Consider the following 52,880-nt stretch of genomic DNA (forward strand, 5'->3'; position numbering starts at 1 on the left):
CGCGGCACTGTGGTGACCGGTCGTATTGAGCGCGGTGTGGTCAAGGTGGGCGAGGAGATCGAGATTGTCGGTATCCGCGACACCCAGAAGACCACCGTCACGGGTGTCGAGATGTTCCGCAAGCTGCTGGACCAGGGCGAAGCGGGCGACAATGTGGGCATTCTGCTGCGTGGTACCAGGCGCGACGAAGTGCAGCGTGGTCAGGTGCTGTGCAAGCCGGGTTCGATCACCCCGCACACGCATTTCGAGGCCGAGGTGTACATCCTGGGCAAGGACGAGGGCGGTCGTCATACCCCGTTCTTCAATGGTTATCGTCCGCAGTTTTACTTCCGCACGACCGATGTGACGGGTTCGGTGGAGCTGCCGGAAGGCACCGAGATGGTGATGCCGGGTGACAACGTGAAGATGACCGTGTCGCTGATCAGCCCGATCGCGATGGAAGATGGTCTGCGCTTTGCGATTCGCGAAGGCGGCCGTACCGTCGGCGCCGGCGTCGTATCCAAGATTATTGAGTGAGTGAGATGGCAAACCAGCGTATCCGAATTCGCCTGAAGGCCTTTGACCATCGACTGATCGACCGTTCCGCGGCCGAGATCGTCGAGACCGCGAAGCGCACGGGCGCCCGCGTGAAGGGGCCAATCCCGCTCCCGACCAAGCGTGAGTCGTACACGGTCCTGATCTCGCCGCACGTCAACAAGGACGCGCGAGACCAGTACGAGTTGCGTACGCACAAGCGCTTGATGGACATCCTCGATCCGACCGACAAGACCGTGGATGCCCTGATGAAGCTGGATCTCGCCGCCGGCGTGAATGTTCAGATTCGACTTAACTAACTCGTAACTTTCTGCCATACTATTGGGCTTTCCGTGGCCCGGCGGGATTGTTCGCCGGGCCACGGCTTTAGGGCGCTTGCCAGCGCCGTTCGATACGGAAGGGGTTTTGCAATGGCCATTGGACTCATCGGTCGCAAACTAGGCATGAGCCGCGTCTTCACTGACGACGGCGTCTCCGTGCCGGTGACTGTGCTGCAGGTGGACAACAATCGCGTGGTCCAGATCAAGCGCAGTGAAGGCGACGGCTACAACGCGGTCCAGGTGACGGCCGGCGCACGCAAGGCGTCCCGGGTCAGCAAGCCCGAAGCGGGGCACTATGCTGCGGCCTCGGTCGAGCCTGGGCGCGGTCTCTGGGAATTCCGTGTTGAGGCGGATGAGCTCGAGGGCCTGGCCCCGGGTGACGCCATCACGGTCGATCGCTTTGAGGAAGGTCAGGTCGTTGATGTGACCTCTCAGAGCAAGGGCAAGGGTTTCCAGGGTGCGGTCAAGCGTCATAACTTCCGCACGCAAGACGCGACCCACGGTAACTCGCTGGCGCACCGCGCCCCGGGTTCGATCGGGCAGAACCAGAGCCCGGGTCGTGTGTTCAAGGGCAAGAAGATGGCGGGCCACATGGGCGCCGAGCGCAAGACGATCCAGAACCTGAAGGTTGTTCGGGTGGATGCGGATCGCAGCCTCGTGCTGATCCAGGGCGCGGTGCCGGGTGCGCCCAGCACTGACGTGATGATTCGTCCGGCCGTCAAGGCGAAGGGTTGAAGACAATGCAAGTAACGACAGCCGATACCGGTGCCAGCGTGGAGTTGTCGCCCGTGTGCTTCGAGCGCGACTTCAACGAGTCGCTGGTGCACCAGAGCGTGGTCGCGTTCCTCGCGGGGCAGCGCCAGGGTACCCGTGCGCAGAAGACGCGCTCCGACGTGAGCGGCGGTGGTGCGAAGCCGTTTCGCCAGAAAGGTACGGGCCGCGCCCGGGCCGGTACGATCCGCAGTCCGCTGTGGACCGGCGGCGGCAAGGTCTTCGCGGCGCGCACCCGGGACTTTTCGCAGAAGCTGAACAAGAAAATGTATCGCGCCGCAATGGCCTCGATCCTCTCCGAGCTGGTCCGTCAGGAGCGGCTGAAGGTGGTGGCGGACTTCGCGGTGGCGTCGGGCAAGACCCGCGACGGCGTGGCCAAGCTCAAGGAGCTGGGGCTCGCGAAGGGGCTGGTCGTTCTCGCCGAGGCCGATGACATGACCGCTCGTGCGCTGGGTAACGTCCCGCACATCGACGTCGTCGACGTAGCCGGCATCAACCCGGCCAACCTGGTCGGCGCGGAGACGGTCGTGATGACCGAGGCGGCGATCCGCAAGGTTGAGGAGTGGCTGGCATGAATGCGCGTCTGATGCAGGTAATTCAGGGCCCGGTGGTTTCCGAGAAATCCACCATGGCCGGCGAAGTCGGTCAGTACGTCTTCCGCGTGCTGCCCGATGCGAGCAAAGAAGAGATCAAGGCGGCGGTGGAGCATCTTTTCCAGGTGCGGGTCGAGAATGTCCGCACCCTGAACCAGCAGGGCAAGAAGAAGCGCTTTGGCCGCCTCTTCGGGCGCCGCAATCACTGGAAGAAGGCCTATGTTGCGCTGGCCGAAGGCGAGAGCATCGACATGGGTGAAGGAGACCAGGTCTAGTCATGGCGATTATCAAGACGAATCCGACTTCGGCCGGTCGTCGTCACGCGGTCCAGATCCGTGGCGACAACCTGTACAAGGGTGCGCCGCATGCCGCGCTGGTCGAGAAGAAGACCCGCACCGGTGGCCGCAACAATACGGGCCGTATTACGACGCGGCACGTGGGTGGTGGGCACAAGCAGCGCTACCGCGTGGTCGACTTCAAGCGCAACAAGGACAACGTGCCGGCGCGGGTCGAGCGGCTGGAGTATGATCCGAACCGCAGCGCCCATCTGGCCCTGCTGCTGTACGCCGACGGCGAGCGTCGCTACATCATCGCGCCGAAGGGTCTGAACCAGGGCGACCAGGTCGCGAGTGGCAACCAGGCCCCGATTCGCCCGGGTAACGCCATGCCGCTGCGCTCGATCCCGGTCGGTACCACTGTCCATTGTGTCGAGCTCAAGCCCGGCAAGGGCGCCCAGATGGTCCGCTCCGCCGGGACGTCCGCACAGGTCGTCGCCCGAGAAGGACAGCACGCGACCCTGCGCCTGGGTTCGGGCGAGATGCGCCGCGTCCTGTCCGAGTGCCGCGCCGTGGTGGGCGAAGTCGGTCACTCCGAGCACAGCCTGAAGAAATACGGCAAGGCCGGCGCCAAGCGCTGGAAGGGTGTTCGCCCGACTGTGCGTGGTACCGCCATGAACCCGGTCGACCACCCGCATGGTGGTGGCGAAGGCCGTAACTTTGGCCGTCATCCGGTGACCCCGTGGGGTCGTCCGACCAAGGGTTACAAGACCCGCAATAACAAGCGTACCGACGGCATGATCGTGCGTCGGCGTAAGAAGTAACGGAGTCCCAGCATGCCGCGTTCACTGAAGAAAGGCCCGTTCGTCGACCATCACCTGCGCAAGAAGGTGGAAGACGCGGTCGAGAAGAACGATCGTCGACCGATCAAGACCTGGTCCCGGCGCTCGATGATCATCCCGCAAATGGTCGGGCTGACCATCGCCGTCCACAACGGCCGGCAGCACGTGCCTGTCCTCGTCAACGAGAACATGGTGGGCCACAAGCTGGGCGAATTTGCCTTGACGCGGACCTTCAAGGGTCATATCGCGAACAAGAAGTCGCGCTGAGGACGAACGATGGAAACGATTGCAAAACTGCGTTTCGCGCGGATCTCCCCGCAAAAGGCCCGCCTGGTCGCTGACCAGGTGCGGGGCCTGCGGGTCGAGGAGGCGCTCAACGAGCTCACGTTCAGCGCGAAGAAGCCGGCTGCCATTGTGAAGAAGGTGCTGGAGTCGGCGATCGCGAACGCGGAGAACAACGACGGCGCCGATATCGACGAGCTGCGCATCTCGCGCATCCAGGTCGATGAAGGGCCGGTGCTCAAGCGGATGCATGCGCGTGCCAAGGGCCGCGGTAACCGCATCCTCAAGCGTACCAGCCATATCGTCATCGGCGTCAGCGAGAAGGGAGCCTAAGCATGGGTCAGAAAGTACATCCGACCGGCATCCGCCTGGGCATCTCTCGCCCGTGGTCGGCCACCTGGTACGCCGACGGTCGCGAGTTTGGCGAAACGCTGAACAACGACATCAAGCTGCGCGAGTTTCTGCAGAAGAAACTGGCCCACGCGTCGGTGAGCCGCATCAGTATCTCGCGCCCGGCAAAGGCCGCGCACATTACGATCCAGACCGCGCGTCCCGGTATCGTGATCGGCAAGAAGGGCGAGGACATCGAGAAGCTGCGCCAGGACGTGGCCCGCGAGACCGGGCTGGAGAAAGGCACGGTCAAGATCAATATCGAAGAGGTGCGCAAGCCCGAGATCGAGGCCCAACTGGTGGCCGAAGGGATCGCCCAGCAGCTGGAGCGCCGCATCATGTTCCGCCGCGCGATGAAGCGCGCCGTCGGGAACGCGATGCGCCTTGGGGCCCAGGGCATCAAGGTGCACGTGTCTGGCCGCCTGAACGGCGCCGAGATCGCACGCTCCGAATGGTACCGCGAAGGCCGCGTGCCGCTGCATACCCTGCGTGCCGATATCGACTACGGGTTTGCGGAAGCGCGGACCACCTACGGGATCATTGGCGTGAAGGTGTGGATCTTCAAGGGCGAGGTCTTTGGCCTGGAGCCGACCGAAGGGACCCGTGCCGCCGCCAACGCGAGCTAGGACTGAAAGATCATGCTGCAGCCAAAAAGAACCAAGTTCCGCAAGCAGTTCAAGGGCCGTAACCGAGGCATGGCCTCGACCGGCGCCAAGGTCAGCTTCGGCGAATACGGCCTGCAGGCCGTCGAGCGGGGCCGCATTACGGCGCGCCAGATCGAGGCCGCGCGTCGCGCGATGGTCCGTCACATCAAGCGTGGCGGGAAGATCTGGATCCGGGTGTTCCCGGATGTGCCGGTGACCAAGAAGCCGCTTGAAGTCCGTATGGGTAAGGGTAAGGGCGGCGTCGAGTACTGGGTCTGCAAGGTGCAGCCTGGTCGCATGCTCTACGAAATGGAAGGTGTGCACGAGGACGTGGCGCGTGAGGCGATGCGTCTGGCGGCCGCCAAGTTGCCGGTGAAGACGGTGTTTACCCGTCGGCAGGTGATGTGATGAAAGCGAGCGAACTGAGAAAGAAATCCGACGACGAGCTCAACACCGAGCTCGAGGCGCTCTACAAAGAGCAGTTCGGGCTGCGCATGCAGAAGGCCGTTGGCCAGCTGGCGCGCCCCGATCGGGTGGGCAAGGTCCGGCGCGAGATCGCGCAGATCAAGACGCTGATGAACGAACGAAAGGCAGGCTAAGAAGATGACCGAGCAAGTCTCCAAAACCCAGCGATCCGTCGTTGGGCGCGTTATCAGCGACAAGATGGACAAGACCCGCACGGTCCTGGTCGAACGCCGTGTGCGTCATCCGCTGTATGGCAAGTTCATTCGGCGCAGCACCAAGCTGCACGTCCATGACGAGGAAAATGTCTCGCGCATGGGTGACCGGGTGCGTATCCGTGAGTGCCGGCCGATGTCCAAGCAGAAGCGCTTTGCCCTGATCGAAGTGGTCGGGCACGACGCGCTCTAATCGGCCGCTGGGAGAGAAGTCATGATTCAAATGCAGACCGTTCTCGAGGCCGCCGACAACAGTGGCGCCCGTCGCATCCAGTGCATCAAGGTGCTGGGTGGCTCGCACCGTCGCTATGCACGCGTGGGCGATGTGATCAAGGTGAGCGTCAAGGACGCCATCCCGCGTGGCAAAGTCAAGAAAGGCGACGTCTACAATGCGGTCGTCGTGCGCACCGCCGCGGGCGTTCGGCGCCCCGATGGTTCGATCATTCGTTTCGACCGCAATGCGGCGGTGCTGCTGAACAATCAGCACCAGCCGATCGGCACTCGTATCTTCGGGCCGGTGACGCGTGAACTGCGAGGGGAGAAGTACATGAAGATTATCTCCCTCGCCCCGGAAGTGCTGTGAGGTCGTCATGAATAAGATTCGCAAAGGCGACGACGTCGTCGTGATCGCAGGAAAGGACAAGGGCCGTCGCGGCACCATCATCAAGGTGCTGGAAGGCAAGGTCCTGGTCCAGAATATCAACATGGTGAAGAAGCATCAGAAGCCGAATCCGCAGCGCGGGATCGGTGGCGGGATCATCGAGAAGGAAATGCCGATCGATGTCTCCAACGTAATGCTCTTCAACCCGGCAACCGACAAGGGTGATCGCGTGTCGTTCAAGACACTGGAAGACGGCCGCAAGGTGCGTGTCTTCCGATCGAACGGCGAGGTCGTGGACGCATAACGCGGACGGACGGTTTATGGAACGCTTGAGAGAAGAATACGAGTCCAACGTGAAGCAGGCGCTGCAGAAGCAGTTCAGCTATGCCAACGTGATGGAGATCCCGCGTGTCACCAAGGTGACCCTGAATATGGGTCTGGGTGATGCAGTTGCGGACAAGAAGATCATTGAACACGCGGTCAGTGACATGACGGCCATCGCCGGGCAGAAGCCCGTGGTGACGAAGGCCCGCAAGTCGATCGCCGGGTTCAAGATCCGTGACGGCTATCCGATCGGTTGCAAGGTGACCCTTCGTAGCCGGCAGATGTACGAGTTCCTCGATCGCCTGATCAACGTGGCGTTGCCGCGCGTGCGAGACTTCCGTGGTTTCAGCGCTAAGGCGTTCGATGGCCGTGGGAACTACTCCATGGGTATCAAGGAACAGATCATCTTTCCCGAGATTGATTATGACCGTGTCGACAAGATTCGCGGCATGGACATCACGATCACAACCAGCGCGAAGACGGACGAGGAAGCCAAGGCCCTGCTAGAAGCCTTCCGTTTCCCGTTCCGGAACTGAGAGGTAGGCGCACATGGCGAAGACATCGATGATCGAGCGCGAGAAGAAGCGCGCCCGTCTGGTCCAGAAATATGCCGCAAAGCGGGCGGAACTGAAGGCCATCCTGGTGGACGAAACCAAGTCCTCCGAGGAGCGCCTGGCCGCGATGCATGCATTGCAGAAGCTGCCGCGCGATTCCGCGGCGGTGCGACAGACCAACCGCTGTGGCGTCACCGGTCGCCCGAAAGGTTATTACCGTCGGTTCGGCCTTGGGCGGAACAAGCTGCGGGAGCACGCCATGAAGGGCGAAATCCCGGGCCTGCGCAAGTCGAGCTGGTAAGGAGACAGAAGCAATGATGACCGATCCGATTTCCGACATGCTGACCCGCGTGCGCAATGCGCAGCGCGCGAACAAGGAGCAGGTCGCGATCCCGTTCAGCAAGGCCAAGGAGCGAATCCTCAAGGTGTTTGCCGACGAGGGCTATGTGGGCGACGTCCAGGTGGAGGGCGAGGCCGCGCAGAAGAAGCTGGTGGTGAAGCTGAAATATTTCGAGGGACGTCCGGTCATCGAGAGCGTTGAACGGATCTCCCGCCCGGGCTTGCGGATCTACCGCGGCAAGGACGAGCTCCCGCGCATTAACCAGGGGCTCGGTGTCGCGGTGATTTCCACGCCGCAGGGTGTCATGAGTGATCGCGCAGCCCGGGCCGCCGGCCAGGGCGGCGAGGTCCTCTGCAAGATTTACTGAGGAATCAGCCATGTCGCGCATTGCAAATCTGCCGATCAAGCTGCCCAACGGCGTGGCCGTGGAGCAGGCGGACGGCGAGATCAAGGTCAAGGGCCCGAAGGGCGAGTTGCAGCTGAGCTGCCCCGAGGCTGTCACGGTCACCGTCGAAGACGGTGTCGTACAGGTCAAGCCCAACGAGCACGCCAAGAACACGGCCCTGGCGGGCACGATCCGTGCCATCCTGGGCAACCATGTGCATGGCGTGAGCGAAGGCTTCGAGCGCAAGCTCGAGCTGGTGGGCGTCGGCTACCGCGCGCAGATGCAGGGCGCGAAGCTGAACCTGACGCTGGGCTATTCGCACCCGATCGAGTTTGAAGTGCCCGAAGGGGTCACGATCGAGACGCCCAGCGCGACCGAGGTCGTAGTGAAGGGGACGGATCGCCAGAAGGTGGGCCAGGTGGCTGCGAACATTCGCGCCTTCCGCCCGCCGGAGCCCTACAAGGGCAAGGGCGTGAAGTACAAAGACGAGCGCATTGTGCGTAAAGAAGCCAAGAAGAAGTAGGTAGGCACCAGTGGACAAGAAAGAGGCCAGACTTAAGAGGGCGCGTCGCGCGCGGTTCAAGATCCGCGAGCTGGGGGTGCATCGTCTCTGTATTCACCGGACGCCCCGCCACATGTATGCGCAGATCATTGCCCCTTCGGGTGACGCGGTCGTGGCTGCGGCCTCCACCGTCGAGAAGGAGCTGAAGAGCGCCGGCAACACCGGGAACGCCGATGCGGCGGCCCGCGTCGGGCAGGCGATCGCCGAGCGCGCAAAGAAAGCCGGAATCGAACAGGTCGCGTTCGATCGTGCGGGCTTTCGTTATCACGGACGGGTGAAGGCCCTGGCCGACGCCGCCCGTGAAAACGGCCTGCAGTTCTAGTCCAACGCGACCCACCGGAGAAGATAAATGGCACGTAATGATGTAAGCGAAGCCACCGACGGCCTGCAGGAAAAGCTGATCGGCGTGAACCGCGTGGCCAAAGTGGTCAAGGGCGGCCGTCAGTTCCGTTTTGCGGCGTTGACCGTGGTAGGCGATGGCGAAGGCCGCGTTGGTTTCGGCTACGGCAAGGCCCGCGAGGTCCCGCAGGCGATCCAGAAGGCGATGCAGCAGGCGCGTCAGGAGATGCGCGACGTCTCGCTGAAGGACGGCACTCTGCACTATGCGGTCAACGGCCGTCATGGCGCCGCCAAGGTCTACATGCAGCCGGCCTCCGAGGGTACGGGTGTCATCGCCGGTGGTGCGATGCGCGCGGTCCTCGAGGTGGCGGGTGTGCACAACGTGCTGGCCAAGTGTGTTGGCTCGCGCAATCCGATCAACGTCGTGCAGGCGACCATCGACGGGCTCACCAAGGTGAACTCGCCGGAACGTGTCGCTGCCAAGCGCGGCAAGTCTGTCGACGAAGTGACGAGCTAGTCATGAGCAAGCTGAAACTGACCCTGGTGCGCAGCACCGCCGGACGGCTGAAGAACCACAAGGCCTGCGTCCGCGGCCTCGGCCTGCGCAAGACCCACAGCACCTCTGTGATCGAGGCCACCCCCGAGAATCTCGGCATGGTCCGCAAGGTGTCGTACCTGCTGAAGGTAGAGGAAGTCTGACCTATGCGACTCAACGATATTTCCAGTCCCGCCGGCGCCCGCAAGCCGGGCAAGCGTGTGGGTCGTGGTATCGGCTCCGGTCTGGGCAAGACCGGCGGTCGTGGCCACAAGGGCCAGAAGTCCCGCTCGGGCGGTTTCACCAAGACCGGATTCGAGGGCGGCCAGATGCCGTTGCAGCGCCGTCTGCCCAAGGTGGGCTTTCGTTCGCGCAAGCGGCGCTATTCGGCGGAGGTGCGCCTGAGCGAGCTGGCCAAGGTTGACGGCGAGATTACGCTGGAGAGCCTGAAGAAGGCCGGCGTGATCCCCGAGATTACCCAGACCGCGAAGATCTTTGCGTCCGGTGAAGTCACCCAGGCCTGCGTCGTCAAGGGCGTGGGCGTGACCAAGGGGGCCAAGGCAGCCATTGAGGCGGCCGGCGGGAGCGTCGAGGCCGAATAATGGCGCGTGGAGCGACAGCACGATCCGGTGGCGGGCTCACCGGCTTTACCGAGTTGCGTCAACGCCTGCTGTTCGTGCTGGGCGCTCTGGTCGTCTACCGCATCGGGACGTTCATCCCGGTGCCGGGGATCAACCCGGTCGCCGTATCGCAGTTCTTCGAACAGCAAAGCGGCACCATCCTGGACATGTTCAACATGTTCTCCGGGGGTGCGCTGGAGCGGCTGTCGATCTTTGCCCTGGGCGTGATGCCGTATATCTCGGCCGCGATCATCATGCAGTTGCTGGCTGCGACCGTGCCTGCGCTGCAACAGCTGAAGAAGGAAGGCGAGCAAGGCCGCCGCAAGATTACGCAATACACGCGCTACGGGACCGTGGCGCTGGCGCTGTTTCAGAGTATCGGCATCGGGATCGCGCTGAACGGGCAGACCATTCAGGGCATGCCGATGGCGCTGAACCCGGGTCCGATCTTTATCTTTACGGTGGTCGTATCGCTGGTGACCGGGACGCTGTTCCTGATGTGGCTGGGTGAGCAGATCACCGAGCGCGGGATTGGCAACGGGATCTCGATCATTATCTTCGCCGGGATCGTGGCGGGGCTTCCGGGGGCCATTGGCGGGACCCTGGAGCTGGCGCGTACCGGTGAACTGGCAGCGGCGTTTGTGGTGATCCTGATCGTGCTGGCGCTTGCGGTGACCGCCTTCGTGGTGTTTGTCGAACGCGGGCAGCGGCGGGTCACGATCAACTACGCCAAGCGTCAGGTCGGAAGAAAGGTCGTCGGTGGCCAGTCTTCCCACTTGCCGCTGAAGCTGAACATGGCGGGCGTGATCCCGCCGATCTTCGCGTCGAGTATCATTCTGTTCCCCTCGACCCTGGGGCAATGGTTTGGGCAGGCGGAAGGCATGGACTGGCTGCGCGAGCTGTCGACGACGCTCGCGCCCGGTCAGCCGCTGTACGTGGGCTTCTACGCGGCGGCCATCATTTTCTTCTGTTTCTTCTATACCGCGCTGGTGTTCAACTCGCGCGATACGGCGGAGAACCTGAAGAAGCAGGGCGCCTTTATCCCGGGGATCCGGCCGGGCGTCCAGACGGAACGGTTTATCGACGGGGTCATGACCCGGTTGACCGCGGTCGGTGCGGTGTACATTACCGCCGTGTGTCTGCTGCCGGAGTTCCTGATCCTGTACTGGAACGTGCCCTTCTACTTTGGTGGGACGTCGCTGCTGATCATCGTGATCGTGGTGATGGACTTCATGGCCCAGCTGCAATCGCACCTGGTGTCGCACCAGTACGAAGGACTGATGAAAAAGGCGAATCTGAAGGGGTTCGGCGGGACCGGGATCCGCTAGACCATCCCGTTGGGAATCCGTTGAAGGAGAAAGACCATGAAGGTACGGGCATCCGTAAAGCCGATCTGCCGCAACTGCAAGGTGATCCGGCGTAATGGCGTGGTCCGCGTGATCTGCTCGGACAAGCGCCACAAGCAACGCCAGGGCTAAGGCTTGGCGTCACTGGTATTCATTGCTACTATAGCCGGCTTTGCCGGTTTCTGATGGAGATGTTGGATGGCTCGCGTCGCTGGAATCAATATTCCTGACCAGAAGCACACCGTGGTTGCGCTGACCGCGATCTATGGCATTGGCCCGACTCGGGCCCGCCAGATCTGCGAGGCCGCCGGTGTGCGTCCGGAAATCAAGGTGCGGGATCTGACCGATGCCGAAGTCGACGCTCTGCGTGCGCAGATCGATCGCATTCCGGTGGAAGGGGATCTGCGTCGCGAGATCAGCATGAACATCAAGCGGTTGATGGATCTGGGCTGCTATCGCGGGGTGCGTCATCGTCGCGGCCTGCCGCTGCGCGGCCAGCAGACGCAGACGAACGCCCGGACCCGCAAGGGCCCGCGTCGCCCGATTCGTAAGTAATCAGACTGGGATCACAGGTACATGGCACAAGCGCAGACCCGGACCAAGAAAAAGGTCCGCAAAAATATCGCCGAGGGCGTGGCACACGTGTACGCCACGTTCAACAACACGATCATCACCATCACCGATCGTCAGGGCAACACGATCAGCTGGGCGACCTCTGGTGGCTCCGGCTTCCGTGGCTCGCGCAAGTCGACCCCGTTCGCAGCCCAGGTGGCCGCGGAACGCGCCGGTTCGGCTGCGGCCGAGCACGGCGTGAAGAATCTCGACGTGATGGTGCGCGGTCCGGGCCCGGGTCGCGAGTCGGCGGTACGTGCGCTGAACAATGCGGGGTTCAAGATCACCAACATCAGTGATGTCACCCCGATCCCCCACAACGGCTGCCGGCCGCCCAAGAAACGCCGCGTTTAAGGCTGGAGTTCAAGAATGGCTCGTTACATTGGACCGAAATGCAAGCTGAGTCGCCGCGAAGGCGTGGACCTGGGGCTGAAGAGCCGGGCGCGCGCGCTGGAGACCAAGTGCAAGCTGGACAAGGCCCCGGGGCAGCACGGCGAACGCCGCACCCGCCTGTCCGACTACGCCGTGCAGCTGCGCGAAAAGCAGAAGCTGCGCCGCATCTACGGGGTGCTGGAAAAGCAGTTCCGCAACTATTACAAGAAGGCCGCCCAGCGCAAGGGCTCCACGGGTGAGAACCTGCTGAAGCTGCTGGAAGGCCGTCTGGACAACGTCGTTTATCGCATGGGCTTCGGCAGCACTCGCTCCGAGGCGCGTCAGCTGGTCTCGCACCGCGCGGTGCTGGTCAATGGCCAGGTGGTGAACATCGCCGCCTACCAGGTGCAGCCGTCGGATGTAGTCAGCATTCGCGAGAAGGCACGCAAGCAGGTGCGTATCCAGGACTCCATGACCCTGGCCGAGCAGAGCGGTTTTCCGTCCTGGGTGGAAGTGGACACGAGCAAGTTCGAGGGCACCTTCAAGGCGATCCCGGACCGCTCCGACCTGCCCGCCGACATCAACGAGTCGCTCGTCGTCGAGCTGTACTCGAAGTAACCGTATAGCGGCCTTCCGCCAGGAGACACCATGCAGTCCAACGAACTGGTCAAGAAACAACAGATCGAGGTCGAGGCCGAGAATCGGAACCAGGCCAAGGTCGCGCTGGAGCCGCTCGAGCGGGGCTTCGGTCACACGCTGGGCAACGCCCTGCGCCGCGTACTGCTGTCGTCGATCCCGGGTGCCGCGATCGTCGAGGCCCGTATCGAGGGCGTGCTGCACGAGTACACCGCGATCGAGGGCGTGCAGGAAGACGTGGTCGACATCCTGCTGAACCTGAAGGGTGTGGCGCTGCGCATGCACAGCCGCGAAGAATCGACGCTGAGCCTGAAGAAAAAGGGCCCGTGCGTGGTGACCGCCGGTGACATCACCGTGGATCACGATGTCGAAGTGGTGAACCCGGAGCATGTGATCGCGACGATCACCAAGAACGTCGAAATCGACATGACCCTGACCGCCCGTGCCGGGCGCGGCTACGAGCCGGTGAGTACTCGCCGTCAGGCCGAAGGCGACGAGACCGGTATTGGTCGTCTGCTGCTGGATGCCAGCTTCAGCCCGATCCGCCGCGTGGCCTACCGTGTCGAGAGCGCCCGTCTGGCGCAGCGTACCGACATGGACCGTCTGGTGCTGGAGCTCGAGACGAACGGTGCGATCGCGCCGGATGACGCGGTTCGTCAGGCCGCGACGATCCTGCAGGGTCAGCTGGCCCCGTTCGTGGATCTTCAGGAAGAGACGGGCGAGGTGCCTGGTACGACCGCGGGCGCGATCGATCCGATCCTGCTGCGTCCGGTGGACGAGCTGGAACTGACCGTGCGTTCGGCGAACTGCCTGAAGGCCGAGAATCTGTACTACATCGGGGATCTGGTGCAGCGCACCGAGGTTGAGCTGCTGCGTGCGCCCAACCTGGGCAAGAAGTCGCTGACCGAGATCAAGGACACGCTGGCCACTCACGGTCTGTCGCTCGGGATGCGTCTCGAGAACTGGCCGCCGCCGGGTCTGCGCGACGACAACGAGTAATCACGGCGCTTCGCGCCAACCGTATTTCAGAGGAAATCTCTCATGCGTCATCGTCATTCCGGCCGTCAGCTGGGCCGTAACAGCTCGCACCGCAAGGCCACCTTTCAGGCCCTGTCCGTGGCCCTGTTCCGGCACGAACTGATCAAGACCACGCTGCCGAAGGCCAAGGAGCTGCGCCGTGTGGCCGAGCCGCTGATCACCCTCGCGAAGGAAGACAGCGTGCACGGTCGTCGTACCGCGTTCGCCCGCCTGCGTGACAAGGAGATCGTGGGCAAGCTGTTCACCGAGCTGGGTCCGCGCTACGAGGGCCGTCCGGGTGGCTACCTGCGCATCCTGAAGTGCGGCAACCGCGCAGGCGACAACGCGCCGATGGCGTATGTCGAGCTGGTCGACCGGCCGGAGCCGAGTGCGGATCAGGAGAACGGCGAAGCCGCCTGATCGAGTACGGCACCCGCATTCAATAGCCGGCCTTCTGGGCCGGCTTTTTTGCGTTTGGGGGGCAGGCCCCGGCCTGAACGGAACGATCAGGCGGAAGCGGCGCGATTTTGCTGCGTCCCCAGCAGGGGAGCGAGAAAGCGCCCCGTGTGGCTGCTCGGAGTGCCAGCGACCGACTCGGGCGTGCCCGCGACGAGCAGCTCGCCGCCACCGCTACCGCCCTCCGGTCCGATGTCGATCAGCCAATCGGCGGTCTTGATCACGTCGAGGTTGTGCTCGATCACGACGATCGTGTTGCCGTGGTCGCGCAGGCGGTGGAGCACTCGCAAGAGCTGGGCGATGTCCTCGAAGTGCAGGCCCGTCGTGGGCTCGTCGAGGATGTACAGGGTGCGGCCGGTATCGCGTTTGGACAGCTCGCGCGCCAGCTTGATGCGCTGGGCTTCGCCACCGGACAGGGTGGTGGCGTTCTGGCCGAGCTGGATGTAGGACAGTCCGACCTCCATCAGCATCTCGAGCTTGCGATGGATCACCGGGACGGGCTGGAAGAACTCCAAGGCCTCCTCGACCGTCATCTCCAGTACCTCGTGGATGCTCTTGCCCTTGTAGCGGACCTCGAGCGTCTCGCGGTTGTAGCGCTTGCCCTTGCAGACGTCGCAGGGGACGAAGACATCCGGCAGGAAGTGCATCTCCACCTTGATCACGCCGTCGCCCTGGCAGGCCTCGCAGCGGCCGCCGCGCACGTTGAACGAGAAGCGACCGGGCTTGTAGCCGCGCGAGCGGGCCTCGGCCGTGGCGGCAAACAGCTCGCGGATCGGCGTGAAAAGGCCGGTGTAGGTCGCGGGGTTCGAGCGCGGGGTGCGGCCGATCGGGCTCTGGTCGATGTCGACGACCTTGTCGATTAGCTCGAGGCCGTCGATGCGCTCGTGCGGCGCGATCGTGTGGCGCCCGCCATGCAGGGCCACGGCGACGGCCGGGTAGAGCGTATTGTTGACCAGGGTCGATTTGCCGGATCCGGAGACGCCGGTGACGCAGGTGAGCAGGCCCGTCGGGAACGCGAAGTCGCCGCCCTTCAGGTTGTTGCCGCGCGCGCCGATCACGCGGATCTCGCGCTCGGGGTCCGGTTCGGTGCGCTTCTCCGGAACGGCGATCGCGCGTGTCCCGGTTAGATAGGCCCCAGTCAGTGAATCCGGTGTGCGGGCCACCTCGTCCGGGGTGCCGGCGGCGACGATCTGCCCGCCATGACGGCCCGCACCGGGGCCGATATCGACCACATGATCGGCGGCACGGATCGCATCCTCGTCGTGCTCGACGACCACCACCGTGTTGCCGAGATCCCGCAGGTGACAAAGCGTCTTCAGGAGCCGTTCGTTGTCGCGCTGGTGCAGGCCGATCGACGGCTCGTCGAGGATGTACATCACCCCCACCAGGGCCGACCCGATCTGTGACGCCAGCCGGATACGCTGGGCCTCGCCGCCGGACAGCGTGTCGGCGGAGCGATCCAGGGTCAGATAGTCGAGCCCGACGTCATTGAGGAATCCCAGGCGCGCGCCGATCTCGCGCACGATCTTCTCCGCGATCTGCGCGAAGCGGCCCGGCAGACGAAGCTCGGCGAAGAAGGCCCGCGCGTCGGCCACGCTCATGTGCGTGACCTCGGGGAGCGTCAGGTCGCTGACGAACACATGACGCGCCGCGGAATTCAGGCGGGTGCCGTGGCACTCGGGGCAGGCCTGTTCGGCCAGGTAGCGCCCCAGCTCCTCGCGTACTGCAGCGGAGTCGGTCTCGCGGTAGCGCCGCTCCAGATTCGGGATCACCCCCTCGAACACGCGCTCGTCGGTGCGCAGGCGGCCATTCGCGGCCGGGGTCGACAGCTTGACCTTCTCCTTGCCGGAGCCGTGCAGCACCACGGCCCGGACCTCGGCCGGCAGCTCCTGCCAGGGGCTCTCGACGTCAAAGCCGTAATGCCGGGCCAGGCTGTTCAGCAGGCTGAAGTACCAGGCGTTGCGCCGGTCCCAGCCACGCACTGCCCCGCCGGCCAGGCTCAGTTCGGGTTGCGAGACCACCCGCTCTGGGTCGAAGTACTGGCGCACGCCGAGGCCGTCGCAGGTGGGGCAGGCGCCGGCCGGGTTGTTGAACGAGAACAGCCGGGGCTCCAGCTCGCGCAGCGCATAGCCACAGACGGGGCAGGCATAGCGCGCGGAAAAGATCATTGGCTCGTGTTCGGGCTCGTCCATCCAGGCGATCAGCGCCAGCCCGTCGGCCAGTTCGGTCGCCGTCTCGAAGGACTCGGCCAGGCGCTGGCGCAGGTCCTCGCGAACCTTGAAGCGGTCGATCACGATCTCGATGTTGTGCTTGCGCTTGGGGTCCAGCGCGGGCAGGGCGTCGAGGTCGTGGATCTCGCCGTTGATGCGGGCGCGCAGGTAGCCCTGGGCGCGCATCGACTCCAGCAGCTTGTGGTGCTCGCCCTTGCGTCCGCGCACGATCGGGGCCAGCAGCATCACCTTCTCGCCCTCGGGCAGATCCAGCACCTGATCCACCATCTGCGAGATGGTCTGGGCAGCCAGGGTCTCGCCGTGTTCCGGGCAGCGCGGCTCGCCGGCGCGTGCGAACAGCAGGCGCAGGTAGTCGTAGATCTCGGTGATGGTGCCGACCGTGGAGCGCGGGTTGTGCGAGGTGCTTTTCTGCTCGATGGAGATCGCCGGCGAGAGCCCCTCGATCTGATCCACGTCCGGCTTTTCCATCATCGACAGGAACTGCCGGGCATAGGTGGACAGGCTCTCCACGTAGCGGCGTTGTCCCTCGGCAAACAGGGTGTCGAAGGCCAGCGACGACTTGCCGGAGCCGGACACGCCCGTGATCACGATCAGCCGGTCGCGCGGCAGGTCGAGATCAATGTTCTTCAGGTTGTGGGTGCGGGCCCCGCGGATGCTGATGCTGTCCATGGATCGGTATCGACTCCACCTGGTTGTGCGAGGGGCGCCCGACAGACTGCGTTGGGGCGCAAACCGCTCATGGTAACACTGCGGCGATCGCCGCCATGGTTTCCGTGGCGTTGTTGCCGGTAAACTCGGCACGCATGACAGCCCGTCCTTCCCTGCGGATTCCACCGGCATGACGCCCCGCGAGCTGCGCGCGACCTCCGGGCTCGCGGCCATCTATGGCGTGCGCATGGCCGGTCTGTTCATGGTGCTGCCGGTGTTCATGCTGCACTTGGACACGCTCGCGGGTGCCACGCCGTTCCTGATGGGGCTGGCGCTGGGGATCTACGGGCTGACCCAGGCCCTGCTGCAGATCCCGTTCGGGCTGTTGTCCGATCGGCTGGGGCGCAAGCCGTTGATCCTCGGCGGGCTCGTACTCTTCGTGCTCGGGAGTCTGGTCGCGGCCCTGGCGGAGACCGTGCACGGGGTAATCCTGGGGCGGGCGCTGCAGGGCGCCGGGGCGGTGGCCGCGGTGATCCTGGCGCTGACCGCCGATCTGGTGGGCGAGGAGCGGCGTATGCGCGCGCTCGCGGTGATCGGGCTGACCATCGGGCTGACCTTTACCGCCTCGATGGCGCTGGGGCCGGTGGTGGATCGCGCGGCCGGCTTGAGCGGCGTCTTCGGCCTGTCCGCATTGCTCGGGGTGCTGGCGATCGTGATCCTGCTGTTCTGGGTGCCCAACCCGGAGCGTGCGCGGCAGCACCCGGACATGGTCCCCATCTGGTCCGCGCTGCCGCAGGTGCTGCGCGAACCGGAGCTGTTGCGCCTGAATCTCGGCATCTTCGTGCTGCACCTGGTGCTGGCCGCCAATTTCCTCGTGATCCCGCTGCTGCTGGTCGAGTATCTGGGGCTGGCCGGCGCCGAGCACTGGCGCTTTTACGTGCCCGTGCTGCTGGCGGGCTTTGCCCTGATGCTGCCGGGTATCATCCTGGGCGAGCGCCGCCGAAGGGTGCATATGGTGATGCGCGGGGCGATTGGCCTGCTCGTGCTGGTCCAGCTCCTGCTGGCGCTGGTCCTCTTCAATGGCATGGGCATGTGGCTCTTTGTGGCCCTGATGGTGGCGTTTTTCGCCGCCTTCAATCTGCTGGAGGCCGGGCTGCCGTCGCTGGTCGCGCGGGCGGCGCCGGTCGCGCACAAGGGGACGGCCATGGGCGGCTTCGCGACCGCGCAGTTCCTGGGGATCTTCGCCGGGGGGCTGGTCGGGGGTGGCGTGCTGACGCTGGCGGGGCCCGCCGGTGTCTTTCTGGCCTCCGTCCCCCTGCTGCTGATCTGGTTTGTGATCGCCTGGCGCATGCAGCCGCGCTACCGTTCCAACCGTGTACTGGGGGTTCCTGCCCACTGGGCCGGTCGCGAGGCCGAGCTGCGCTACGCGCTGGTGGGCTGGCCCGGCATCGTGGAGGTGGCGCTGTCGCCCGATGCACGCTCGCTGTACCTCAAGGTCGACCCCGGCGGGCCGGATACGGAGGCCCTGGTGGCCTGGCTGGCGCAGCCACCCGATGTGGTTGCCGCACGCGGCGGCTGAGCCACTTCGCCCGGTTGGCGCACAAAACCGCCCACGGGCGCTGCCGGCTGGCGGGCGCCCTGCTACAATTAAGGAAACACTGACCAATGTACGCGCTCGCGCTCGAGTCGCTTTTGCGTGCGAACAAGGCGCGGTGACTGCCGTGCAGTCATTCTGCACAAGGGAGCCGCAACGCCGTTCCCGCGCAAAAGCGGCCGAGCCCCTCCGGGGTTGGTACCCCAGGTTCCCCGATCCTGCGTTGCGCCGCTTGCGGGTAAAACCACTACCCGCTGCACGACGCGCCTTGTCTCGGAAAACCTGGGGTACCAACGCGAGCGTGTACATTGATCAGTGTTTCCTTAACGGTTCGTTTCCCGCGCCCTGCAAAGGCGTCAGACACTAAGGAGTTCCCATGGCCCGCGGCGTCAACAAAGTCATCCTGCTCGGCAACCTCGGGGCCGACCCGGAAAAGCGCGAGACCCCCAACGGGGTTACCGTGACCAATCTGCGTCTGGCCACCTCGGAGCAGTGGACCGACAAGAACTCCGGCGAGAAGCGGGAGAACACCGAATGGCACCGGGTGGTGATGTTCGGGCGTCTGGCCGACATCGCCGCGCAGTACCTGTCCAAGGGCTCGCAGGTCTACATCGAGGGCAAGATCCAGACCCGCAAGTGGCAGGACCAGTCCGGCAATGACCGCTACAGCACCGAGATCGTGGCCAACGACATGCAGCTGATCGGCGGCCGCGGGGGCAGCGGCGGTGGCGGCGGGTTCGACCAGGATCCGGGCTATGGCGGCGGCAGTTCCTACGGCGGCGGTGGCCAGCAGGGCGGCAACCGCAGCAGCGCCCCGGTCTCCGGCGGCGCCTTCGATGACGACGACGTCCCGTTCTGAGAAGTACCTGACGTCCACCAACACAAGTACGCACGCATGATCCGCAAGGTCTACATCCAGACACACGGGTGTCAGATGAACGAGTACGACTCCGACCGCATGCTCGACGCGCTGCGCGAGCTGCACGGGGCGGAGCGTACCGATGACCCTGAGCAGGCCGATGTCTTGCTGATGAATACCTGCTCCATCCGCGAGAAGGCACAGGAGAAGGTGTTCTCGCTGCTGGGGCGCTGGCGGCAGATCAAGGAGCGCCGGCCCGAGGTGATCATCGGGGTTGGCGGCTGTGTGGCCAGCCAGGAGGGCGATGCCCTGCGCGAACGGGCCCCGTACGTGGATCTGGTGTTCGGCCCGCAGACGCTGCACCGCCTGCCGGCGATGATCCAGTCGGTGCGCCGCGAGCGGGCGCCGGTGGTGGATATCTCCTTCCCCGAGATCGAGAAGTTCGACCGTCTGCCCGAGCCGAAGGCCGATGGCCCGACCGCGTTCGTCTCGGTGATGGAGGGCTGTTCCAAGTACTGCAGCTTCTGCGTGGTGCCCTATACCCGCGGCGACGAGATCAGTCGGCCGTTCGACGACGTGATCGCCGAGGTCGTGGCGCTGGCCGGGCAGGGGGTCAAGGAGATCAACCTGCTGGGGCAGAATGTGAATGCCTACCGCGGGCCGATGGAGGACGGTGATACCGCCGACCTCGCCCTGCTGATCCACTACGTCGCCGCGGTGGACGGGATCGAGCGCATCCGCTTCACCACCTCGCACCCGGTGGAGTTCTCCGATTCGCTGATCCAGGCCTATGCCGACGAGCCCAAGCTGGTCAGTCACCTGCACCTGCCGGTACAGAGCGGTTCCGACCGCATCCTGGCGCAGATGAAGCGCGGCCACACGATCCTGGAGTACAAGTCCAAGATCCGCCGCCTGCGCGAGGCGCGCCCGGACCTGGACCTGTCCTCCGACTTCATCGTCGGCTTCCCCGGCGAGACGGACGCCGACCATGCGGCGACCATGAAGCTGATCGAGGAGCTGCACTTCGATTTCTCCTTCAGCTTCATCTACAGCGCCCGTCCGGGTACGCCGGCGGCCTCGCTGCCGGACGACGTTCCGCTGGCCACCAAGAAGGCCCGCCTGGCCGAGCTGCAGGCCCTGATCGAGCAGCACGGGCGCGAACGCAACCAGGCCATGGTCGGCAACATCGAGCCCGTGCTGGTCGAGGGCCCGGCCAAGCGCAATCCCGGCGAACTGGCCGGGCGCACGGCGAACAACCGCATCGTGAATTTTGCGGGCGACCCCAGCCTGATCGGACAGATGATCCCGGTCGAGATCACCGAGGCCCTGGCGCATTCCCTGCGCGGCCGTGCGGTCGAGCGGGCGATGCCCGCCGCCGTCGGCGCCTGATTGATGAGTAATCGTCTGGATTTCACCCTGGAGCCGGGGGACCAGGAGACGCTGGCGCGTCTGTCCGGTCCGCTGGATGCCCATCTGCGCCTGATCGAATCCCGTCTGGGCGTAGCCGTGCACAATCGCGGGCCGCGCTTCAACCTGACCGGGCCTAAGGCCGCAGTACAGGCCGCCGGCGCGCTGATTCACGACCTCCACCGCATGGCGCAGGAGGAGCCGGTCAGCCTGGAACAGGTGCACACCGCACTGCAGACCGCGCACATGGAAGGACTGGCGGAGGCCGAGCCGGCCGCAGCCGATCCCGCCCTGCGCCTGAAGCGCGCGGTGATCCGGGGCCGTGGTCCGCGCCAGAGCGGCTACCTGGCCTCGATCCAGCAGCATGACCTGAGCTTCGGGATCGGACCCGCCGGGACCGGCAAGACCTTTCTCGCGGTCGCCGCCGCCGTCGCGGCGCTCGAACAGGACCGCGTGCAGCGCCTGGTGCTGGTGCGCCCGGCGGTGGAGGCGGGCGAGCGCCTGGGCTTCCTGCCCGGTGACCTCGCGCAGAAGATCGACCCCTACCTGCGCCCGATGTACGACGCCCTGTACGAACTGATGGGCTTCGACCAGACCGCGCGCCTGATGGAGCGCCAGGTGATCGAGGTGGCCCCGCTGGCCTACATGCGCGGGCGCACGCTGAACGAGGCCTTCATCATCCTCGACGAGGCACAGAACACCACCGTCGAGCAGATGAAGATGTTCCTCACCCGCATCGGCTTTGGTTCCACGGCGGTAGTCAACGGCGATATCACCCAGGTGGACCTGCCGCGCGGCCAGCGCTCGGGCCTGAAACACGCGATGCAGATCCTGCAGGGCGTGGAGGGTGTGAGCATTACCCGGTTCCAGGCTGGCGATGTGGTGCGCCACCCGCTGGTGCAGCGCATCGTCGAGGCCTATGACGCGCACGAGGATGACGCGGCACGGGAGGGCGGACCCCGAGGCGATGGCGACGCTTGAGGTCGTGGTCCAGTATGCCCTGCCGCGCCGGGGGCTCCCGTCCGCCGTTACCCTGCGCCGGGCTGCGCGCGCCGCATGGCGCGGGGCCGGCCGGGCCGGCGTAACCCTGCGCGTGGTGGATGTCGACGAGGGCCTGGAACTGAATCGGGGCTTTCGCGGGCGTGACTACGCCACCAACGTACTGTCCTTCCCCGCCCCCGATCTGCCCGCGCTGGCGGCGGGCGAGCCGCACTATCTCGGCGATATCGTGCTCTGTGCGCCGGTGCTGGCGCGCGAGGCGGCCGAGCAGGGCAAGTCCCTGCGGGCCCACTACAGTCACATGGTGGTGCATGGCCTGCTGCATCTGCAGGGCATGGATCACCAGGAACCCGGCGAGGCCGAGGCGATGGAGGCCGTTGAGCGCTCGATCCTGGCCGGGTTAGGCTATCCCGACCCCTACCAGACCGGCTCTCCGGCCCGTGACCCAAGCGCGCCCGCCACCGGAACCGTCCCCAATGCCTGAACCCGTACCTGACGAGCAACCTGCCTGGCGGCGCTGGCTGGAGCGCGCGAAGACGCGCCTGTGGCCGCGCCGCGATCCCGCTACCCGGCCCGAATTGATCGAGACGCTGCGCGATGCGCACGGTCGCGAGCTGGTCGACCCCGAGGCCCTGACCATGCTCGAGGGCGTGCTCAACGTGGCCGACATGCAGGTGCGCGACATCATGATCCCGCGCGCGCAGATGGAGGTCGTGCGCCGCGACGCGCGTCTGTCCGAGTTCCTGCCCGACGTGGTCGCCTCTGCCCACTCGCGCCTGCCGGTGGTCGGGGACCACCGCGACGAGGTCGTCGGCGTCCTGCTGGCCAAGGACCTGCTGCGCTTTTTCGGCGAGCCCGACGATGCCGCCTTCGACATGCAGGAGATCCTGCGCCCGGCCGTGTTCGTGCCGGAGAGCAAGCGCCTGAACGTGCTGCTGAAGGAGTTCCGCCTGAGCCGCAACCACATGGCGATCGTGGTGGACGAGTACGGTGGCGTGGCCGGGCTGGTGACCATCGAGGACGTGCTGGAGCAGATCGTCGGCGAGATCGAGGACGAGCACGATGTCGAGGACTACCTGACCCAGATCATGCAACACCCCGGCGGGCGCTACACCATCAAGGCGCTGACGCCGATGGAGGAGTTCAACGCCTACTTCCAGACTGCCTACAGCGAGGATGACTTCGACACCATTGGCGGACTGGTACTGTCGCACTTTGGCCATGTGCCGCGCCGCGGCGAGCAGATCGTGATCGACGGGATGCGCTTTCGCGTGCTGCGCGCGGACAACCGCCGCCTGCATCTGCTGGAGATGCGCCTGCCGGAGCCCGACGTGGCCCCGGCCTCGGATGACCCGGGCCAGACCTTCGAGGGCCAGCCGGCCGACGGCGGCGGCGAGCACAAGGGGGGCTGATGCAGCCACTGGCCGAGCGTCTGCCCGCCTGGGTCATCGCGGTGCTGGCCCTGGTCGCCGGGGCGGGGGCGACCCTCGCCTTTGCCCCGGTCGGCTGGTTTCTGGCCGCGCCCCTGGGCCTGGCCGTCTGGTTCGGCCTGCTGATCGGTGCACCGACACGGCAGGCCGCCTGGACCGGCTATGCCTTCGGGCTCGGGTTCTTCGGGACCGGGGTGACCTGGATCTTCAACAGCCTGCTGGTGTTCGGGCAGGCCCCCCTGGTGGTGGCCTCGTTCATCACCGTGCTCTTCGTGCTGGTAATGGCCCTTTATCCGGCCCTGCTCGCGGCGCTGGCCGCCCGTTTTCTGCCGCTGACGCGACCGGCCGGTCTGCTGGCCCTGGCCGGGGGTGTGGTGTTGATGGAGCTGGCCCGCTCCTGGCTGTTCTCGGGCTTTCCCTGGCTGTTGTTCGGGCACACGGTGCTGGACACCCCGCTGCAGGGCTGGCTGCCCCTGGCCGGGGAGCTGGGCGCCGGCCTGATGGTCGCGTTGCTGGCCGTGGCCGTGGTCAGCGTATTTCTGCCGGGGAAGCGCTGGCTGGGAGCAGGGTTGGCCGTCACCGTGGTGATCGCATCGCTGGCACTGGGGCTCGTGCGCTGGGTGGAGCCCACCGGCGAGGAGATCCCGGTTGCGATGGTGCAGGGCAACATCGACCAGGCCCGCAAGTGGGCCCCGGATGGCATCGAGCATTCGCTGGACATCTACCGGGAGCTGACCCGCGAGGCCGTCGGGGACGCCCTGATCGTCTGGCCGGAGACCGCGATCCCGGCGTTCTACACCGAGGTGCATGATCCCCTGGAAGGCATTGCGAGCGAGCTGGCCGAGGCCGGTGGCGAGCTGGTGGTCGGTATCTTCGACTACGAGGCCGAGGGGCGGGATGTCTTCAACTCGGTGGTGCATGTCGGCAGTGGCGCGGGCTACAACAAGCGTCAGCTGGTGCCCTTTGGCGAGTACATCCCGCTGCGCGACCGCCTGGCCTGGCTGGACCGGCTGCTGCAGATCCCGATGTCGGATCTCTCCGCGGGTACGGGCGATGGCCGCATGGAGATGGCCGGGACGACCGCTGGGGTCAGTATCTGCTACGAGTCCGCCTATGCCCGCCACATCCGCGCGGCACTGCCGGAGGCCGGATTCCTGGTCAACGTCTCCAACGACGCCTGGTTTGGCGACAGCCTGGCCCCGGCCCAGCACCTGCAGATCGCCCGGGTGCGGGCGGTGGAGACCGGGCGTCCGATGGTGCGCTCGACCAACACCGGAATCTCGGCGCTGATCGATGCCGATGGCCGTATCCTGGAGCGTTCGGGGCTTTTCACCCGCGAGGTGGTCCGCGGGACGCTGGAGCCGCGCACCGGGCTGACCCCCGCCGCCGCGCTGGGTGAGGGCCCGGCGGTGCTGGCCGCGCTGGTACTGGTGGTGCTGGGTGCGGCGGTGGGTCGCCGCCGCACTCCGTCACCGTCGGTGTGACGGCCCTTAGGCCTCCGCGGCCTCGGGGCCGCCCGGGCCGCGGCGGAAGGTCGTATTGTGGCAGTTGGAGCAGGGCGGGATGCGCGCGACCTTGGTCATGTGCAGCGCGTGGCCGCACTTCTTGCACAACAGCTCGCCGGGGCCGGTGATCTCGCCGGTGTGCCATTCGCCCATCACCTGGGCGCGGGCGGTTAGCTCGGTGATCTCGATGCGGGTCCTGTCGGCGATGCGCTCCAGCGCATTGAGAACGCTGGCCTCGATCAGCCCGAGATCGATCCGCAGCCAGCCGCGCCAGTCCTCGCTGCGGCTGTCCAGGTAGGCCCCCAGGTCCTGCAGGTCGCGGCGCAGATAGTCCATGACCTCGTGCGCCTCCTCGCGCGTGAGGTCGCTGGCCTTCTGTACGCGGTCGCGGGCGTTTTCCAGTGTCTCGGTGATTGCCTTGCTGGTCTTGTCTTCCAGCTTCTCGAGGTCCTCGGTGACCTCGTGCAGCATCCGGTGGTAGGCGCTGCTCAACCGGTTCTCGCGTTCCTCTTCACTGCGTTCTTCGCTCATCGATTCCTCCGTCGATTGCTGGGGAGGGGCGGACGCCCCTCCCCAGGATTAGAGCCTTTTTACGCAGTTTCGACCAGATCCCGGTAGCCGTGCCACATCGCAAAGCCGAGCCACGGGAAGATCACGATCAGTGCCAGCAGGGCCGTGGCCACCGAGATTGCGAACAGGGCGGTAATGATCAGCCCCCACAGGATCAGCGTGCCCCGGTTGTGGCTGAAGGCCTTCAGGCTCATCCCGATCGCGTCAATCAGCGTGGTCTGCGGGGCCTCCTCGCGGGCACGATGATCGATCATGGCGGGCAAGGTGACGAGGCTCAGCACGAAGACAATGAGCCCGAACACCACGGCGGCCACAATCACCCCGATCAGGGAGATAATCCCGGAGCCCGTGGTCAGCATGGTGCCCACCAGGTGATGCAGCTGCCCGGTCACGCCCAGTTCGCCGATATTCAGCACGGCGATCCACATCCAGACAAAGCTCGCCCAGATGACGAAGATCAGGGCCAGGAGCAGGGCGAACACCCAGACCGAGCCTCCCAGATGGGTAAGCCATCCCAGCCCTGCACCCGTGGAATGCCCCTGTTCGCGTTCCATCGCCAGGTAGTTCACGCCGACGGCGAGTACTGGCCCCAGAAACAGGAAACCGGCCAGGAAGGAAAAGGCCATCCAGGGCTGGTTCCATGACATTCCCAGCAGCACCAGGCCGACGATCGCGATGACCAGGCCGTGTATCAGGGCCACGGGGGTTTTCCAGAGGTCTCGCCAGCCCTTGCCCAGCCAGGTCCCGAGATGGTCGGGTTCCACCGTGCGTATCGCGGGACTCTCGGTCTCGGGTGTGTGTTCCCTTTCGACTTCGCCCAGATCTTCGGGGTAGGCGCGTTTTACAACGGGGATTTCGTCCTTTTCCTCACTCATGTCCTCAACTCCTTGGGACTTTTTTCGTGGGCTCACTGATTCCGTCCGTCGTGATGCGCAGTGGTTCCGGTCATTTTTTGAAGTCCGTCTCGAAAACCGGCGGGTTGCCCGGGTGCCCCGGTCAGCGTCGTTTGCTTGGAGGGGGTACGGGCGGCTGGTATTCTGCGCAGTTCTTTGTTTCCCGCGATAAAGGCACAGGTGAGGCGCATGCAGGAGCAGTATTCCCCGGAGGTGATCGAGGCGCAGGTACAGCGCCAGTGGGAGGAGGCCGAGTGCTTCCGCGCGCGTGAGGATGCCTCCGGCGAGCCGTTCTACTGCCTGTCCATGTTCCCCTACCCCTCGGGCAAGCTGCACATGGGGCATGTGCGCAACTACACTATCGGTGACGTGATCGCCCGCTTCCAGCGCATGCAGGGTCGAAGCGTGCTGCAGCCGATGGGTTGGGATGCCTTCGGCCTGCCCGCGGAGAACGCGGCGATGCAGAACCATGTGCCACCGGCCGCCTGGACGCGCCAGAACATCGAGCAGATGCGCACCCAGCTCAAGCGCCTGGGCTTTGCCTACGACTGGTCGCGCGAGTTCGCTACCTGCGATGCCGACTACTACCGCTGGGAACAGTGGCTGTTCGTGCGCCTGCTGAAAAAGGGGCTGGTTTATCGCAAGAAGGCCACGGTGAACTGGGACCCGGTGGACCAGACCGTGCTGGCCAACGAGCAGGTAATCGAAGGCCGCGGCTGGCGTTCCGGTGCGCTGGTCGAGCGCCGCGAGATGCCGCAGTGGTTTCTGCGCATCACCGACTACGCCGACGAATTGCTGGAGGCCCTGGACGGGCTGGACGGCTGGCCGGACCAGGTACGCACGATGCAGCGCAACTGGATCGGGCGTTCCGAGGGCGTGGAGCTGGAGTTCGCGGTGGATGGTGGCGAGCCGCTGACCGTCTACACCACGCGCCCGGACACCCTGTTCGGCGTCTCCTACATGGCGCTGGCCCCGGAACACCCGCGGGTGCAGGCACTGGCGGAGAACGACTCCGAACTGGCCGCGTTCGTCGCCGACTGTGCGCAGGGCGGGGTGGCCGAGGCCGATCTGGCGACCATGGAGAAGAAGGGCCGGTCGCTGGGCTTTACCGCCCGCCATCCGCTGACCGGTGCGGAGGTCCCGGTCTGGGTCGCCAACTTCGTGCTAATGGAATACGGCACCGGCGCGGTGATGGCCGTGCCGGCACACGACGAACGCGACCACGAATTCGCCACGAAATACGACCTGCCGATTCGCCAGGTCATCGCCCCGGCCGACGGTGCCGAGTGCGATGTACAGGCTGCGGCCTTTACCGATCCCGGCGTGCTGGTGAACTCCGGCGACTTCGACGGGCAGGCCTCCGAGGCGGCCAAGGCTGCGATCGCCGAACACCTGGAGCAGGCCGGGCTTGGCCGGCGCCGGCGCAACTACCGCCTGCGCGACTGGGGCATCTCGCGCCAGCGCTACTGGGGCTGCCCGATCCCGGTGATCCACTGCGACGACTGCGGTGCGGTGCCGGTGCCGGAAGCCGACCTGCCGGTGCGCCTGCCGGAGGACGTGATCCCGGACGGCGCCGGCTCGCCGCTGGCACGCATGCCGGAATTCTACGAGGCAACCTGCCCGGAATGCGGCAAGCCGGCACGGCGCGAGACCGATACCTTCGACACATTCTTCGAGTCGAGCTGGTACTTCGCCCGCTATGCCTGCGCCGACAACGACACCGCGATGCTGGACCCGCGCGCCGACCACTGGCTGCCGGTGGATCAGTACGTCGGCGGTATCGAGCATGCGGTGCTGCACCTGCTGTACGCGCGCTTCTTCCACAAGCTGCTGCGCGACGAGGGCCTGGTGGCCTCGGACGAGCCATTCACCCGGCTGCTGACCCAGGGCATGGTGATCGCGCCGACCTTCTACCGCGAACGCGGTGACGGCGGCAAGGACTGGATCAACCCGGCCGATGTCGAGCTGGAGCGCGCGGAGGACGGCTCGGTAAAGGCGGCGCGACACCGCGAGGACGGCCAGCCGGTCGTCGTGGGTGGCATGGAAAAGATGTCCAAGTCGAAGAACAACGGCGTGGACCCGCAGGCGCTGATCGAGCGCTTCGGCGCCGACACCGCGCGGCTGTTCACCATGTTCGCCGCGCCGCCGGACCTGTCGCTGGAGTGGTCCGACTCCGGCGTCGAGGGCGCGCAGCGCTTCATCAAGCGCCTTTGGCGGGCGGTGCACGAGCACGTGAACGGCGATGCGCCGGGTGCGCTGGATGTGGACGCGCTGGACGACGCCGGGCGCGAGCTGCGGCGCAAGCTGCACGACACCATCGCCAAGGTGACTGACGATATCGGGCGGCGCCAGACCTTCAACACGGCGGTGGCCGCGAACATGGAGCTGCTGAACGACCTCGGCAAATTCCCGAAGGATGCGCCGCTGGCTGCAGTCGTGCGCCAGGAGGTGCTGGAGGGCATCGTGCGCATGCTGGCGCCGATCATCCCGCATGTGACCGAGACCCTGTGGCGCGCGCTGGGCCATGACGGGCTGGTCGCAACCGCCGCCTGGCCGACGGTCGACGAGGCCGCGCGCCAGGCCGCGCAGGAGACCCTGGCGGTGCAGGTGAACGGCAAGCGCCGCGCCGAGATCGCGGTCCCCGCCGGTGCCGACCGCGATGCGATCGAGGCCGCCGCGCGCGGCGACGAGAACGTGCAGCGGCACATTGAGGGACACAACGTGGTGAAGGTCATCGTGGTGCCCGGTCGCCTGGTGAACTTCGTGGTGAAGCCGCAATGACCGCGGTGCTGCGCGCAGTGCTGGTCGTATGGCTGGCGGTTGCTGTGGCCGCCTGCGGCTTCCAGCTGCGCGGCAGCATGGACTGGCCGGAGGCCCTGGCCCCGGTGCAGATCACCGGCGTGAATCCGCGTGACTCCCTGTACCGCGAGCTGGCGGTGGCCTTCGGCTCGGCCGGGGTCGAGGTGGTCGATCAGCGCCCCGAGGGGCAGGGGGCTACCCTGGATGTGCGCTCCGTGCGCGACCGGCGGCGCACGCTGTCGGTGACCGACGCGGCACGGGTCGCGGAGTACGAACTGATCCGATCGGTGGAGGTGCGCCTGCGCCCGGTGGACGGAGAGGCCGTGGATCTGGGGACGCTGCATGCAAGCCGGATCTATCTGTTCGACGGCTCGGCGGTGCTCAGCCGTTCCGAGCGCGAGGAGACCCTGCGCGAGGCAATGAACCGGGATATCGTCAGCCAGCTGCAGCGTCGTATTCAGGCGGTGATCGGAGCCGACGGGCAGTTGCGCACGGATGTCGAGTTCGAGGATGACCAGCCGATGACTGGAGAACCTACCGACTGATGGCCCAGGATCTCGCCCGCCTGGAACAGGATCTGGCGCGCGGCGTGGCGCCGATCTACCTGCTGCTGGCCGAGGAGCCATTGCAGGCGATTGAGGCGGCCGACGCGATCCGTGCGGCGGCCCGCGACCAGGGCTTTCTGGAACGGACCGTGCTGGATATGACCGCGCAGTCCGACTGGGCGCCGTTCGAGTCCGCGATCCGCGACCGGTCCCTGTTCGCCGAGCGCAGCGTGCTGGACCTGCGCCTGGCCACCGGCAAACCGGGCAAGGTGGGCGGCGACCACCTGAAGGCCTATGCGGCCGAGCCCCAGGATGACCTCGTGCTGCTGTTGCAGCTCCCGCGGCCGGATCGGGACATGCGCCGGGCGGCCTGGTTCAAGGCGCTGGAGAACCGCGCGGTGGTGCTCCACGCGCGTCCGATCCCGCCATCCCAGCTGGGTCCGTGGGTCCGCGCTCGCCTGCAGCGCCACGGCCTGAAGATTACGGAGCCGGCGCTGGCGCTGCTGGTCTCGCGCATCGAGGGCAATCTGCTGGCCGCGCGCCAGGAGATCGAGAAGCTGGCGCTGGCGGGCGTGACCGACATCGACGAGGCCGTGCTGGCGGAGGCCACCACCGACGCCGCGCGCTTCGAGCTGTTTGCACTGGCCCCGACGGCACTGCGCGGCGATGCCCGCCATGCTCTGCGCATGCTGGAGGGGCTGCTCGACGAGGGGCAGCCGGAGCCCCTGATTCTCTGGGCGCTGGCGCGCGAATGCCGCCTGCTGGTGCAGGCGATGGAACGCAAGGCGGCCGGGGCACCGGATCGCGAGGCCTTTCAGGGCAGCTTCGGGGACGGTCAGAAGGCCCTGCGCCAGGCGATGTCGCGGCTGAGCCTGCCGGCGGCGCGTGGCTTGCTGGGCGAGGCCGCGCGTGTGGATCGGGTCATCAAGGGTCAGGAAAACGGCAACGCGCGGCAGGGGTTGCTAGACTTGGTGGCCCGTATGGCGGGACGCCGGTTGTCCCGGCCATTGCCCGCACTGAACACCGAACGAGTCTGATTGCATGAACGCTGCCGTACACCCGACCGAATCCGCTGCCGCCGACGTGATCGCCCAGGTCGAAGCCCTGGGGCGCGCCGCTCGCGTGGCCTCGCGGCGCATGGCCGAGGCCGAGCCGGGCGCGAAGAACGCGGCACTGCACGCGATCGCCGAGGGTATCGCCGCGCGGCGTGCGGAGCTGGTGGAGGCCAACGGCCGCGATCTGGAGGCCGGGCGCGCGCGCGGCCTGGACGCCGCGATGCTGGACCGCCTGGCGCTGACCGACGCGCGCATCGACACCATGATCGAGGGCTGTCGCCAGGTGGCCGGGCTGCCCGATCCGGTGGGCACCATCACCGACATGGCCTATCAGCCGAGCGGCATCCAGGTGGGTCAAATGCGTGTGCCGCTGGGCGTGATCGGCATCATCTACGAGTCGCGTCCGAACGTGACCATCGACGCCGCCGCCCTGTGCCTGAAGTCCGGCAATGCCGCGATCCTGCGCGGCGGCTCCGAGGCCCTGCACTCGAATCAGGCCCTGGCCGCGATCATCCAGGCCGGGCTGGAGCAGGCCGGGCTGCCGCGCGAGGCGGTGCAGGTGGTGCCGACCACCGACCGCGCGGCGGTGGGCGCGCTACTGCGCATGCCGCAGTACGTGGACGTGATCGTCCCGCGCGGTGGCAAGGGCCTGATCGAGCGTGTCAGCAACGAGTCGCAGATCCCGGTGATCAAGCACCTGGATGGTGTCTGCCACGTGTACGTGGATGGCGGGGCCGATCTCGACAAGGCGCTGGCCGTGGCGGTGAACGCCAAGACCCAGCGCTACGGCACCTGCAACACCATGGAGACGCTGCTGGTGCACGCGGATCAGGCCGAGGCCTTCCTGCCGCGCCTGGCGACGGCCCTGGGCGAGCACCAGGTGAGCCTGCGTGGCTGTGCGCGTACCCGGGCCATCCTCGCCGACAGCGGGGCGGACATCGCCGAGGCCACCGAGGACGACTGGGTGGCCGAATACCTGGGCCCGATCCTCGCGATCCGCGTGGTCGACGACCTGGACGCGGCGATCGACCACATCAATACGTACGGTTCGCATCACACCGACAGCATCGTGACCGAGGACTATACCCGGGCCCGGCGCTTCCTGCGTGCGGTGGACTCCAGCTCGGTGATGGTGAATGCCTCCACCCGCTTCGCCGATGGCTTCGAGTACGGCCTGGGCGCGGAGATCGGTATCTCCACCGACAAGCTGCACGCCCGTGGCCCGGTGGGCCTGCACGGCCTGACCACCCTCAAGTACGTGGTGTTCGGCGACGGTCATGTGCGTAGCTAGGGGCCCGACGGGTTTGGGGCTGATCTGCTGCGCGCGATTGAACCGGCGTCTCCCTGGGGCGATTCCCGCGTGATCGGGGTTCTCGGCGGCACCTTCGACCCGATCCACTTCGGCCACCTGCGGCCCGCGCTGGAGATTCAGCAGCACCTGGGGCTGGAACGGGTGCATTTCATCCCCTGTCACGTGCCGCCGCATCGTACGAGTCCGGGTACCGGCAGCGATGACCGCCTGGCGATGGTGGAGCGGGCGATCCGCGATGTGCCCGGTTTCGTGGCCGACCGCCGCGAGCTGGACCGCGAAGGGCCCTCCTACACGGTCGATACCCTGCTGAGCTTTCGCGAGGAGCTGGGATCCGAGGCGCCGCTGGTGCTGATCATGGGCATGGATGCCTTCGCCGGTCTGCCGTCGTGGAACCGCTGGGAACAGCTGTTCGATCTGGCCCATATCGTGGTCTCGCACCGCCCGGGCAGTCCGGCCTCGCAGGAGCTGGGCGGCTGGCTGGGCAATGCGGCCACGCATGACTCGGCCGCGCTGCGTTCCAGCCCGGCGGGCCGGGTGTATTTCCAGCCGGTGACGCAGCTCGATATCTCCGCCACGGCCATCCGCGAAGAACTGCTTGCCGGGCGCAGCCCGCGCTTCCTGCTCCCCGGCGCCGTCAACCGCTACATTCAGGACCACGGCCTGTACCGGGCCGGGGTCCAACGACATCACGGAACCTGATCGATACATGAACAGCGAACAACTGCTTGAACTCGTGACCACCGCGCTGGAAGACATCAAGGCGCAGAACATTCGCACTATCGATGTGCGTGGCAAGACCACACTGGCCGACTTCATGGTGATCGCCTCCGGGACCTCCGGGCGGCATGTGCAGTCGGCGGCCGAATCGGTCGCACTCGAGGCGAAGAAGGCCGGCATCCAGCCGTTGGGGGTCGAGGGCCAGGAGAGCCAGGAGTGGGTGCTGGTGGACCTGAACGACGTGATCGTCCACGTGATGCTCCCGGAGACCCGCGACTTCTACAACCTGGAAAAGCTCTGGCTGGCCGAGGAGGCCGCGGATACCGAAAAGGCCGCCCCGGAGGACCCCAGCCTGGAACGCGTCCGCCGCCTGCGCGGCTGACCGGGCCGCGCCGCCATGCGCCTGGACCTGATCGCGATCGGCAAGCGCATGCCCGACTGGGTGGCGGCCGGTTTCGACGAATATGCCGGTCGCCTGCCGCGCGAGCTGAACCTGAACCTGCAGGTCCTGGCCGGTCCCTCCGGGGCCAAGTCCATGGATACGGCCACGCTGCTGCGGCGCGAGGGCGAGATCCTGCTGAAGGCCATACCCGAGGGCGCCCGCGTGATTCTGCTGGACGAGCGCGGCAAGGGTGTGGACACCAAGGGCGTCGCGCGGCGTCTGGCGGACTGGCAGCAGGACGGGCGCGATATCGCACTGGTGATCGGTGGGGCCGCGGGGCTGGATGAGGCCGTGCGCGCCCGCGCGGAATGGGCCTGGTCGCTGTCGCCGCTGACCTTCCCGCACATGCTGGTGCGGGTGCTGGTCGCCGAGCAGATCTACCGTGCCTGGTCGCTGCTGAACAACCACCCCTACCATCGCGCGTGACGCCCGTGTCGCACCCGCTGCTGCTGGCCTCCGCATCCCCGCGCCGTCGCGAACTGCTGGAGCAGATCCAGCTCGCCTTCGAGGTGGCCCCGATGGATGTGGACGAGACCCCGCGGCCGGGCGAGTCACCAGAGGCGCTGGTCGAGCGCCTCGCCATCGCCAAGGCGGAGGCGGCCCTCGAACGCAGCGCCCCGGGGCAGTGGGTGCTGGCCGCGGATACCCTGGTCGCGGCGGGCGACGAGGCCCTGGGAAAGCCCGAGGATTTCGCCGATGCGGCGGCTATGCTGCAACGCCTCTCCGGCAGGGAGCACCGGGTGGTGTCCGGCATGGCCTTGTGTCGGCCCGGTGAATCCATGCGGGCATGCACTGTGACGACCCGCGTGCGCATGCGGCCGCTGACGCCATCCGACATCGAGCACTATTGGGCGACGGGCGAGCCGCGCGGCAAGGCCGGGGCCTATGCGATCCAGGGGCGCGGTGCCGCCTTTGTCGAGTGGATTGCCGGGTCCTACACCAACGTGGTGGGGCTTCCGCTGTTCGAACTGGAGCAGTGGCTGGCGGCGATCCCTGACCCGCCGCCGCGCCGCGCCTGATCTGTCCCTTTTACTCGATCCCGAGCTTCTTGAGCCGATAGCGCAGCTGGCGAAAGCTGAGCCCGAGCAGGCGCGCCGCCGCCGTGCGGTTGCCGCCGGTCTGCTGCAGCGCCGTGGCGATGGCCTGGCGTTCCTGCTCGGCCAGGCGCTGGTCCAGGGCGACGTCGTCCGCCGTTGCCGTCGGTATCTCGCGCCGGGGCGGGGGGGGGACAAAGCCCGGGGCCTCGGCCGATGGCAAGGGTTCGCCATGTGCGGAACGGGGCAGGTCAATGCTGTCGGCGTGAATCGTGGGGCCCTCGCTGAGGGTGGCCGCGCGTTCGAGGATGTTCTCCAGTTCGCGCACGTTCCCCGGGAAGGGATGCCGGGCGAGGACCTCGAGTGCGTCCGGCGCCAGTTCCAGCGGTTCGGTACCCCACTGGTCGCTGATCCGTGCCAGCACGCACTGGGCCAGCACCGGGATGTCCTCGCGTCGTTCACGTAGCGCAGGGACCTTCAGTTCGATTACGTTCAGGCGGTAGTAGAGGTCCTGGCGGAAGCGCCCCTCGGCCACCGCGCGCTCCAGGTCGTGGTGGGTGGCCGACAAAAGGCGCACGTCCACCGGGATCTCGCGCGTGCCCCCGACCGGCTTGATCGCGCGTTCCTGGATCGCGCGCAGCAGCTTGACCTGCATGGGCAGCGGCAGGTCGGCGACCTCGTCGAGAAACAGCGTGCCGCCGCTGGCGGCCTGGAACAGCCCGGTGTGATCCTGCGTGGCCCCGGTGAAGGCCCCCTTGCGGTGGCCGAAGAACTCGCTCTCCATCAGCTCGCCGGGGATGGCCCCGCAATTGACCGGCACGAACGGGCGATCACTGCGCGGCCCCAGGCGGTGGATCTCGCGTGCCACCAGCTCCTTGCCGGAGCCGGATTCGCCACGGATGAACACTGGCGCCTGGCTGCGCGCCAGCTTCTGGATGGTCGCGCGCAGGGTCTGCATCGGTGGGGCCTGACCGAGCAGGGGGCTGTCGATGCGGGTGGTTTCGGCGTCCGGGACCGTGCCGGCATTCAGCGCGCCGGGCAGGTCGGGGGCGGGTTCCATTCGCAGTGCGGTGTCGATCAGCTCGCGCAGCTGCTGCAGGTCCACGGGCTTGCTGACAAAGTCGAATGCACCGAGCTTCAGGGCCTGGACGGCGGTGTCCACGCTCCCGTGGGCGGTGATCACGGCCACCGGCAGGTCCGGGCGCTGGCCCTGGATGTGGCGCACCAGATCCAGGCCGTCGCCGTCGGGCAGGCGCATGTCGGTCAGGCAGAGGTCGAAATCCTGCTGGGCGAGCAGTTCGCGCGCCGCGTTCAGGCGTTCGGTCGTGGTGGCCTCGATCCCCATGCGGGAGAGCGTGATCTCGAGGAGTTCGCAGATGTCCGGTTCGTCGTCCACGACCAGGACGTGGCGAATGCTCATGCGCGTTCCCTCGCGGGCTCCGTCGACGATGCTTCCGTGCTGCCTTCCGTCGGGGCGAACAGGATGCGGAAGCACCCGCCGGTGGGTGTGCTGACGTACTCCAGGGTTGCCCCGTTGTTCTCGCACAACATGCGCGAGATGTACAGGCCCAGCCCGGAACCCCCGCCGCTACTCGAGACAAACGGTTCGAACAGGTCGGAGCGCTGATCCGGCGCAATGCCGGGTCCTGCGTCGAGGATATCGAGACTGACAACCCGGGCGACCTGGCCGGCGCCGCCACGCAGCACGATCGGCGGTGTGCCTGGCTGGTCGTGGCCCCCGTGTATGCGGGCATTGGTGCACAGGTTCCAGAGGACCTGATTCAGCTGCGACGGGTCGAACAGTACCTCGGAATCATACGGCTCGATCCTGGCGTGCAGCGCGACGCGCGGGATCTGCAGGGCGCCGCAGAACTCGTCGACGAAGCGGTCGAGGAACTCCTGCAGGTTCAGCCGCTCGCGTTGCCCGGTATCGCGTCGGGACAGGCTCAGAACGTTGGAGATCAGCTCGTTCACGCGCTTGCTCTGCTTGTTGATGATGGTCAGCAGACGCTGGTCGGGGCGGGTCAGCTGGGGGGACTCGGCGAGCAGCTGGGCACTGTGGCTGATCGCGCCGAGCGGGTTGCGGATCTCGTGGGCGATGCTCGCGGTCAAGCGGCCCAGCGCCTGCAGCTTGCTGGCCTGTGCCTGACGCTGGATCTCCGCGAGATCCTCGAGGATCAGGAGCGTCCCGCGGTCGCCCAGGGGGGTCAGGCGGACCTGCAGGGCGGGCTGGTCACGATCCCCCGGCAGCTGTTGCGTGTCCGTGCGCATCCCCGTGCTTTGCCATTGCTCGACCCGCTGGGCCAGCGCGGGGGAGATCGCGGCCAGTTGGCGGCCGGGGCGGGGCGGGAGCAGGCGGCGAGCGGCCTCGTTGATCGAACGGATCTCGCCATCCGGGTCGACTGCGATGACGCCGGCGCTCATGCGCGCGATGATCTGGGCATTGAGTTCGGCGAGGTTCGCCAGGTCCTCTTCCTGACGCTCCACCTGGGCGCGGGTCGCCCCCGCGCGGCGCGCGACATGCCGGGCGAGAAGCCCGGCGGCGAATAGCGTGGCGCCGAGCAGCCCGGCCTGAGTCAGGCCCGAGCCGTCCTGGTCCAGCAGGAAGATCGCCGCCGCCTCGGCCGTGAGCAGGCCAAGGGTGGCGACGGCGGCCAGTGACAGGCTCAGCCGTCCTCCGGAGAGCAGGGTGGCGGCCACCACCGCGGGGATCAGCAACAGGCCGATGCCGGTGCCCACGCCGCCTGCGACCAGGACCAGCGCGACCAGGCTGATGGTGTCGCCAATCCCGCCCAGTAGCGCGAGAGCCGCCAGACTGGTCGTGTTGGGGTCGCGGGCCGGGCGCCAGGTCATCGCCGCGACGAACAACGCAAAGACCAGATAGCCGCCGGCGAGCGCGGGATACATCTCCGGTGCCGCGGCTTGCAGCCCCACGGGGCCCTCGGGTACCAGCCCCAGGATCAGCAGGACGCTGGCGACAAAGACCCGGTAGAGCGCGAACAGCCAGGCCGAGCGGCGCGTGTCGGCATCAAGCGCGATGGGCCCCCCCATGGATGCCGACCTCCCGCGGGATCAGTCGGCGCCCGAGTCGGAACCGGGCCCGGCGTTCTGCCGGTTGCGGTCGACCTCGGCGTGTTGCGGGGAGCAGTAGAGGCGATCGCCATCGCGGTAGGCCTCGGCCTCCGGGACGTGTACGCCACAGTAGGCGCAACGGATCACCGCGCCGCCTTCCTTCAGGCGTTCGGGGCGGGTGTCACGCGAGACGGACTCCTTGCGTGCGCTGGTGGAGCGCACCAGGGTGCGGACCGCCAGAAAGACAGCGACGATGGCAACGATGAGCAGCAGCAGGCGCATGCCGCGATTCTAACGCAAGGCGGTGCGCACCGCCCCCCGGGTCCAGCACGGGGGCGGATGACTGTGCTCAGCCGGTGTTGCGCATCCCTGCAGCGATCGCGTTGATCGAGCGCAGCAGTGGCGACAGCCAGGGGTTGTCCGCGTCATCGTCGGCCTTGGCGTCGAACTGGCGCGACTCGCGCAGCAGGTGGATCTGGATGCTGTTGAGCGGGTCCAGATACGGGTTGCGCCGTTGCAGCGAGCGCGCCAGCAGTGGCGTCTCGTCCATCAGGTTGTCCAGCCGGGCGACGCGCAGGACCTCGTTGACCGTGCGCGTGTGTTCCTCGCGTACGCGCGAGTACAGGCGTTCGGCCAGTGCCGGATCGCTGCAAAGGCGCGCGTACTCGGCCGCGGTGCGCATGTCGGCCTTGGTCAGCGCCATCTGGCAGTTCGACAGCAGGGACCGGAAGAACGGCCACTCCTGGTACATCCGCTGCAGCTGTTCCAGGCGTGCCGGATCCTCGCCCCGCCACTGCTCCAGCGCCGATCCAATCCCGTACCAGGCGGGCAGGGTATGGCGCGACTGCGCCCAGCCGAACACCCAGGGGATCGCCCGGATCGAACTCTTGGAACGGTCCGTCTTGCGCCGGTGCGAGGGCCGCGAGCCGATGTTCAGGAAACCGATCTCCTGCACCGGGGTGATCTCGTAGAAGTAGTCGAGAATCCCCGGGGTGCGGTCGATCAGGTCGCGGTAGGCATCCTCGCCGGCGCGGGCCAGCTCGTCCATCGTGGCGCGGTATTCGTCGCGGTCCTGGCGTGCCGGGCGGATCAGGCTGCGCGAGGCGAGCATCAGCCCGGTCGCCCCCATGCCCAGTTCGTAGACTGCCGTCTCCGCGTTGGAGTACTTGTACGACAGCACCTCACCCTGCTCGGTGAACTTGATCCGGCCCTGCACGGTAGCCGGGGGCTGGGCCAGGATGGATTCATGGGTCGGGCCGCCACCGCGGCCCACGGTACCGCCGCGCCCGTGGAACAACTGGCAGCGCACGCCAAAGCGGTCGGTGATCCCGACGATCTTCTTCTGCGCCTCGTAGAGGTTCCAGCTGGAGGCGAGGATGCCGCCATCTTTGCAGGAATCGGAGTAGCCAAGCATCACGTCCTGGACGTTGCCGGAGGCGGCCAGCAGGCGGGCATAGACCGGGTTGGACAGCAGGCCTTCCAGCACGTCCTCGACATGCAGCAGGTCCTCGATGGTCTCGAACAGCGGCGAGATGCGCAGGTGGCAGAACGGCTCGCCGTTCTCGTCCTCGCCGGCCAGGCCCGCCAGGCGGCCCAGCAGCAGGACCTCCAGCACATGCGAGGCGGCATGGGTCATCGAGATCACGTAGGTGCCGATGCCATCCGGGCCGATCTCGCGGCGCATCGCCTGGATGACCTCGAATACGCGCAGGGTCTCCTGCGCACCCTCGTCGAGGGCCTCGCGATTCAGATCGGCCAGCGCCGGTGCCGCGATCAGATCGCTCAGGACCTTCTGACGGTCGGACTCGTCCAGCGTGTTGTAGTCGACTTCCGGGGCCAGCTGCTGCAGCAGCTGGGCGACGGCCTCGCCATGGACCGTGGACTCCTGGCGTACATCCAGGTGATGCAGGTGGAAGCCGCAGGTCTCGACCAGGCGGATCAGGTCGGTCAGCGCGCCGGAGGCGATGTTGCGGTCGCCATGGCTGATCAGCGAGTCGCGGATCAGGTTCAGGTCCTGAAGAAAAGCGTCGGCGTCCGCGTAGGCGCTGTTGGTCGGCAGCACGGCCGCTTCGCCCTGGATGCGCCGGCAGACCGTCTCCAGCGTCTCGCGCAGGCGGTAGCGCATGATGTACAGCTTGCGCCGGTACGGCTCGCTCTCGAAACGGTCGGAGGCGCCGTGGAACACGGCGTTGGCGATGTTGCTGTCGGCGTCCAGGCTGTCGAGGAACTCCTGCGACGGCTGGCACATATAGGCCGAGTGGGTGAGGACATTGCGCAGGTGATTGACCCGCTTGATGTATTCGCGCAGGACCTGCTCCATCGCCAGGCGGCAGGCCAGTTCGGTGACTTCCGGGGTGACGTTCGGGTTGCCGTCGCGGTCACCGCCGATCCAGGAGCCGAAGTGCAGAAAGGCCGGGATGCGCACGGGCAGGCTGCCGTCCGGGTGTACCCCGTAGATGCGCCGGATCGCCTTCTCCAGGAAGCGGTAGGACTGCGGTATCGCCTCGAACAGGCTCTCCTCGAAATAGAACAGCCCGTACTTGATCTCGTCCTGGACCTGCGGCTTTTTCACCCGCACCTCGTTGGTGCGCCACAGGAGCTGGATCTGGGTCTCCAGCTCCTCGATGATCAGACGGCGCTCTTCCTCGCCCAGCTCGGGCTGGTTGAGCCGGTCGGCCGTCTCGAATACGCGGCGCTGGTTCTCCATCGTGGTCCGGCGACGGGCCTCGGTGGGGTGCGCGGTGAACACCGGCTGGTAATGCAGTTCCGCGAGCAGGCGTTCCAGTTCGGCAGCGGTCACCCCCTCGTTGTGCAACTCGCGCAGCGTCTGGTCGAACGAGCCGGTCCACAACGGTTCGCCGCTGGAGACCTGCGCGCGGCGCCAGCGGTAGAACAGGTCTTCCTCGGCGATGTTGACCAGGCTGAAGTAGATGCTGAACGCGCGGATTACGCGTTCGGTCAGGGCTGCGTCGAAGTGGGTGATGTCCGCCATCAGACGCTGGCGCAGCTGGGGATCTTCGTCCTTGCGCAGGCTCACGAAACCGCGGCGGAGCTTTTCCACCGCGTCGAATACGGTCTGGCCTTCCAGCTTGCGAATTACGTTACCCAGCAGTTCGCCGAACAGGCGCACGCGGGCGCGCAGTTCCTTGTCCTTGGGCAGGAATCGGTCGTCTAGGTCGGTTTGAGTCATAAGCCCTTCTGCACGCACAAGGCCGGCCCATGGGCCGGCCTTGTGGGGAACGTTGCTAGCGCGAAAAGAGGATGATTATAGCGCAGATTAGCCGGTCGTAGCCTGTCGCCTGCGGGGAACCAGTTGGCGATACAGCGAGAGGTAGTGCTCGGCGCTGGCGGTCCAGTCGAATTCCTGGCTCATGCCGGTGCGCAGGAGCTGTTCCCAGCGCCCGTCGGCGCGCTGCTGGTACAGCTCGAGGGCGCGTTCCAGGGCCTGCGTCAGGGCGCTGACCGTGTCGGGCGTGAAGCTGAAACCGGTGGCCGTGCCGTCGGCCAGGTTTGCGGGGCTGGCGTCCACGACGGTGTCCGCCAGCCCGCCCGTGGCATGCACCACCGGCGGGGTGCCGTAGCGCAGGCTGTACATCTGGTTCAGGCCGCAGGGCTCGAAGCGCGAGGGCATCAGGAACAGGTCGGACCCGGCCTCGATCTGGTGCGCCAGCGGCTCGTCGTAGCCGATATGCACCCCGACGCGGCCGGTGTAGGTCCGGGCCAGGGCGCCGGTCGCATGTTCCAGGTCCTTCTGTCCGGAACCGACCAGGGCGAGTTGCACGCGTCCGGACTCCAGCAACGGGGTGCAGGCCGCATGGATCAGGTCCACGCCCTTTTGCTCGACCATGCGCCCGACATGGCCGAGGATCGGCACGTCCGGATCCACGTCCAGCCCCATGCGCTTTTGCAGGGCGGCCTTGCATTGGGCCTTGCCGGCCAGATCCTCCGACGAGTACGTCTGAGCGATGTGGCGATCGCGGGAGGGATCCCAGGCGCGGTAGTCGACCCCGTTCAGGATGCCGTAGAGATCCTTGGCGCGGGCGCGCAGCACGCCGTCCAGGCCCATGCCCGATTCCGGCTCCTGGATTTCGCGGGCGTAGGTGGGCGAGACGGTGGTGATGGCATCGGCGAAGACCAGTCCGGCCTTCATGAACGACAACTGGTCGTGGAACTCCAGGGCGTCCGGGGTCCACAGATCGGGCGGCAGCCCCAGATCGTCCATCGCCTGCGCCGGGAACAGGCCCTGATAGGCGAGGTTGTGGATCGTGAAGATCGTGCGCGGGCGCGGGGCGCCACTGCGCTCGGGGTCCAGGAACACGGGCACCAGGCCGGTCTGCCAGTCGTTCAGGTGCACCAGTTCCGGTGCCCAGTCGAGCCCGGCCTCGTCGCGGGCGATGGCGGTGATCGCCCGCGCGAACCCGGCGAAACGCTGGGCGTTGTCCGGCCAGTCCATGCCATTGCTGGCGCTGTAGGGGTTGCCGGCCCGCTGGAAGTACTCCGGCCAGTCGACCAGGTAGACCGGCAGTTTGGTGCCGGGCAGGTGGCCTTCGATCAGCTTCCAGGGCGCATCCGGGGGACCGGGCAAGGGTTGCGCGTGGGCCAGCTGGCTGCAGGCCTCCGGATAGCCGGGCACGACCAGCCGCACATCCTGTCGACGCCGGCGCAGGGCGACGGGCAGGCTGGCGCTGACGTCGGCGAGGCCCCCGGTCTTGGTCAGGCCGTATGCCTCGCTACTGGCGAAAAGGATGCGCATAACAGTTCCCTGGGGAAACAAGGGTGGAACCGGGAGCCCCGGCTGTGTTTCCAAGAGTGTAACGCACGCGCCCGGAGCGATATGGAACGGGACGGGCGACGACACGCGCCTGGGCATTGAACGGACGGGCGGCGCGCTGCAATCTGGAGTCACCATCGCGAGGGGCACACGGATGATCTCAGGGAACGAAGCGGCACGGAGTGATGATCTGGCTGCACATGCAGGGCGGCTGAACGAGCGCCCCCTGCGAAACCTGCTGGAAGAAGACTTGGGCCGCGTGCAGCGGGATGTGCAGGAGATCGCGGGTCTGCGCCTGGACTGGACGCGCCAGCGGCTGGACGGCCCGGCCTGGCAGGCCCTGACGGCGCATGCGGATCACTGCGGTGTGGCCGGGGCCCTGGGGCGCCTGTTCGCGGGCGCGCGCGTGAACATCACCGAGGACCGTGCGGCTCTCCACACGGCGCTGCGCCTGCCATCCGGCGCTCGCTGCGAGGTCGCGGGCGAGGACCTGGCGCGGGTGGTGCACGCGGAACTCGAGCGCATGGAGACCTTCGTGCGCCGGGTTCACGCGGGCGAACACACGGGCCATACCGGCCAGCCGATCCGGCGCGTGATCAATATCGGTATCGGCGGCTCCGACCTGGGGCCGCGGATGGTCTGCCGTGCCCTGGCCGCACATGCCCGTCCGACCGCTGCGGGCGCTCCGCTGACCGTGCGCTTTGTCTCCAACGTGGATGGCGCCGCGCTGTCCGCCGAGCTGCGCGAGGCCGACCCCGAGACGACCCTGTTCATCGTCGCCTCCAAGACCTTCGGCACGCAGGAGACCCTGACCAACGCCCGCGCCGCGCGCGACTGGCTGCTTGGCCGCTTTCCCGAGGAGGCGGTCGCGCGCCACTTTGTCGCGGTGTCCACCGCGCGCGAGCGGGTAGTGGAGTTCGGGATCGACCCGGCCAACATGTTCGGCTTCTGGGACTGGGTCGGCGGGCGCTACTCGGTGTGGTCGGTGATCGGTCTGCCGGTGGCGCTGCTGCTGGGTATGGATGGCTTTCGCGCCTTCCTCGGCGGGGCGCACAGGATGGACGAGCACGTGCGCGGCACGGCCCTTGCCGACAATGCCGCTGTTCGCATGGCCCTGGTCGACTACTGGAACCAGAACCTGCTGGGGGCCTGCGCCCGTGCGGTCCTGCCCTATGACGAGCGCCTGGCCCTGCTGCCCGCCTACCTGCAGCAGGCGGAGATGGAGAGCCTCGGCAAACGGGTGCGGCTGGATGGCCACCCGGTGGATGAGGATACCGGCAGCATCGTCTGGGGGGCGGTCGGCACCGATGGCCAGCACGCGTTCTTCCAACTGCTGCATCAGGGTACGCGGGTGATCCCGGCGGAATTCATCGGTGTGGCCCGGCCGGAGCACGACCTGCCGGCCCAGCACCCGCTGCTGCTGGCGAACCTGGTGGCGCAGGCGCAGGCCCTGGCGCTGGGCAAGGACGAGGACACAGTGCGCGCGGAGATGGCTGCGGCCGGTGTCGCGCCCGAGCAGATCGATGCCCTGGCCCCGCACCGTACCTTCCCGGGCAACCGGCCCAGCACCGTGATCCTGCTCGAGCAACTCGATCCGGCCACGCTCGGGGCCCTGATCGCGCTGTACGAGCACAAGATCTATGTGCTCGCGACGCTCTGGGGCATCAATGCCTTCGACCAGTGGGGCGTGGAGCTTGGCAAGCAGCTGGCCGGCGAGGCCCTGCAGGCCCTGCGCGGCGAGGGCGGACAGCCGGACGCGGCCACGGCCGCGACGCTGGACTGGCTGCGCTCGCGGCTGCCGACTGCCGACTGACTTCTTTCCTGGCCAGATCCGCTACACCGCCAAGGCGTCGTCCGACTCCTCGATCTGCGGGACATCGGTGGGCAGGGTGATGGTGCGTTCCTCGCCGTCTAGCCAGAAGCGGATCTCCGCCTCTTCGCCATCCGGGGTCGCGGAGACCGCATCCAGAAACTCGATCGGGGTCTCGGGGGTTTGCCCGTTCACTTCCAGGATCAGCGCGCCCTGCGCCAGGCCGGCGGCTGCGGCCGCGCCCTGGGCACGGCTGACCAGCACGCCGGGTTCATCCGGCAGTTCCAGCGCATCGCGCAGGTCGTCGCGCACCGCGATTACGGTGATACCGAGTGCGGTCACCACCTCGTCGTCACCGGGTGGACTGAACTCGAACGGCACGTCGGCCTCGAGGACGTCGGGCGAGACCGCAATCGTGGCACCGGTGCGCACGGCCAGGGCCAGGCCGTCACTGGGGCGGGTGTCGATGTAGCGCGGATCGTCCTCTCCCTCCACGCGCAGTTCCAGCCAGCCAAGGTAGGTGCCGTCGACCAGGCCGTCGACGATCACGCGCTCAAGGGTCGCATCCAGTTCGTCCAGCAGGTTGATCATCAGGTCGTGCGTCTGCGGGCGTGACAGCTGGACCTCGTGCATCGCCAGCAGGATGGCCTGTGCCTGGTCGGGGCCGATCACGATCGGTACCACCTCGCCGGAGTCGGGGTCGCGCAGCAGGGCGATCGGGGCGCCGGTCTGGGCATCCATGCCGACGGTCGCCAGCTCCACCGGGAGCACGCGTTCCAGAGCCTCCGGATCGACTTCGCGGGCGAGGGCGTCACTAGCGGCGAGCGCGAGGGTGAACACCAGGGAAACGATCAGGACTCGGGGCCAGGCAAACCAGCGGGAATGCGACATGGGGCGGGCCTGTGTTCGGGATGTCCCTCGATCATGGCAGTCCGCCCCGGGTGCGTCCAGAATGACCCGAAATCGTATGCAGGAGAGATGATGTCCCGACACAAGCCGTACGCCCCGGCCGCAGAGGAGAACCGCGACCCCATCCTGTCCGTGTTGCGCGAGCGTTTTGCCGCACCGGGGCGTGTGCTGGAGGTCGGGGCGGGAACGGGGCAGCACGCGGCGTATTTCGCCGGCGCCCTGCCACACCTCGACTGGCTCCCGAGCGATGTCGCGGAGAACCTTCCGGGGGTGGAGGCCTGGCGCGCGGACGCGGCGCTGCCGAACCTGCGGGTGCCGGTGGCGCTGGACGTGCTGGCCGACCCCTGGCCCGAGGGGCCGTTCGACTACGTCTACAGCGCGAATACCGTGCACATCATGCACTGGCCGGCGGTCGAGGTCTTTTTTGCCGGCGTGGGGCGGGTGCTGGCGCCGGGTGGGGTCTTCGCCCTGTACGGCCCGTTCGCGCATGACGGCGCGCACACGGCGCCGTCCAATGCCCGTTTCGACGCGATGCTGCGCCAGCAGGACCCGGGCATGGGCGTGCGCGACCGCGCCGATCTGGACGCGCTGGCCGGGCAGCACGGGCTTGGCCGGGCCGAGGTGGTGGACATGCCGGTCAACAACCAGGTGCTGATCTGGCACAAGGCCTGAAGAGTTCGTGTTTCCCTGGCGTGGTGCGTGTCAGATGTTGTGGTGCTGCAGCGGGTAGCCGCGTTCCTTGAAGTAGCGGTAGCGGGCGCGGCCCGCCTCGCGTTCCGATTCCTCGCCGCCGACGATATCCGCGACCCGCTCGAAGCGCCCGCAGTACTCCGGCACCTCCGGCGCCAGGTTGATCAGCACGTCGCAGCGATCCGACGGGGCATGGGCCTCGTGCAGGGAGACCGGGACTTCCGCATCGCGCACATCGGTGCTGTGCGGCAGGAAGGCGGTGTCCTCGAAGGTCCACAGCCACTCGTCCAGCGTGCGCGTCAGCTCCGGCGAGCCGGTGTGGATGTGCACGCGATGGCCCTGGCCGCTGGCCTTCTTCGCCAGGCGGCAGGTGAAGCGCAGCCGCGCCTCTGGGGCCGGGTCCTGCAGCAGGTAGAAGCTGACGTGGGTCATCCGCGCCCGACCCGGATCAGGCCTGGTCGAGCAGGTAGCGCATCAGCATCGGTACCGGGCGGCCGGTCGCGCCCTTCTCCTTGCCGCTCTTCCAGGCCACGCCGGCGATGTCGACATGCGCCCAGGTGTAGTCCTCGGTATAGCGCGACAGGAAGCAGGCGGCGGTGATGGTGCCGGCGGGGCGCCCGCCGATATTGGCCATGTCGGCGAAATTGCTCTTCAGCTGTTCCTGGTACTCCGGCCACAGCGGGAGCTGCCAGCCGCGATCGCCGGTCTCCTCGCCGGCGGCCAGCAGGCCCTTCGCCAGGCGCTCGTTGTTGCCCAGGATCGCCGCGCCCTGATGGCCCAGCGCGACGATGCAGGCCCCAGTCAGGGTGGCGATGTCGATTACGGCCTTCGGCTTGTAGCGCTCGACCCAGGTCAGCGCATCGGCCAGCACCAGGCGCCCCTCGGCGTCGGTATTCAGGATCTCGACGGTCTGCCCGGACAAAGTGGTGACGATGTCGCCGGGGCGCGTTGCGCGGCCGTCGGGCATGTTCTCGGCGCTGGTGACCACGCCGACTACGTTGATCGGCAGCCCCAGCTCGCAGCAGGCCTCGATCACCCCGAACACGCTGGCCGCGCCGCACATGTCGTACTTCATCTCGTCCATCTCGGCACCGGGCTTCAGCGAGATACCGCCGGTGTCGAAGGTGATGCCCTTGCCGACCAGCACCACCGGGGCGTCGCCCTTCTTGCCGCCGGAGTACTCCATCGCGATCAAGCGCGGCGGGCGCTCGGAACCCTTGCCTACCGCCAGGATGGCCCCGGCCCCGAGCTTCTCCAGGTCCTTCTCGTCCAGCACTGTGGCCTTCAGTGTGTTGTGCTGCTTGGCCATCTCGCGTGCGGTCTCGGCCAGACTCTCCGGGTAGCAGACATTCGGCGGGGTGTTGCCCAGGTCCTTCGCGCGGTTCACGCCGGTGGCGATGGCCGCGGCCTCGGTGCAGGCCTTCTTAGCGGCCTCGGCGTCCTTGCGCTCCACGCACAGCTGGATCTTGTCCAGCTTCACCGGGGTGGTCTTCTCCTTGCCCTTGAACGGGGTGAAGCGGTAGGCGGCCTCCGAGATCGCCGCGACCAGGGTGTGCACCACCCAGGCGATGTCCTTGCCGCGCGGCTGGAAGTCCGCGACTGCGACCGCGGCGCTGGCGGCCGGGCGCTCGACCAGCGCGGCGGCCAGGGCCTGCGCCGCCTTGCGCGCGGCGCGGGCGTCGAAGTCCTTCTTCGCCCCCAGGCCGATCAGGAGTGCGCTACCCTTCCCTTGATTGCCTGGGGTTCCACCGCCGGGCAGCAACAGCCGGCTGCCGGCCTCGCCATCCATCTCGCCGGCCTTCAGCAGGGCCGCGATCTCGCCGTCGCGCGCGGCATCCAGGGCGCTGGCGCCCGCGGCCAGCTTGCGCTTGTGGGCGATCCCGGCGGCGCGGATGCCGACGCGGGGTTTGTCGAGGGTCGAGGTGGTGACGGAGAATTGCATGAATGCCTCCCGAAAATGAGTCCGAGCATGTTACCAGCGCCGAGCGGCGCCCGACCACGCGTCGCGTCCGACGCGGGGTGATGCGCGCGTGATTCTGCGTCGTGCCGAGCGTTTCATCGCCCGCGAGCTGTGGCTGACCCAGGCTGCGGTGAGCGTGGTGCTGCTGCTGGTCATCATCGGCGGCGTACTGGCGCGGGTGCTGCGCGACGTCGCCGAGGGCAGCCTGCCGGTCGATTTCCTCCCCGGCATGGTCGCGTTCGGGGCGTTCAAGGGCATCGTGTTCCTCTGGCCGGTCGCGCTGTTTCTGGCGTTCATGCTGGTGTTCGGGCGCATGCAGCGCGACAGCGAGATGACCGCGCTGCAGGCCAGCGGGATGTCGTTCGCGGCCCTCTACCGTGCGCTGTTCTGGGTGGCGGCCCCGGCCGCGATCCTGTTGCTGGTGCTGATGACCATGGTGGTGCCCCGTACCGAGGCGCAGATCGACCAGCTGCGTGACCTGGCCGAGCAGCGCTCCGACCTGGTGGGGATTGCCCCGGGGCGGTTCCTGCGCTCGCGGGTGGGCGATCAGGTCTTCTTCGCCGAGCGCATGAGCGCGGATCGCGAGGCCTTGCTGGAGGTCTTCATCTATCGCGAGGTGGACGGCGAGTCGCAGATCACCGTGGCCGAGCGCGCGGTGCCCGATCCCGAGGCCGAGGGCAGCGGCTTCCTGCTGCTGGAGAATGGCTACCGCTATGTCGGCGAGCCCGGCACCGCGAGCTTCCGCATGCTGGAGTTCGAGCGCCTGCGCACCCAGATTACCGAGCCCGACCCAACCACGCGGCGCGCCAGCCTGGATGCGCTGCCGACCTCCGCGCTGTGGGCGCAGCGCGACGATCCCGAGGCGCGTGCCGAGCTGGAATGGCGTCTGGCGATGCCGCTGTCAATCCTGGTGCTGGCATTGCTTGCGCTGCCGCTGGCGCAGGTACCGCCCCGCACCGGGCGCTACGCACGCATCCCGGCCGCGATCGGTGTGTACGTGCTGTACGCAAACTTCCTGATCCTCGGGCAGGGGCAGCTGGCCGACGGCCGCACGCCGCTGGCCCTGGGGCTGTGGTGGACCCATGGCCTGATGCTGGTGCTGTGGGTGGTGCTGGCCTGGCACAAGGGCCTGTTGCGGCTGCGGTCGGCCACTCCTCGTTTGCGTGATGCCGGAGGGGCGCCATGACCACGGTGCTGGGGCGCTATGTGATCCGCCAGGTGCTGATCGGCACGGCGTTGGCCGTGGTATTGCTGGTCGCGCTGGACGCGGTGTTCGCGATGATCGACGAGCTGCGCGATACCGGCACCGGCACCTACGGGGTCACCGAGGCGATGCTCTACGTGGCCCTGACCCTGCCACGGCGGATGTACGAGATGCTGCCTTCGGCAGCCCTGCTGGGCGGGCTTCTGTGGCTGGGCAATCTCGCGGCGAACAGCGAGCTGACGGCGATGCGGGCCGCCGGCATGACGCTGGGCCGGTTCATCGTCTGGGTGCTGCAGGCGGGGCTGGTGGTGGTGATGGTGATGCTGATTATCGGCGAATTCTTTGCTCCGGCCTCGGAGACGCGCGCTCAGGCGCTGAAGGCCTCGGCCTTCGACGAGGAGATCAGCGTGGGGTCGATGGGGCTTTGGGCGCGCGATGGGCAGCGGATGATCCACGCCGAGTCGGTGCTGGCCGGGAATCAGTTGATCGGGGTGCGCATCATCGAGTTCACCGGGGATCGCGAGCCCAGCCGCATCACCCGCGCGGCGCGGGCCCAGTTTGTCGATGGCGACTGGCGCCTGGAGGACGTGGAGCGCTCGCAGCTGTCGCATGACCGCGTGGTTGCCGAACACCGTGAGCAGGAGACGATCGACCGGCTGATCGCCCCCGAATATTTCGACGTGCTGGTGGTCGAGCCCAGCCAGATGGCCGCGCTCGACCTCTCCCGCTACATCGACTATCTGCAGCAGAACCAGCTGGACGCCGCCCCGTACGAGGTCGCGTTCTGGCAGCGCTTTACCCTGCCAGCCAGCACCTTCGTGATGCTGCTGCTGGCGATTCCGTTCCTGTTTGGCTCGCAGCGCGAGGGCGGCGCCGGCCAGCGCCTGTTTATCGGGATCGCGATCGGGGTCTCGTTCGTGATCGTGATGCGCGCGATCACTCACCTAGGGCTGGTGTACAACCTGCCGCCGCTGCTGGCGGCCAGCCTGCCGGTGTTGCTGTTTCTGGCCATCGCGCTGTTCGCGCTGCGACGCATGGCGGTGCGGGCGTGATCGTTTGTTCGCGACGGCGGTTTCTGGCAGGCGGGATGGCGGGGCTGCTGGCGCTGCTCGCCGGCTGCGGTGGCAGTGGCCCCGGTGACCTGGAGCCGCTGCCGCGCGCGGCCACCGTGCTGGCGTTCGGGGACAGCGTGACCCACGGGACGGGTGCCTCGCGCGGGGAGGATTTTCCGGCACGGCTGGCCGAGATCACCGGCTGGCAGGTGGTGAACGACGGCGTGCCCGGCGACCGGGCGGACAGCGCGCGCGACCGACTGGGCCCCAGCTTGCGCGAGCACGAGCCCGACCTGGTGATTATCGGCCTCGGCGGCAATGACTTCCTGCGCCAGCGCGCCGCGTCGTCGGTCAAGGAGGACCTGCGGGCCCTGATCCACGAGGTGCGCGAGCATGGCGCCCAGCCCCTGTTGCTTGGTGTGCCCTCGGCCTCGGCCTTTGCGGCCGCGACGGGGCGCCTGCGCGACGACGATATCTATGGCGAGCTGGCGCGCGAGGAGGAGGTTCCGCTAATCGACGGGGTGCTGTCAGGGGTGCTCTCGAACGGCGACCTGCGCGCGGATCGCATCCACCCGAACGCGGCCGGCTATCAGCAAATGGCGGAACAAATCGCCGAAGGGCTGGAGGATCTCGGCCTGTGGCTTGCCCCCTGATGTAAAGGACCCTGCGGGCTCCGGGGCCGCAGGCGGCGTCGGTTCAGGCCGCCTTGTCCTTTTTCCAGCGCGGTTTGGCGAGGCCCGGGATGCGTACCAGCTCGGTCCCGGACAGCCAGTCGTGCAGCATCCAGCGCCGTGGATGGAACTGCGACAGCCCCAGCGCGAAGATTGCCGCGGCGGTGACCGCTACGGTTGCCACGGCGCCGTGTTCGCGCACCGCCCAGATCGCCATCAGCACCACCAGCCACTGGGCGGCCGCCACCAGATAGCGCAGCGTGGCCTGCCAGGCATTGACCGGCTGGCCATGCTCGGTGCGCAGCTGGATGTTCCAGGTCTGCAGGCCCAGGGTCTGCCCGGTGCGCGTCCAGAACCAGAAAAAGAATGCCCAGCCCACGAACAGGTTGGCGATGAAATGCGCGCGGGTGGAGTACCAGCCGGTCAGGTTGCCCAGCGCCACCACGATCATGCCCAGCACCATCCAGATCGCGATCAACAGCAAGGCGTCGTAGATGATCGCGCCGAAGCGGCGCAGCAGGCCGGCGGGCAGGCCTTCGATATTCTTGGGGTCTTGGCTCATGGGCAGGGTCGGGATCGGTATGCAGGTTGGTGGAATGGGCAAGGAGCGCGTAGTCTTCCTGTATGGAGCGACGGTTTCAACGTATTCCCCTGGAGTTTCCGGCCACCCTGATCCATGCGAACGGGGAGTGTCCTGTGCGCGTCGAGGATATCTCGCTGCGCGGTGTCCTCGTCGAAGGCACGCAGATCCCGGTGCTGGAGTCGGGTGCCGTGGTCACGCTGGATATCCCGCTGTCGGACGAGGCGCGCATCGCGTTCGAGGGCCGCGTGCGCTGGCAGGAGGGCCTGTGGCTGGGGCTCGAGATCGAGGCGATGCCGCTGGAATCGGCGACGCACCTGCGTCGGCTGGTCGAACTCAATCTGGGTGACGAGGCCCTGCTGGAGCGGGAGTTCGCCGCCATGGCCGAGTCCGTTCCGACTCGCGAATAAGTCGGCCGCCCAAGTAAAGGCCCCAGTTCGTATCCCCGATGTCCGCATCCCCGATGGATGCGGCGATCAGAAGACCTCTCGGAACGGGAGCACCTCCACCCATTCGCCCACGCGCGCCCCGTCGGACTCGCGCGGCAGCACGATGTAGGCATTGGCCTGGCTCATCGCGCGCAGCTGGTGCGAGCTCTGACCGCCGGCCGAGCGCACGATCCACCCTCGGTCATCGGTTGCGAGCACGGCCCGCTGGAAGTCCTTGCGCCCGGGGGTCTTGTGCAGGTCCTCCACCAGGCGCGCGCTGACGGCCTTCGGCGGCGCGGTGTCCCGTCCGGCCAGGGCCTGCAGGGCAGGGCGGACCAGCAGGGCGAAGGTCGTCATCACCGCGACCGGGTTGCCGGGGAGACCAAAGAAATGCGCGTCGCCGATGCGACCGAAGGCCAGCGGTCGGCCCGGCTTGATCGCCATCTTCCAGAAGCAGACCTGGCCCGAAGCCCGCAGCACGCGGGTCACGTGGTCGGCATCGCCGACCGAGACGCCGCCGGTGGTGATGATCAGGTCCGCCTCCTGTCCGGCGCGCTCCAGCGCCTCGCGCACCGCGGCCTCGGTATCGCGGATCACGCCGTAGTCCAGCGCCTCGACCGGGTAGGACGCCAGCAGCGCGCGCAGCGTGTGGCGGTTGGAGTCATGGATCTGGCCAGGGCCTAGCGGCTGTCCCAGCGGCACCAGTTCGTCGCCGGTGGAGAAGAACGCGACCCGCGGCTTGCGCAGCACTTGCAGCTCGGCAATCCCCTGGCTGGCCAGCACGCCGATCTCGGCGGCGCCGATGACCTGCCCCTGGGCGAACAGGGCGGTGCCGCTGGCGGTGTCGCTGCCCGGGCCGCGGATGTTGTGCCCGGGCGCCAGGCCGCCGTTGTTCAGGCGAATCCCGGCCTCGCCGACGCGCTCGACCTGTTCCTGCATGATTACGACATCGGCGCCGTCCGGGACCACGGCGCCGGTCAGGATGCGCACACACTGGCCCGGTTCCACGCGGCCATCCCAGGGGTGCCCGGCGGCCGAGGTCCCGGCCAGCATCAGCTCGCGACCCGCGATGGCATCGTCGGCGCGCAGGGCATAGCCATCCATCGCGGAGACGGCGGCCGGCGGGACGTCGATGCGGGCGGCGATCGGCTCGGCCAGGGTGCGCCCCAGCGCGGATTCCAGCGGCACGGTCTCGGACTCGGTCAGCGCATCGCAGGCCTGCAGGATGGCCGCGCGTGCCTGTTCCAGGGTCAGGGCGTTGGGATCGAACTCGTCGCAGCTGGGTGCGGCCTGGGCCATGGAGGTCTCCGGATCAGGGATTCAGGTTGAAGTAGTCAATGATAAAACGCGCGACTGCATCGGGGTCGTTGACCGGCAGCAGGGGGCCGTCGAAGTCGAGTTCGGTGGCATCGGTCGCGACCGCGATCACGCCGGGGATCTCCGGGTAGAGCGGGGGCTTGCCGACGGCCGGACGGTGGACCTCGATCTTTGGCAGGTCGGCCTGCTTGAAGCCCTCGACCAGGATCAGGTCCGCGCGCTCCGGGTCCAGGCGCGAACAGAGCATGTCCAGGTCCGGTACGCCGCCATCGTCGGTCTCCGGGGTCTCCACCATCAGCGCATAGCGGCGGCAGGAGGCGACCAGCATCTGGTCCGCGCCGGCGTGGCG

Annotated in this window: 64 protein-coding genes (1 of these 64 running past the window's edge); 50 read left to right on the forward strand and 14 right to left on the reverse strand. The window is 67.1% G+C overall.

What is annotated here, in order from left to right; all coding sequences use genetic code 11:
- From F579_RS0111215 to rplQ, 29 genes are all read left to right on the forward strand, one after another.
- A partial coding sequence (locus F579_RS0111215; protein WP_019025625.1) for an EF-Tu/IF-2/RF-3 family GTPase occupies positions 1 to 516 on the forward strand: 516 nt, incomplete at its 5' end.
- A gap of 5 nt (positions 517 to 521) precedes the next feature.
- Positions 522 to 833, forward strand: coding sequence for a 30S ribosomal protein S10 (gene rpsJ / locus F579_RS0111220; RefSeq protein WP_012983533.1), 312 nt, complete (start codon positions 522 to 524; stop codon positions 831 to 833).
- A 111-nt stretch (positions 834 to 944) separates the two neighbouring features.
- On the forward strand, positions 945 to 1,589 hold the full coding sequence (rplC, locus tag F579_RS0111225; RefSeq protein WP_012983532.1) for a 50S ribosomal protein L3: 645 nt from the start codon (positions 945 to 947) through the stop codon (positions 1,587 to 1,589).
- Between the two features lie 5 nt (positions 1,590 to 1,594).
- On the forward strand, positions 1,595 to 2,200 hold the full coding sequence (gene rplD / locus F579_RS0111230; protein ID WP_012983531.1) for a 50S ribosomal protein L4: 606 nt from the start codon (positions 1,595 to 1,597) through the stop codon (positions 2,198 to 2,200).
- On the forward strand, positions 2,197 to 2,493 hold the full coding sequence (gene rplW, locus F579_RS0111235; RefSeq protein WP_012983530.1) for a 50S ribosomal protein L23: 297 nt from the start codon (positions 2,197 to 2,199) through the stop codon (positions 2,491 to 2,493). The genes rplD and rplW overlap by 4 nt, the downstream gene beginning before the upstream one ends.
- A 2-nt stretch (positions 2,494 to 2,495) precedes the next feature.
- Positions 2,496 to 3,317 carry a 50S ribosomal protein L2 gene (gene rplB, locus F579_RS0111240; protein ID WP_012983529.1) on the forward strand — a complete coding sequence of 274 codons (822 nt, stop codon included), beginning with the start codon at positions 2,496 to 2,498 and terminating at the stop codon, positions 3,315 to 3,317.
- Positions 3,318 to 3,329: 12 nt separating this feature from the next.
- On the forward strand, positions 3,330 to 3,602 hold the full coding sequence (gene rpsS, locus F579_RS0111245) for a 30S ribosomal protein S19 (RefSeq protein ID WP_012983528.1): 273 nt from the start codon (positions 3,330 to 3,332) through the stop codon (positions 3,600 to 3,602).
- 9 nt (positions 3,603 to 3,611) lie between these two features.
- Complete coding sequence (rplV, locus tag F579_RS0111250; RefSeq protein ID WP_012983527.1) at positions 3,612 to 3,950, forward strand: 50S ribosomal protein L22; 339 nt, start codon at positions 3,612 to 3,614, stop codon at positions 3,948 to 3,950.
- 2 nt (positions 3,951 to 3,952) lie between these two features.
- Positions 3,953 to 4,633 carry a 30S ribosomal protein S3 gene (rpsC, locus tag F579_RS0111255; RefSeq protein WP_012983526.1) on the forward strand — a complete coding sequence of 227 codons (681 nt, stop codon included), beginning with the start codon at positions 3,953 to 3,955 and terminating at the stop codon, positions 4,631 to 4,633.
- Between the two features lie 12 nt (positions 4,634 to 4,645).
- Positions 4,646 to 5,059, forward strand: coding sequence for a 50S ribosomal protein L16 (gene rplP / locus F579_RS0111260; protein ID WP_012983525.1), 414 nt, complete (start codon positions 4,646 to 4,648; stop codon positions 5,057 to 5,059).
- Complete coding sequence (gene rpmC, locus F579_RS0111265; RefSeq protein ID WP_017926380.1) at positions 5,059 to 5,250, forward strand: 50S ribosomal protein L29; 192 nt, start codon at positions 5,059 to 5,061, stop codon at positions 5,248 to 5,250. Before rplP ends, rpmC begins: the two co-directional genes overlap by 1 nt.
- Before the next feature lie 4 nt (positions 5,251 to 5,254).
- Positions 5,255 to 5,521, forward strand: coding sequence for a 30S ribosomal protein S17 (rpsQ, locus tag F579_RS0111270; RefSeq protein ID WP_012983523.1), 267 nt, complete (start codon positions 5,255 to 5,257; stop codon positions 5,519 to 5,521).
- Positions 5,522 to 5,542: 21 nt separating this feature from the next.
- Positions 5,543 to 5,911, forward strand: a complete 369-nt coding sequence (gene rplN, locus F579_RS0111275; protein ID WP_012983522.1) for a 50S ribosomal protein L14 — start codon at positions 5,543 to 5,545, stop codon at positions 5,909 to 5,911.
- Between the two features lie 7 nt (positions 5,912 to 5,918).
- Positions 5,919 to 6,233 (forward strand): 50S ribosomal protein L24, encoded by a 315-nt coding sequence (gene rplX / locus F579_RS0111280; RefSeq protein ID WP_012983521.1) that lies wholly within the window; start codon positions 5,919 to 5,921, stop codon positions 6,231 to 6,233.
- A gap of 16 nt (positions 6,234 to 6,249) precedes the next feature.
- Complete coding sequence (gene rplE / locus F579_RS0111285) at positions 6,250 to 6,789, forward strand: 50S ribosomal protein L5 (protein ID WP_012983520.1); 540 nt, start codon at positions 6,250 to 6,252, stop codon at positions 6,787 to 6,789.
- A gap of 13 nt (positions 6,790 to 6,802) precedes the next feature.
- A complete protein-coding gene (gene rpsN, locus F579_RS0111290; protein ID WP_012983519.1) occupies positions 6,803 to 7,108 on the forward strand; it encodes a 30S ribosomal protein S14 in 306 nt (101 codons plus the stop codon).
- Between the two features lie 13 nt (positions 7,109 to 7,121).
- Positions 7,122 to 7,514 carry a 30S ribosomal protein S8 gene (gene rpsH, locus F579_RS0111295; RefSeq protein WP_017926379.1) on the forward strand — a complete coding sequence of 131 codons (393 nt, stop codon included), beginning with the start codon at positions 7,122 to 7,124 and terminating at the stop codon, positions 7,512 to 7,514.
- A 10-nt stretch (positions 7,515 to 7,524) separates the two neighbouring features.
- Positions 7,525 to 8,055, forward strand: a complete 531-nt coding sequence (gene rplF, locus F579_RS0111300; protein WP_017926378.1) for a 50S ribosomal protein L6 — start codon at positions 7,525 to 7,527, stop codon at positions 8,053 to 8,055.
- A gap of 10 nt (positions 8,056 to 8,065) precedes the next feature.
- Positions 8,066 to 8,416 (forward strand): 50S ribosomal protein L18, encoded by a 351-nt coding sequence (rplR, locus tag F579_RS0111305; RefSeq protein ID WP_019024822.1) that lies wholly within the window; start codon positions 8,066 to 8,068, stop codon positions 8,414 to 8,416.
- A 27-nt stretch (positions 8,417 to 8,443) separates the two neighbouring features.
- On the forward strand, positions 8,444 to 8,950 hold the full coding sequence (gene rpsE / locus F579_RS0111310) for a 30S ribosomal protein S5 (RefSeq protein WP_012983515.1): 507 nt from the start codon (positions 8,444 to 8,446) through the stop codon (positions 8,948 to 8,950).
- 2 nt (positions 8,951 to 8,952) lie between these two features.
- Complete coding sequence (gene rpmD, locus F579_RS0111315; RefSeq protein WP_012983514.1) at positions 8,953 to 9,132, forward strand: 50S ribosomal protein L30; 180 nt, start codon at positions 8,953 to 8,955, stop codon at positions 9,130 to 9,132.
- Positions 9,133 to 9,135: 3 nt separating this feature from the next.
- On the forward strand, positions 9,136 to 9,570 hold the full coding sequence (gene rplO, locus F579_RS0111320; RefSeq protein ID WP_019024823.1) for a 50S ribosomal protein L15: 435 nt from the start codon (positions 9,136 to 9,138) through the stop codon (positions 9,568 to 9,570).
- Positions 9,570 to 10,916: a preprotein translocase subunit SecY gene (gene secY, locus F579_RS0111325; RefSeq protein WP_012983512.1), complete on the forward strand. Its 1,347-nt coding sequence runs from the start codon at positions 9,570 to 9,572 to the stop codon at positions 10,914 to 10,916. Before rplO ends, secY begins: the two co-directional genes overlap by 1 nt.
- Before the next feature lie 36 nt (positions 10,917 to 10,952).
- Positions 10,953 to 11,066, forward strand: a complete 114-nt coding sequence (gene rpmJ, locus F579_RS0111330; protein ID WP_012983511.1) for a 50S ribosomal protein L36 — start codon at positions 10,953 to 10,955, stop codon at positions 11,064 to 11,066.
- Between the two features lie 66 nt (positions 11,067 to 11,132).
- Entirely contained in the window at positions 11,133 to 11,489 is a 357-nt protein-coding gene (gene rpsM, locus F579_RS0111335; RefSeq protein ID WP_012983510.1) for a 30S ribosomal protein S13, read from the forward strand.
- A gap of 21 nt (positions 11,490 to 11,510) precedes the next feature.
- Positions 11,511 to 11,900: a 30S ribosomal protein S11 gene (gene rpsK / locus F579_RS0111340; protein WP_012983509.1), complete on the forward strand. Its 390-nt coding sequence runs from the start codon at positions 11,511 to 11,513 to the stop codon at positions 11,898 to 11,900.
- Positions 11,901 to 11,915: 15 nt separating this feature from the next.
- Positions 11,916 to 12,536 carry a 30S ribosomal protein S4 gene (gene rpsD / locus F579_RS0111345; RefSeq protein WP_012983508.1) on the forward strand — a complete coding sequence of 207 codons (621 nt, stop codon included), beginning with the start codon at positions 11,916 to 11,918 and terminating at the stop codon, positions 12,534 to 12,536.
- Between the two features lie 30 nt (positions 12,537 to 12,566).
- Entirely contained in the window at positions 12,567 to 13,553 is a 987-nt protein-coding gene (gene rpoA, locus F579_RS0111350) for a DNA-directed RNA polymerase subunit alpha (protein WP_012983507.1), read from the forward strand.
- A 42-nt stretch (positions 13,554 to 13,595) separates the two neighbouring features.
- Positions 13,596 to 13,991, forward strand: coding sequence for a 50S ribosomal protein L17 (gene rplQ, locus F579_RS0111355; protein WP_018138191.1), 396 nt, complete (start codon positions 13,596 to 13,598; stop codon positions 13,989 to 13,991).
- Positions 13,992 to 14,077: 86 nt separating this feature from the next.
- Here rplQ and uvrA read toward each other — a convergent pair whose 3' ends face one another.
- A complete protein-coding gene (gene uvrA / locus F579_RS0111360; RefSeq protein ID WP_019024824.1) occupies positions 14,078 to 16,927 on the reverse strand; it encodes an excinuclease ABC subunit UvrA in 2,850 nt (949 codons plus the stop codon).
- 169 nt (positions 16,928 to 17,096) lie between these two features.
- On the opposite strand from uvrA, the gene F579_RS0111365 reads away from it, so the two are divergent.
- From F579_RS0111365 to lnt, 7 genes are all read left to right on the forward strand, one after another.
- Positions 17,097 to 18,485, forward strand: coding sequence for an MFS transporter (locus F579_RS0111365; RefSeq protein WP_019024825.1), 1,389 nt, complete (start codon positions 17,097 to 17,099; stop codon positions 18,483 to 18,485).
- 391 nt (positions 18,486 to 18,876) lie between these two features.
- Entirely contained in the window at positions 18,877 to 19,359 is a 483-nt protein-coding gene (gene ssb / locus F579_RS0111370; RefSeq protein ID WP_012983503.1) for a single-stranded DNA-binding protein, read from the forward strand.
- Positions 19,360 to 19,395: 36 nt separating this feature from the next.
- A complete protein-coding gene (gene miaB, locus F579_RS0111375) occupies positions 19,396 to 20,748 on the forward strand; it encodes a tRNA (N6-isopentenyl adenosine(37)-C2)-methylthiotransferase MiaB (RefSeq protein ID WP_019584615.1) in 1,353 nt (450 codons plus the stop codon).
- A gap of 3 nt (positions 20,749 to 20,751) precedes the next feature.
- Positions 20,752 to 21,747, forward strand: a complete 996-nt coding sequence (locus tag F579_RS0111380) for a PhoH family protein (protein ID WP_019024827.1) — start codon at positions 20,752 to 20,754, stop codon at positions 21,745 to 21,747.
- Positions 21,734 to 22,249 (forward strand): rRNA maturation RNase YbeY, encoded by a 516-nt coding sequence (gene ybeY / locus F579_RS0111385; protein WP_019024828.1) that lies wholly within the window; start codon positions 21,734 to 21,736, stop codon positions 22,247 to 22,249. Before F579_RS0111380 ends, ybeY begins: the two co-directional genes overlap by 14 nt.
- Positions 22,242 to 23,177, forward strand: coding sequence for an HlyC/CorC family transporter (locus F579_RS0111390; RefSeq protein ID WP_019024829.1), 936 nt, complete (start codon positions 22,242 to 22,244; stop codon positions 23,175 to 23,177). The genes ybeY and F579_RS0111390 overlap by 8 nt, the downstream gene beginning before the upstream one ends.
- Positions 23,177 to 24,679, forward strand: a complete 1,503-nt coding sequence (gene lnt, locus F579_RS0111395) for an apolipoprotein N-acyltransferase (protein WP_019024830.1) — start codon at positions 23,177 to 23,179, stop codon at positions 24,677 to 24,679. Before F579_RS0111390 ends, lnt begins: the two co-directional genes overlap by 1 nt.
- 6 nt (positions 24,680 to 24,685) lie before the next feature.
- On the opposite strand, the gene F579_RS0111400 is transcribed toward lnt, so the two are convergent.
- A complete protein-coding gene (locus F579_RS0111400; RefSeq protein ID WP_019024831.1) occupies positions 24,686 to 25,231 on the reverse strand; it encodes a zinc ribbon-containing protein in 546 nt (181 codons plus the stop codon).
- 59 nt (positions 25,232 to 25,290) lie between these two features.
- A complete protein-coding gene (locus tag F579_RS0111405; protein WP_012983496.1) occupies positions 25,291 to 26,145 on the reverse strand; it encodes a DUF2189 domain-containing protein in 855 nt (284 codons plus the stop codon).
- A 207-nt stretch (positions 26,146 to 26,352) separates the two neighbouring features.
- Between F579_RS0111405 and leuS the strand changes: the two genes are divergently transcribed.
- The 8 genes from leuS (at position 26,353) to F579_RS0111445 (ending at position 34,052) form a co-directional block, all read left to right on the forward strand.
- On the forward strand, positions 26,353 to 28,944 hold the full coding sequence (gene leuS / locus F579_RS0111410) for a leucine--tRNA ligase (protein WP_019024832.1): 2,592 nt from the start codon (positions 26,353 to 26,355) through the stop codon (positions 28,942 to 28,944).
- Positions 28,941 to 29,507 carry an LPS assembly lipoprotein LptE gene (lptE, locus tag F579_RS0111415; RefSeq protein ID WP_018138179.1) on the forward strand — a complete coding sequence of 189 codons (567 nt, stop codon included), beginning with the start codon at positions 28,941 to 28,943 and terminating at the stop codon, positions 29,505 to 29,507. Before leuS ends, lptE begins: the two co-directional genes overlap by 4 nt.
- Positions 29,507 to 30,544: a DNA polymerase III subunit delta gene (holA, locus tag F579_RS0111420; RefSeq protein ID WP_019024833.1), complete on the forward strand. Its 1,038-nt coding sequence runs from the start codon at positions 29,507 to 29,509 to the stop codon at positions 30,542 to 30,544. Before lptE ends, holA begins: the two co-directional genes overlap by 1 nt.
- Positions 30,545 to 30,548: 4 nt before the next feature.
- Entirely contained in the window at positions 30,549 to 31,853 is a 1,305-nt protein-coding gene (locus F579_RS0111425) for a glutamate-5-semialdehyde dehydrogenase (protein ID WP_019024834.1), read from the forward strand.
- Between the two features lie 69 nt (positions 31,854 to 31,922).
- Positions 31,923 to 32,573, forward strand: coding sequence for a nicotinate-nucleotide adenylyltransferase (gene nadD, locus F579_RS0111430; protein WP_019024835.1), 651 nt, complete (start codon positions 31,923 to 31,925; stop codon positions 32,571 to 32,573).
- 7 nt (positions 32,574 to 32,580) lie between these two features.
- The gene (rsfS, locus tag F579_RS0111435) at positions 32,581 to 32,973 is read left to right on the forward strand and encodes a ribosome silencing factor (protein ID WP_018138175.1); all 393 of its coding nucleotides are present in this window, start codon (positions 32,581 to 32,583) and stop codon (positions 32,971 to 32,973) included.
- A 15-nt stretch (positions 32,974 to 32,988) separates the two neighbouring features.
- Positions 32,989 to 33,459: a 23S rRNA (pseudouridine(1915)-N(3))-methyltransferase RlmH gene (gene rlmH / locus F579_RS0111440; RefSeq protein WP_019024836.1), complete on the forward strand. Its 471-nt coding sequence runs from the start codon at positions 32,989 to 32,991 to the stop codon at positions 33,457 to 33,459.
- Entirely contained in the window at positions 33,456 to 34,052 is a 597-nt protein-coding gene (locus F579_RS0111445; protein WP_026301089.1) for a nucleoside triphosphate pyrophosphatase, read from the forward strand. The genes rlmH and F579_RS0111445 overlap by 4 nt, the downstream gene beginning before the upstream one ends.
- 10 nt (positions 34,053 to 34,062) lie before the next feature.
- Here F579_RS0111445 and F579_RS0111450 read toward each other — a convergent pair whose 3' ends face one another.
- From F579_RS0111450 to glgA, 5 genes are all read right to left on the reverse strand, one after another.
- Positions 34,063 to 35,487 carry a sigma-54 dependent transcriptional regulator gene (locus F579_RS0111450; protein WP_019024838.1) on the reverse strand — a complete coding sequence of 475 codons (1,425 nt, stop codon included), beginning with the start codon at positions 35,485 to 35,487 and terminating at the stop codon, positions 34,063 to 34,065.
- Entirely contained in the window at positions 35,484 to 37,118 is a 1,635-nt protein-coding gene (locus F579_RS0111455; RefSeq protein WP_019024839.1) for a PAS domain-containing sensor histidine kinase, read from the reverse strand. Before F579_RS0111455 ends, F579_RS0111450 begins: the two co-directional genes overlap by 4 nt.
- Before the next feature lie 21 nt (positions 37,119 to 37,139).
- On the reverse strand, positions 37,140 to 37,421 hold the full coding sequence (locus F579_RS0111460) for a PP0621 family protein (protein ID WP_019024840.1): 282 nt from the start codon (positions 37,419 to 37,421) through the stop codon (positions 37,140 to 37,142).
- A gap of 67 nt (positions 37,422 to 37,488) precedes the next feature.
- The gene (ppc, locus tag F579_RS0111465; protein WP_019024841.1) at positions 37,489 to 40,329 is read right to left on the reverse strand and encodes a phosphoenolpyruvate carboxylase; all 2,841 of its coding nucleotides are present in this window, start codon (positions 40,327 to 40,329) and stop codon (positions 37,489 to 37,491) included.
- 87 nt (positions 40,330 to 40,416) lie between these two features.
- A complete protein-coding gene (glgA, locus tag F579_RS0111470) occupies positions 40,417 to 41,892 on the reverse strand; it encodes a glycogen synthase GlgA (RefSeq protein WP_019024842.1) in 1,476 nt (491 codons plus the stop codon).
- Between the two features lie 172 nt (positions 41,893 to 42,064).
- Between glgA and pgi the strand changes: the two genes are divergently transcribed.
- Positions 42,065 to 43,723: a glucose-6-phosphate isomerase gene (gene pgi, locus F579_RS0111475; RefSeq protein WP_019024843.1), complete on the forward strand. Its 1,659-nt coding sequence runs from the start codon at positions 42,065 to 42,067 to the stop codon at positions 43,721 to 43,723.
- Positions 43,724 to 43,744: 21 nt separating this feature from the next.
- Here pgi and F579_RS0111480 read toward each other — a convergent pair whose 3' ends face one another.
- Positions 43,745 to 44,611 carry a bifunctional nuclease domain-containing protein gene (locus F579_RS0111480; RefSeq protein ID WP_019024844.1) on the reverse strand — a complete coding sequence of 289 codons (867 nt, stop codon included), beginning with the start codon at positions 44,609 to 44,611 and terminating at the stop codon, positions 43,745 to 43,747.
- A gap of 90 nt (positions 44,612 to 44,701) precedes the next feature.
- Here F579_RS0111480 and F579_RS0111485 point away from each other — a divergent pair, with 90 nt between their 5' ends.
- Entirely contained in the window at positions 44,702 to 45,301 is a 600-nt protein-coding gene (locus F579_RS0111485) for a DUF938 domain-containing protein (protein ID WP_019024845.1), read from the forward strand.
- A gap of 30 nt (positions 45,302 to 45,331) precedes the next feature.
- Here the strand turns inward: F579_RS0111485 and F579_RS0111490 are convergent, their stop codons facing one another.
- Together F579_RS0111490 and F579_RS0111495 are read right to left on the reverse strand one after the other, a co-directional pair.
- Positions 45,332 to 45,751 carry a DNA polymerase III subunit chi gene (locus tag F579_RS0111490; protein WP_019024846.1) on the reverse strand — a complete coding sequence of 140 codons (420 nt, stop codon included), beginning with the start codon at positions 45,749 to 45,751 and terminating at the stop codon, positions 45,332 to 45,334.
- A 16-nt stretch (positions 45,752 to 45,767) separates the two neighbouring features.
- Positions 45,768 to 47,261, reverse strand: a complete 1,494-nt coding sequence (locus F579_RS0111495; RefSeq protein ID WP_019024847.1) for a leucyl aminopeptidase — start codon at positions 47,259 to 47,261, stop codon at positions 45,768 to 45,770.
- 88 nt (positions 47,262 to 47,349) lie between these two features.
- Here F579_RS0111495 and lptF point away from each other — a divergent pair, with 88 nt between their 5' ends.
- Genes lptF through F579_RS0111510 form a run of 3 tightly spaced genes read left to right on the forward strand, consistent with a single transcriptional unit; the run spans position 47,350 to position 50,188 of the window.
- Positions 47,350 to 48,465 (forward strand): LPS export ABC transporter permease LptF, encoded by a 1,116-nt coding sequence (lptF, locus tag F579_RS0111500; protein ID WP_019024848.1) that lies wholly within the window; start codon positions 47,350 to 47,352, stop codon positions 48,463 to 48,465.
- Positions 48,462 to 49,535 carry an LPS export ABC transporter permease LptG gene (gene lptG / locus F579_RS0111505; RefSeq protein WP_018138161.1) on the forward strand — a complete coding sequence of 358 codons (1,074 nt, stop codon included), beginning with the start codon at positions 48,462 to 48,464 and terminating at the stop codon, positions 49,533 to 49,535. The genes lptF and lptG overlap by 4 nt, the downstream gene beginning before the upstream one ends.
- A 35-nt stretch (positions 49,536 to 49,570) precedes the next feature.
- Positions 49,571 to 50,188: a GDSL-type esterase/lipase family protein gene (locus F579_RS0111510; RefSeq protein WP_017926354.1), complete on the forward strand. Its 618-nt coding sequence runs from the start codon at positions 49,571 to 49,573 to the stop codon at positions 50,186 to 50,188.
- A 43-nt stretch (positions 50,189 to 50,231) separates the two neighbouring features.
- Here F579_RS0111510 and F579_RS0111515 read toward each other — a convergent pair whose 3' ends face one another.
- The gene (locus F579_RS0111515; protein ID WP_018138159.1) at positions 50,232 to 50,768 is read right to left on the reverse strand and encodes an RDD family protein; all 537 of its coding nucleotides are present in this window, start codon (positions 50,766 to 50,768) and stop codon (positions 50,232 to 50,234) included.
- Positions 50,769 to 50,830: 62 nt separating this feature from the next.
- Between F579_RS0111515 and F579_RS0111520 the strand changes: the two genes are divergently transcribed.
- Positions 50,831 to 51,196, forward strand: coding sequence for a PilZ domain-containing protein (locus F579_RS0111520; RefSeq protein ID WP_019024849.1), 366 nt, complete (start codon positions 50,831 to 50,833; stop codon positions 51,194 to 51,196).
- 66 nt (positions 51,197 to 51,262) lie between these two features.
- On the opposite strand, the gene glp is transcribed toward F579_RS0111520, so the two are convergent.
- Positions 51,263 to 52,513: a gephyrin-like molybdotransferase Glp gene (glp, locus tag F579_RS0111525; RefSeq protein ID WP_019024850.1), complete on the reverse strand. Its 1,251-nt coding sequence runs from the start codon at positions 52,511 to 52,513 to the stop codon at positions 51,263 to 51,265.
- A gap of 13 nt (positions 52,514 to 52,526) precedes the next feature.
- On the reverse strand, positions 52,527 to 52,880 hold the 3' portion of the coding sequence (gene mobB, locus F579_RS0111530) for a molybdopterin-guanine dinucleotide biosynthesis protein B (RefSeq protein ID WP_019024851.1). 183 nt of this gene lie beyond the right edge of the window; only the last 354 of its 537 coding nucleotides appear in the window; the start codon falls outside the window, past its right edge; it ends in the stop codon at positions 52,527 to 52,529.

Origin of the sequence: Thioalkalivibrio sp. ALJ21, assembly GCF_000378605.1 — a bacterium.
Classification (GTDB): Bacteria; Pseudomonadota; Gammaproteobacteria; order Ectothiorhodospirales; family Ectothiorhodospiraceae; genus Thioalkalivibrio.

Excerpts from the sequence above, each read along its gene's own strand:
- ybeY (WP_019024828.1), top strand. The coding sequence starts at position 21,734 with ATGGCGACGCTTGAGGTCGTGGTCCAGTATGCCCTGCCGCGCCGGGGG.
- F579_RS0111510 (WP_017926354.1), top strand. The coding sequence starts at position 49,571 with ATGGCGGGGCTGCTGGCGCTGCTCGCCGGCTGCGGTGGCAGTGGCCCC.
- rplW (WP_012983530.1), top strand. The coding sequence starts at position 2,197 with ATGAATGCGCGTCTGATGCAGGTAATTCAGGGCCCGGTGGTTTCCGAG.
- glp (WP_019024850.1), bottom strand. The coding sequence starts at position 52,513 with ATGGCCCAGGCCGCACCCAGCTGCGACGAGTTCGATCCCAACGCCCTG.
- rpsJ (WP_012983533.1), top strand. The coding sequence starts at position 522 with ATGGCAAACCAGCGTATCCGAATTCGCCTGAAGGCCTTTGACCATCGA.
- rplC (WP_012983532.1), top strand. The coding sequence starts at position 945 with ATGGCCATTGGACTCATCGGTCGCAAACTAGGCATGAGCCGCGTCTTC.
- rpsC (WP_012983526.1), top strand. The coding sequence starts at position 3,953 with ATGGGTCAGAAAGTACATCCGACCGGCATCCGCCTGGGCATCTCTCGC.
- rsfS (WP_018138175.1), top strand. The coding sequence starts at position 32,581 with ATGAACAGCGAACAACTGCTTGAACTCGTGACCACCGCGCTGGAAGAC.
- miaB (WP_019584615.1), top strand. The coding sequence starts at position 19,396 with ATGATCCGCAAGGTCTACATCCAGACACACGGGTGTCAGATGAACGAG.
- rpsK (WP_012983509.1), top strand. The coding sequence starts at position 11,511 with ATGGCACAAGCGCAGACCCGGACCAAGAAAAAGGTCCGCAAAAATATC.
- F579_RS0111390 (WP_019024829.1), top strand. The coding sequence starts at position 22,242 with ATGCCTGAACCCGTACCTGACGAGCAACCTGCCTGGCGGCGCTGGCTG.
- glgA (WP_019024842.1), bottom strand. The coding sequence starts at position 41,892 with ATGCGCATCCTTTTCGCCAGTAGCGAGGCATACGGCCTGACCAAGACC.
- leuS (WP_019024832.1), top strand. The coding sequence starts at position 26,353 with ATGCAGGAGCAGTATTCCCCGGAGGTGATCGAGGCGCAGGTACAGCGC.
- F579_RS0111380 (WP_019024827.1), top strand. The coding sequence starts at position 20,752 with ATGAGTAATCGTCTGGATTTCACCCTGGAGCCGGGGGACCAGGAGACG.
- holA (WP_019024833.1), top strand. The coding sequence starts at position 29,507 with ATGGCCCAGGATCTCGCCCGCCTGGAACAGGATCTGGCGCGCGGCGTG.
- pgi (WP_019024843.1), top strand. The coding sequence starts at position 42,065 with ATGATCTCAGGGAACGAAGCGGCACGGAGTGATGATCTGGCTGCACAT.
- rplD (WP_012983531.1), top strand. The coding sequence starts at position 1,595 with ATGCAAGTAACGACAGCCGATACCGGTGCCAGCGTGGAGTTGTCGCCC.
- rplN (WP_012983522.1), top strand. The coding sequence starts at position 5,543 with ATGATTCAAATGCAGACCGTTCTCGAGGCCGCCGACAACAGTGGCGCC.
- rplF (WP_017926378.1), top strand. The coding sequence starts at position 7,525 with ATGTCGCGCATTGCAAATCTGCCGATCAAGCTGCCCAACGGCGTGGCC.
- rplE (WP_012983520.1), top strand. The coding sequence starts at position 6,250 with ATGGAACGCTTGAGAGAAGAATACGAGTCCAACGTGAAGCAGGCGCTG.
- rpsS (WP_012983528.1), top strand. The coding sequence starts at position 3,330 with ATGCCGCGTTCACTGAAGAAAGGCCCGTTCGTCGACCATCACCTGCGC.
- F579_RS0111460 (WP_019024840.1), bottom strand. The coding sequence starts at position 37,421 with ATGCGCCTGCTGCTGCTCATCGTTGCCATCGTCGCTGTCTTTCTGGCG.
- F579_RS0111365 (WP_019024825.1), top strand. The coding sequence starts at position 17,097 with ATGACGCCCCGCGAGCTGCGCGCGACCTCCGGGCTCGCGGCCATCTAT.
- ssb (WP_012983503.1), top strand. The coding sequence starts at position 18,877 with ATGGCCCGCGGCGTCAACAAAGTCATCCTGCTCGGCAACCTCGGGGCC.
- rpsE (WP_012983515.1), top strand. The coding sequence starts at position 8,444 with ATGGCACGTAATGATGTAAGCGAAGCCACCGACGGCCTGCAGGAAAAG.
- F579_RS0111495 (WP_019024847.1), bottom strand. The coding sequence starts at position 47,261 with ATGCAATTCTCCGTCACCACCTCGACCCTCGACAAACCCCGCGTCGGC.
- rpmC (WP_017926380.1), top strand. The coding sequence starts at position 5,059 with ATGAAAGCGAGCGAACTGAGAAAGAAATCCGACGACGAGCTCAACACC.
- rpsM (WP_012983510.1), top strand. The coding sequence starts at position 11,133 with ATGGCTCGCGTCGCTGGAATCAATATTCCTGACCAGAAGCACACCGTG.
- rplX (WP_012983521.1), top strand. The coding sequence starts at position 5,919 with ATGAATAAGATTCGCAAAGGCGACGACGTCGTCGTGATCGCAGGAAAG.
- rplB (WP_012983529.1), top strand. The coding sequence starts at position 2,496 with ATGGCGATTATCAAGACGAATCCGACTTCGGCCGGTCGTCGTCACGCG.
- F579_RS0111520 (WP_019024849.1), top strand. The coding sequence starts at position 50,831 with ATGGAGCGACGGTTTCAACGTATTCCCCTGGAGTTTCCGGCCACCCTG.
- F579_RS0111400 (WP_019024831.1), bottom strand. The coding sequence starts at position 25,231 with ATGAGCGAAGAACGCAGTGAAGAGGAACGCGAGAACCGGTTGAGCAGC.
- rpsD (WP_012983508.1), top strand. The coding sequence starts at position 11,916 with ATGGCTCGTTACATTGGACCGAAATGCAAGCTGAGTCGCCGCGAAGGC.
- F579_RS0111405 (WP_012983496.1), bottom strand. The coding sequence starts at position 26,145 with ATGAGTGAGGAAAAGGACGAAATCCCCGTTGTAAAACGCGCCTACCCC.
- F579_RS0111425 (WP_019024834.1), top strand. The coding sequence starts at position 30,549 with ATGAACGCTGCCGTACACCCGACCGAATCCGCTGCCGCCGACGTGATC.
- rpsN (WP_012983519.1), top strand. The coding sequence starts at position 6,803 with ATGGCGAAGACATCGATGATCGAGCGCGAGAAGAAGCGCGCCCGTCTG.
- F579_RS0111455 (WP_019024839.1), bottom strand. The coding sequence starts at position 37,118 with ATGGGGGGGCCCATCGCGCTTGATGCCGACACGCGCCGCTCGGCCTGG.
- rlmH (WP_019024836.1), top strand. The coding sequence starts at position 32,989 with ATGCGCCTGGACCTGATCGCGATCGGCAAGCGCATGCCCGACTGGGTG.
- rplQ (WP_018138191.1), top strand. The coding sequence starts at position 13,596 with ATGCGTCATCGTCATTCCGGCCGTCAGCTGGGCCGTAACAGCTCGCAC.
- F579_RS0111490 (WP_019024846.1), bottom strand. The coding sequence starts at position 45,751 with ATGACCCACGTCAGCTTCTACCTGCTGCAGGACCCGGCCCCAGAGGCG.
- ppc (WP_019024841.1), bottom strand. The coding sequence starts at position 40,329 with ATGACTCAAACCGACCTAGACGACCGATTCCTGCCCAAGGACAAGGAA.
- rpsQ (WP_012983523.1), top strand. The coding sequence starts at position 5,255 with ATGACCGAGCAAGTCTCCAAAACCCAGCGATCCGTCGTTGGGCGCGTT.
- secY (WP_012983512.1), top strand. The coding sequence starts at position 9,570 with ATGGCGCGTGGAGCGACAGCACGATCCGGTGGCGGGCTCACCGGCTTT.
- rplV (WP_012983527.1), top strand. The coding sequence starts at position 3,612 with ATGGAAACGATTGCAAAACTGCGTTTCGCGCGGATCTCCCCGCAAAAG.
- lnt (WP_019024830.1), top strand. The coding sequence starts at position 23,177 with ATGCAGCCACTGGCCGAGCGTCTGCCCGCCTGGGTCATCGCGGTGCTG.
- rpoA (WP_012983507.1), top strand. The coding sequence starts at position 12,567 with ATGCAGTCCAACGAACTGGTCAAGAAACAACAGATCGAGGTCGAGGCC.
- F579_RS0111515 (WP_018138159.1), bottom strand. The coding sequence starts at position 50,768 with ATGAGCCAAGACCCCAAGAATATCGAAGGCCTGCCCGCCGGCCTGCTG.
- uvrA (WP_019024824.1), bottom strand. The coding sequence starts at position 16,927 with ATGGACAGCATCAGCATCCGCGGGGCCCGCACCCACAACCTGAAGAAC.
- rplP (WP_012983525.1), top strand. The coding sequence starts at position 4,646 with ATGCTGCAGCCAAAAAGAACCAAGTTCCGCAAGCAGTTCAAGGGCCGT.
- lptG (WP_018138161.1), top strand. The coding sequence starts at position 48,462 with ATGACCACGGTGCTGGGGCGCTATGTGATCCGCCAGGTGCTGATCGGC.
- lptE (WP_018138179.1), top strand. The coding sequence starts at position 28,941 with ATGACCGCGGTGCTGCGCGCAGTGCTGGTCGTATGGCTGGCGGTTGCT.
- F579_RS0111480 (WP_019024844.1), bottom strand. The coding sequence starts at position 44,611 with ATGTCGCATTCCCGCTGGTTTGCCTGGCCCCGAGTCCTGATCGTTTCC.
- rplO (WP_019024823.1), top strand. The coding sequence starts at position 9,136 with ATGCGACTCAACGATATTTCCAGTCCCGCCGGCGCCCGCAAGCCGGGC.
- F579_RS0111485 (WP_019024845.1), top strand. The coding sequence starts at position 44,702 with ATGTCCCGACACAAGCCGTACGCCCCGGCCGCAGAGGAGAACCGCGAC.
- rpmJ (WP_012983511.1), top strand. The coding sequence starts at position 10,953 with ATGAAGGTACGGGCATCCGTAAAGCCGATCTGCCGCAACTGCAAGGTG.
- F579_RS0111450 (WP_019024838.1), bottom strand. The coding sequence starts at position 35,487 with ATGAGCATTCGCCACGTCCTGGTCGTGGACGACGAACCGGACATCTGC.
- rpsH (WP_017926379.1), top strand. The coding sequence starts at position 7,122 with ATGATGACCGATCCGATTTCCGACATGCTGACCCGCGTGCGCAATGCG.
- rpmD (WP_012983514.1), top strand. The coding sequence starts at position 8,953 with ATGAGCAAGCTGAAACTGACCCTGGTGCGCAGCACCGCCGGACGGCTG.